The sequence below is a fragment of the Colwellia sp. MB02u-10 genome (assembly GCF_014077185.1).
Lineage (GTDB): Bacteria > Pseudomonadota > Gammaproteobacteria > Enterobacterales > Alteromonadaceae > Cognaticolwellia.
In genome coordinates, this window is the sequence record NZ_JACGVK010000140.1 from 57,672 (window position 1) to 115,342 (window position 57,671).

At 38.6% G+C, this 57,671-nt stretch carries 57 protein-coding genes (1 of these 57 only partly in view); 44 read left to right on the forward strand and 13 right to left on the reverse strand.

Annotation, left to right across the window (positions count from 1 at the left end):
* The 3 genes from H4J59_RS18470 to H4J59_RS18480 form a co-directional block, all read right to left on the reverse strand.
* Positions 1 to 727 carry the 5' portion of an endonuclease/exonuclease/phosphatase family protein gene (locus H4J59_RS18470; RefSeq protein WP_182241449.1) on the reverse strand. It extends 173 nt beyond the left edge of the window, so the window shows 727 of its 900 coding nt (coding positions 1-727); the start codon lies at positions 725 to 727; its stop codon lies off the left edge, out of view.
* Between the two features lie 146 nt (positions 728 to 873).
* Positions 874 to 1,599 carry a PepSY domain-containing protein gene (locus H4J59_RS18475; protein ID WP_259369596.1) on the reverse strand — a complete coding sequence of 242 codons (726 nt, stop codon included), beginning with the start codon at positions 1,597 to 1,599 and terminating at the stop codon, positions 874 to 876.
* Positions 1,596 to 2,489 (reverse strand): PepSY domain-containing protein, encoded by an 894-nt coding sequence (locus H4J59_RS18480; protein ID WP_259369597.1) that lies wholly within the window; start codon positions 2,487 to 2,489, stop codon positions 1,596 to 1,598. Before H4J59_RS18480 ends, H4J59_RS18475 begins: the two co-directional genes overlap by 4 nt.
* 363 nt (positions 2,490 to 2,852) lie before the next feature.
* Between H4J59_RS18480 and H4J59_RS18485 the strand changes: the two genes are divergently transcribed.
* From H4J59_RS18485 to ahpF, 3 genes are all read left to right on the forward strand, one after another.
* The gene (locus tag H4J59_RS18485) at positions 2,853 to 3,272 is read left to right on the forward strand and encodes a hypothetical protein (protein WP_182241450.1); all 420 of its coding nucleotides are present in this window, start codon (positions 2,853 to 2,855) and stop codon (positions 3,270 to 3,272) included.
* A gap of 1,506 nt (positions 3,273 to 4,778) precedes the next feature.
* Complete coding sequence (gene ahpC / locus H4J59_RS18490) at positions 4,779 to 5,348, forward strand: alkyl hydroperoxide reductase subunit C (protein ID WP_182135820.1); 570 nt, start codon at positions 4,779 to 4,781, stop codon at positions 5,346 to 5,348.
* Positions 5,349 to 5,458: 110 nt separating this feature from the next.
* Complete coding sequence (gene ahpF, locus H4J59_RS18495; protein WP_182241451.1) at positions 5,459 to 7,060, forward strand: alkyl hydroperoxide reductase subunit F; 1,602 nt, start codon at positions 5,459 to 5,461, stop codon at positions 7,058 to 7,060.
* Between the two features lie 293 nt (positions 7,061 to 7,353).
* On the opposite strand, the gene oxyR is transcribed toward ahpF, so the two are convergent.
* Positions 7,354 to 8,256: a DNA-binding transcriptional regulator OxyR gene (gene oxyR, locus H4J59_RS18500; RefSeq protein WP_182241452.1), complete on the reverse strand. Its 903-nt coding sequence runs from the start codon at positions 8,254 to 8,256 to the stop codon at positions 7,354 to 7,356.
* 272 nt (positions 8,257 to 8,528) lie between these two features.
* On the reverse strand, positions 8,529 to 8,831 hold the full coding sequence (locus tag H4J59_RS18505) for a hypothetical protein (RefSeq protein WP_182241453.1): 303 nt from the start codon (positions 8,829 to 8,831) through the stop codon (positions 8,529 to 8,531).
* A gap of 337 nt (positions 8,832 to 9,168) precedes the next feature.
* Between H4J59_RS18505 and lexA the strand changes: the two genes are divergently transcribed.
* The 5 genes from lexA to H4J59_RS18530 all read left to right on the forward strand — a co-directional run bounded on the left by lexA (position 9,169) and on the right by H4J59_RS18530 (position 15,053).
* The gene (gene lexA, locus H4J59_RS18510) at positions 9,169 to 9,783 is read left to right on the forward strand and encodes a transcriptional repressor LexA (RefSeq protein ID WP_182241454.1); all 615 of its coding nucleotides are present in this window, start codon (positions 9,169 to 9,171) and stop codon (positions 9,781 to 9,783) included.
* Positions 9,784 to 10,368: 585 nt separating this feature from the next.
* Entirely contained in the window at positions 10,369 to 11,925 is a 1,557-nt protein-coding gene (coxB, locus tag H4J59_RS18515) for a cytochrome c oxidase subunit II (RefSeq protein WP_404852039.1), read from the forward strand.
* A gap of 12 nt (positions 11,926 to 11,937) precedes the next feature.
* Positions 11,938 to 13,542 (forward strand): cytochrome c oxidase subunit I, encoded by a 1,605-nt coding sequence (ctaD, locus tag H4J59_RS18520; protein ID WP_182135815.1) that lies wholly within the window; start codon positions 11,938 to 11,940, stop codon positions 13,540 to 13,542.
* An 11-nt stretch (positions 13,543 to 13,553) separates the two neighbouring features.
* The gene (locus H4J59_RS18525; protein ID WP_182184365.1) at positions 13,554 to 14,138 is read left to right on the forward strand and encodes a cytochrome c oxidase assembly protein; all 585 of its coding nucleotides are present in this window, start codon (positions 13,554 to 13,556) and stop codon (positions 14,136 to 14,138) included.
* A 30-nt stretch (positions 14,139 to 14,168) separates the two neighbouring features.
* On the forward strand, positions 14,169 to 15,053 hold the full coding sequence (locus H4J59_RS18530) for a cytochrome c oxidase subunit 3 (RefSeq protein WP_182135813.1): 885 nt from the start codon (positions 14,169 to 14,171) through the stop codon (positions 15,051 to 15,053).
* 70 nt (positions 15,054 to 15,123) lie between these two features.
* On the opposite strand, the gene H4J59_RS18535 is transcribed toward H4J59_RS18530, so the two are convergent.
* A complete protein-coding gene (locus H4J59_RS18535) occupies positions 15,124 to 15,333 on the reverse strand; it encodes a DUF2909 domain-containing protein (RefSeq protein WP_182184364.1) in 210 nt (69 codons plus the stop codon).
* 51 nt (positions 15,334 to 15,384) lie between these two features.
* On the opposite strand from H4J59_RS18535, the gene H4J59_RS18540 reads away from it, so the two are divergent.
* From H4J59_RS18540 to H4J59_RS18560, 5 genes are all read left to right on the forward strand, one after another.
* Positions 15,385 to 16,131: an SURF1 family protein gene (locus H4J59_RS18540; protein WP_182241455.1), complete on the forward strand. Its 747-nt coding sequence runs from the start codon at positions 15,385 to 15,387 to the stop codon at positions 16,129 to 16,131.
* 82 nt (positions 16,132 to 16,213) lie between these two features.
* Positions 16,214 to 16,774, forward strand: coding sequence for a hypothetical protein (locus H4J59_RS18545; RefSeq protein ID WP_182241456.1), 561 nt, complete (start codon positions 16,214 to 16,216; stop codon positions 16,772 to 16,774).
* The gene (locus H4J59_RS18550; protein ID WP_182241457.1) at positions 16,775 to 17,782 is read left to right on the forward strand and encodes a heme A synthase; all 1,008 of its coding nucleotides are present in this window, start codon (positions 16,775 to 16,777) and stop codon (positions 17,780 to 17,782) included.
* A gap of 9 nt (positions 17,783 to 17,791) precedes the next feature.
* The gene (gene cyoE, locus H4J59_RS18555) at positions 17,792 to 18,709 is read left to right on the forward strand and encodes a heme o synthase (RefSeq protein WP_182241458.1); all 918 of its coding nucleotides are present in this window, start codon (positions 17,792 to 17,794) and stop codon (positions 18,707 to 18,709) included.
* Positions 18,709 to 19,398 (forward strand): SCO family protein, encoded by a 690-nt coding sequence (locus tag H4J59_RS18560; RefSeq protein ID WP_182241459.1) that lies wholly within the window; start codon positions 18,709 to 18,711, stop codon positions 19,396 to 19,398. The genes cyoE and H4J59_RS18560 overlap by 1 nt, the downstream gene beginning before the upstream one ends.
* Before the next feature lie 215 nt (positions 19,399 to 19,613).
* Here the strand turns inward: H4J59_RS18560 and H4J59_RS18565 are convergent, their stop codons facing one another.
* Positions 19,614 to 20,663, reverse strand: a complete 1,050-nt coding sequence (locus H4J59_RS18565; RefSeq protein WP_182241460.1) for a polysaccharide deacetylase family protein — start codon at positions 20,661 to 20,663, stop codon at positions 19,614 to 19,616.
* 100 nt (positions 20,664 to 20,763) lie between these two features.
* Here H4J59_RS18565 and H4J59_RS18570 point away from each other — a divergent pair, with 100 nt between their 5' ends.
* Positions 20,764 to 22,095 carry an MATE family efflux transporter gene (locus H4J59_RS18570; protein ID WP_259369598.1) on the forward strand — a complete coding sequence of 444 codons (1,332 nt, stop codon included), beginning with the start codon at positions 20,764 to 20,766 and terminating at the stop codon, positions 22,093 to 22,095.
* A gap of 80 nt (positions 22,096 to 22,175) precedes the next feature.
* Here H4J59_RS18570 and H4J59_RS18575 read toward each other — a convergent pair whose 3' ends face one another.
* Together H4J59_RS18575 and nfuA are read right to left on the reverse strand one after the other, a co-directional pair.
* Positions 22,176 to 22,412, reverse strand: a complete 237-nt coding sequence (locus tag H4J59_RS18575) for a hypothetical protein (RefSeq protein WP_182241461.1) — start codon at positions 22,410 to 22,412, stop codon at positions 22,176 to 22,178.
* A gap of 27 nt (positions 22,413 to 22,439) precedes the next feature.
* The gene (nfuA, locus tag H4J59_RS18580; protein ID WP_182191695.1) at positions 22,440 to 23,018 is read right to left on the reverse strand and encodes a Fe-S biogenesis protein NfuA; all 579 of its coding nucleotides are present in this window, start codon (positions 23,016 to 23,018) and stop codon (positions 22,440 to 22,442) included.
* A gap of 235 nt (positions 23,019 to 23,253) precedes the next feature.
* Here nfuA and H4J59_RS18585 point away from each other — a divergent pair, with 235 nt between their 5' ends.
* Positions 23,254 to 25,806, forward strand: a complete 2,553-nt coding sequence (locus tag H4J59_RS18585; protein ID WP_182241462.1) for a M14 family zinc carboxypeptidase — start codon at positions 23,254 to 23,256, stop codon at positions 25,804 to 25,806.
* 4 nt (positions 25,807 to 25,810) lie between these two features.
* On the opposite strand, the gene H4J59_RS18590 is transcribed toward H4J59_RS18585, so the two are convergent.
* A complete protein-coding gene (locus H4J59_RS18590) occupies positions 25,811 to 26,578 on the reverse strand; it encodes a ComF family protein (protein ID WP_182241463.1) in 768 nt (255 codons plus the stop codon).
* Positions 26,579 to 26,656: 78 nt separating this feature from the next.
* On the opposite strand from H4J59_RS18590, the gene bioH reads away from it, so the two are divergent.
* The 3 genes from bioH to H4J59_RS18605 all read left to right on the forward strand — a co-directional run bounded on the left by bioH (position 26,657) and on the right by H4J59_RS18605 (position 28,936).
* Positions 26,657 to 27,439, forward strand: coding sequence for a pimeloyl-ACP methyl ester esterase BioH (gene bioH, locus H4J59_RS18595; protein WP_182241464.1), 783 nt, complete (start codon positions 26,657 to 26,659; stop codon positions 27,437 to 27,439).
* Between the two features lie 163 nt (positions 27,440 to 27,602).
* Positions 27,603 to 27,911, forward strand: a complete 309-nt coding sequence (locus H4J59_RS18600) for a hypothetical protein (RefSeq protein WP_182241465.1) — start codon at positions 27,603 to 27,605, stop codon at positions 27,909 to 27,911.
* Positions 27,912 to 27,916: 5 nt separating this feature from the next.
* Positions 27,917 to 28,936, forward strand: a complete 1,020-nt coding sequence (locus H4J59_RS18605; RefSeq protein ID WP_182241466.1) for a putative metalloprotease CJM1_0395 family protein — start codon at positions 27,917 to 27,919, stop codon at positions 28,934 to 28,936.
* Between the two features lie 114 nt (positions 28,937 to 29,050).
* On the opposite strand, the gene pyrE is transcribed toward H4J59_RS18605, so the two are convergent.
* Both pyrE and rph read right to left on the reverse strand, forming a co-directional pair.
* A complete protein-coding gene (pyrE, locus tag H4J59_RS18610; RefSeq protein WP_182241467.1) occupies positions 29,051 to 29,692 on the reverse strand; it encodes an orotate phosphoribosyltransferase in 642 nt (213 codons plus the stop codon).
* An 18-nt stretch (positions 29,693 to 29,710) separates the two neighbouring features.
* Positions 29,711 to 30,424 (reverse strand): ribonuclease PH, encoded by a 714-nt coding sequence (rph, locus tag H4J59_RS18615; protein ID WP_146879660.1) that lies wholly within the window; start codon positions 30,422 to 30,424, stop codon positions 29,711 to 29,713.
* 167 nt (positions 30,425 to 30,591) lie between these two features.
* On the opposite strand from rph, the gene H4J59_RS18620 reads away from it, so the two are divergent.
* The 26 genes from H4J59_RS18620 (at position 30,592) to fic (ending at position 56,378) form a co-directional block, all read left to right on the forward strand.
* Positions 30,592 to 31,155, forward strand: a complete 564-nt coding sequence (locus H4J59_RS18620) for a thioredoxin family protein (protein ID WP_182241468.1) — start codon at positions 30,592 to 30,594, stop codon at positions 31,153 to 31,155.
* Complete coding sequence (locus tag H4J59_RS18625; RefSeq protein ID WP_182241469.1) at positions 31,133 to 31,903, forward strand: gluconate 2-dehydrogenase subunit 3 family protein; 771 nt, start codon at positions 31,133 to 31,135, stop codon at positions 31,901 to 31,903. The genes H4J59_RS18620 and H4J59_RS18625 overlap by 23 nt, the downstream gene beginning before the upstream one ends.
* Complete coding sequence (locus tag H4J59_RS18630; RefSeq protein WP_182241470.1) at positions 31,900 to 33,624, forward strand: GMC family oxidoreductase; 1,725 nt, start codon at positions 31,900 to 31,902, stop codon at positions 33,622 to 33,624. Before H4J59_RS18625 ends, H4J59_RS18630 begins: the two co-directional genes overlap by 4 nt.
* A gap of 124 nt (positions 33,625 to 33,748) precedes the next feature.
* On the forward strand, positions 33,749 to 34,612 hold the full coding sequence (locus H4J59_RS18635) for a YicC/YloC family endoribonuclease (protein WP_182241471.1): 864 nt from the start codon (positions 33,749 to 33,751) through the stop codon (positions 34,610 to 34,612).
* A 159-nt stretch (positions 34,613 to 34,771) separates the two neighbouring features.
* Positions 34,772 to 35,989 (forward strand): site-specific integrase, encoded by a 1,218-nt coding sequence (locus tag H4J59_RS18640; RefSeq protein ID WP_182241472.1) that lies wholly within the window; start codon positions 34,772 to 34,774, stop codon positions 35,987 to 35,989.
* Between the two features lie 9 nt (positions 35,990 to 35,998).
* Entirely contained in the window at positions 35,999 to 37,141 is a 1,143-nt protein-coding gene (locus tag H4J59_RS18645) for a DUF6387 family protein (RefSeq protein WP_182241473.1), read from the forward strand.
* A gap of 131 nt (positions 37,142 to 37,272) precedes the next feature.
* A complete protein-coding gene (locus H4J59_RS18650; protein ID WP_182241474.1) occupies positions 37,273 to 37,506 on the forward strand; it encodes an AlpA family phage regulatory protein in 234 nt (77 codons plus the stop codon).
* Between the two features lie 12 nt (positions 37,507 to 37,518).
* A complete protein-coding gene (locus H4J59_RS19910) occupies positions 37,519 to 37,749 on the forward strand; it encodes an AlpA family phage regulatory protein (protein ID WP_182241475.1) in 231 nt (76 codons plus the stop codon).
* A 60-nt stretch (positions 37,750 to 37,809) separates the two neighbouring features.
* Positions 37,810 to 37,935, forward strand: coding sequence for a hypothetical protein (locus tag H4J59_RS19560; protein ID WP_259369599.1), 126 nt, complete (start codon positions 37,810 to 37,812; stop codon positions 37,933 to 37,935).
* Positions 37,936 to 37,996: 61 nt separating this feature from the next.
* Positions 37,997 to 38,527: an inovirus-type Gp2 protein gene (locus H4J59_RS18660; protein WP_182241476.1), complete on the forward strand. Its 531-nt coding sequence runs from the start codon at positions 37,997 to 37,999 to the stop codon at positions 38,525 to 38,527.
* 57 nt (positions 38,528 to 38,584) lie between these two features.
* On the forward strand, positions 38,585 to 38,806 hold the full coding sequence (locus H4J59_RS18665) for a hypothetical protein (protein ID WP_182241477.1): 222 nt from the start codon (positions 38,585 to 38,587) through the stop codon (positions 38,804 to 38,806).
* A 420-nt stretch (positions 38,807 to 39,226) separates the two neighbouring features.
* Positions 39,227 to 39,481, forward strand: a complete 255-nt coding sequence (locus H4J59_RS18670) for a hypothetical protein (protein WP_182241478.1) — start codon at positions 39,227 to 39,229, stop codon at positions 39,479 to 39,481.
* Positions 39,482 to 39,669: 188 nt separating this feature from the next.
* The gene (locus tag H4J59_RS18675; protein ID WP_182241479.1) at positions 39,670 to 42,060 is read left to right on the forward strand and encodes a class I SAM-dependent DNA methyltransferase; all 2,391 of its coding nucleotides are present in this window, start codon (positions 39,670 to 39,672) and stop codon (positions 42,058 to 42,060) included.
* A gap of 184 nt (positions 42,061 to 42,244) precedes the next feature.
* Positions 42,245 to 43,282, forward strand: a complete 1,038-nt coding sequence (locus H4J59_RS18680; protein WP_182241480.1) for an Abi family protein — start codon at positions 42,245 to 42,247, stop codon at positions 43,280 to 43,282.
* Positions 43,282 to 44,679, forward strand: coding sequence for a restriction endonuclease subunit S (locus tag H4J59_RS18685; protein ID WP_182241481.1), 1,398 nt, complete (start codon positions 43,282 to 43,284; stop codon positions 44,677 to 44,679). Before H4J59_RS18680 ends, H4J59_RS18685 begins: the two co-directional genes overlap by 1 nt.
* Positions 44,672 to 45,463, forward strand: coding sequence for a hypothetical protein (locus tag H4J59_RS18690; RefSeq protein ID WP_182241482.1), 792 nt, complete (start codon positions 44,672 to 44,674; stop codon positions 45,461 to 45,463). The genes H4J59_RS18685 and H4J59_RS18690 overlap by 8 nt, the downstream gene beginning before the upstream one ends.
* A complete protein-coding gene (locus tag H4J59_RS19715) occupies positions 45,460 to 46,341 on the forward strand; it encodes a DUF4145 domain-containing protein (protein ID WP_182241483.1) in 882 nt (293 codons plus the stop codon). Before H4J59_RS18690 ends, H4J59_RS19715 begins: the two co-directional genes overlap by 4 nt.
* 11 nt (positions 46,342 to 46,352) lie before the next feature.
* On the forward strand, positions 46,353 to 47,387 hold the full coding sequence (locus H4J59_RS18700; RefSeq protein ID WP_182241484.1) for a virulence RhuM family protein: 1,035 nt from the start codon (positions 46,353 to 46,355) through the stop codon (positions 47,385 to 47,387).
* Positions 47,388 to 47,431: 44 nt separating this feature from the next.
* The gene (locus H4J59_RS18705) at positions 47,432 to 50,695 is read left to right on the forward strand and encodes a type I restriction endonuclease subunit R (RefSeq protein WP_182241485.1); all 3,264 of its coding nucleotides are present in this window, start codon (positions 47,432 to 47,434) and stop codon (positions 50,693 to 50,695) included.
* A gap of 126 nt (positions 50,696 to 50,821) precedes the next feature.
* Complete coding sequence (locus tag H4J59_RS18710; protein ID WP_182241486.1) at positions 50,822 to 51,616, forward strand: metallophosphoesterase; 795 nt, start codon at positions 50,822 to 50,824, stop codon at positions 51,614 to 51,616.
* 13 nt (positions 51,617 to 51,629) lie between these two features.
* On the forward strand, positions 51,630 to 52,286 hold the full coding sequence (gene tmk, locus H4J59_RS18715) for a dTMP kinase (protein WP_182241487.1): 657 nt from the start codon (positions 51,630 to 51,632) through the stop codon (positions 52,284 to 52,286).
* Between the two features lie 4 nt (positions 52,287 to 52,290).
* The gene (locus H4J59_RS18720) at positions 52,291 to 53,169 is read left to right on the forward strand and encodes a hypothetical protein (RefSeq protein ID WP_182241488.1); all 879 of its coding nucleotides are present in this window, start codon (positions 52,291 to 52,293) and stop codon (positions 53,167 to 53,169) included.
* Entirely contained in the window at positions 53,162 to 53,521 is a 360-nt protein-coding gene (locus H4J59_RS18725; RefSeq protein WP_182241489.1) for a MazG nucleotide pyrophosphohydrolase domain-containing protein, read from the forward strand. The genes H4J59_RS18720 and H4J59_RS18725 overlap by 8 nt, the downstream gene beginning before the upstream one ends.
* Entirely contained in the window at positions 53,514 to 54,449 is a 936-nt protein-coding gene (locus H4J59_RS18730; protein WP_182241490.1) for a thymidylate synthase, read from the forward strand. The genes H4J59_RS18725 and H4J59_RS18730 overlap by 8 nt, the downstream gene beginning before the upstream one ends.
* A 39-nt stretch (positions 54,450 to 54,488) precedes the next feature.
* Positions 54,489 to 54,848, forward strand: coding sequence for a hypothetical protein (locus tag H4J59_RS18735; protein WP_182241491.1), 360 nt, complete (start codon positions 54,489 to 54,491; stop codon positions 54,846 to 54,848).
* Between the two features lie 423 nt (positions 54,849 to 55,271).
* Positions 55,272 to 56,378 carry a protein adenylyltransferase Fic gene (gene fic / locus H4J59_RS18740; RefSeq protein ID WP_182241492.1) on the forward strand — a complete coding sequence of 369 codons (1,107 nt, stop codon included), beginning with the start codon at positions 55,272 to 55,274 and terminating at the stop codon, positions 56,376 to 56,378.
* Positions 56,379 to 56,671: 293 nt separating this feature from the next.
* Here the strand turns inward: fic and H4J59_RS18745 are convergent, their stop codons facing one another.
* Complete coding sequence (locus H4J59_RS18745; RefSeq protein ID WP_182241493.1) at positions 56,672 to 57,616, reverse strand: response regulator; 945 nt, start codon at positions 57,614 to 57,616, stop codon at positions 56,672 to 56,674.
* Positions 57,617 to 57,671 lie beyond the last annotated feature (55 nt).

The window sequence follows — 57,671 nt, forward strand, 5'->3', positions numbered from 1 at the left end:
ATTGTGATTCTGCTGTAATAGTGGGCGCCCAAAGTGCTTCGCCACCTTCATCATTAATGGTTTGCCATAAGCCTTGTACTTCAGTGTAATTTAACGCTATGTCTTTAACAAAGCGACGGTTAAAGTCACCGAGTAATATAAAGGGAATACCTTCTTCAGCGCGGGCATCAACCCAAGCCTCTAATGGCTTAGCTTGCTTGGCAAGTTCTGCGCAGGCTATTTTTGCATACTGTTCTTTTTCATCGCTATTGGGCATTTTAGCAATGCTGGCTTGATCAAGTGCTTTATCGAAACAGCCTGATTTCATGTGCACAGCTAATAAGCGCACGCTCTTACCATTTTTTGTTAGGGTAACGTCCATGCCTCGGCGCGCAAGGCCTTGATCAAGTTCACGGTATTCGACCGCACTGGCTTTATAGCCGCTGCTTTTCCTTACCGCGACACCAACACGCTGCACCCAGTTTTTTGTGGTGAAAAAGTAGTCATAGTCGTCACCAAAAACTTTTTGTGCCCATTTTGCGCTTTCAACTTCTTGTAAGGCAATGACATCGGCATCTAATTCGCGTGCATAGCGCGCTAACTTTTGGTAATCGGTGTCTTTGCGTTGGTTATATTCATGAGAACCCAACCAGGCGATATTCCAAGAAGCGACTTTTAAGGTTTCTGCAAAAGTTTTGGTACTTAAAAACGTGAGTGCGATGCAAACAAGGCTAATTAATTTTGTCATTAGGTTATTCTACAATATACATGGGCAGCTATAGTAACCGCTAGCAGAGCAAATTAAAATAAAGTGTTTAGCTTTGTACTATGACTATCATTAGGATGATGAGCAGAACTATGGCTATAAATATGGCCAGCACTATGGTGATGGAGCTAAAACTGCTTTAAGCGGTATTGGCCTTTTCGCAGCATATGTAATGTCCATATCAAACCAGAAAGTGTGAGCCACAAGGCGATAAAAGCAAATAATATCATTTGAATTGTGTTGAAGCTGCCGGCACTGCCGTAATCCATAAAGTGCAACATAAAGAAAAAATCGGCAAAGCGTTTATCACTATTACTATGGCCTACTAAACGTCCTGAGCCTTGTTCAACATAAACACTGGTGTCTAAGTCATCAGCAAAATTAATTTGCCAACTGGGATTTTTATGTTTAAGAAAGTCGGCAATTGGCGGCGTTATTAACGTGACAGACTTAATATTACCTGGGCCATTATAAGTCGCTTTGGCGATAGCTTTGGCGAATGGTTCATCCACCAAGGTTAGCTCACCTGTAATCGCATTAACGATATGGTAACTGTTGGCAAAGTGGCGATATAAGCCTTGCTGTTGAGTTAGCAGGTAATAAGGCTGTGTGAGAATACTGACTTGGTTGAGTTCAAGCGTAGCCGGGTATAATTTTAGTATGCTTTTAACGGGTAACAGTGCTTTGTTTGCCAGAGTTGGCTGCTCGGCCATTGCCGTTTGACGATAAGCATTACCGCGGGCTTTTTTGTGATCAATGACATTGAAGACTAAGCCACTGGTTAGCCAAATAAGTAGTTGTAGACCGACGAGTAATGAGGCCCATTTATGAATTTTTTTTATCCAAAGCATCATGACTTGTCTCCAAAAGATAAGCGGTTATCTTGTTGCGCTTTTTTAGCCCTATCGCGGTTTTTTCTACGTGAGATTATTATCGGTTTGATCACTTTGAAATAAGTCAGTACTAAACCACTAAAGACAGCAAAAAATCCCAATGAAGCAATAAAAAACAGTAACCAATTACTGACATCTTCGTCATCGCCATAATCCATGATATGCAAGCGAAACATCCAATCAAACAAATACCAAAGTTGGTGACGTTTGCTAACAAGTTTACCGTTACTCTCTGAGATATACAGCGACGGTGAGGTGAAGTTGTCAAAATTAACCTGCCATACAGGTAAATGTCGAGCACTTAAGCCAAAGTGTGGATTTGTAGTTATTAGCTCGGCATTAAGGACTTTGCCATCACCAGAATAAAGGTGCTTTGCTATGGTAATTGCCGTGTTTTTATTTAATGGTGATAACGGTTCGCCGTTCTGTGCATCAATTATAACGGCTTGTTTAGCTATGTTAAAGCGATAGACTTCACGGTTTACCAGCATGCCAACACTTAAGTTTTTAGCCTGCGGATATTGTTGAAATAATGTTGATGAGGAGTAAGTTAAGTTCTCTGATTTTATTTTATTTTGATGGTTGATAATTAAGCTATCACCGTGAATATAATCAATATCAAAAAAGACCATATAAGCACCCGTAACAGACCAAATAACAAATTGCGCACCAATAAATAGCATCAACCATTTATGCAGCTTATGGCTGAGGTTAAAGAGTTTTAAAGGCTTTTTTCTTCTTGTTCTAGCTTTAATCAGTGTTGTTTTAATTGCGTTACTCTCCACAATAGCTATTCTACTGGCAGTAGTTAATGGTGTGAGCGTAGCCGCGTTAACGATTCCACCCATCATTGCTGTAGCAGTGCGATTGATAATTTTTGATCATAGGCTGTGGCCTTATAATATCGATAAAAGAGCAACAATAACAATAGCAACTGAATAACGATGGGATAGAAAGGTCTGTCTTTATTTTTTTAATGGCGTGGAGCATAGTATCTAGTCTGCTCACTATTGAACTTAATCCTAGTGAACTTAATTGCGCGATTTTTATGGGCGGATATGAAGATAAATGCACAGATATGCAAAAAATAATTTAGTCAGTTAGCTATGGTATAATGACACGTGCAAAGCCATCAAAAAGCCATCAAATTATATAGCTATTGTGAGTGCTTATTATTTACCGATAAACTACTTATTCAAAAGGCGTCAACTATCATGGATATTATGACTGAAACCTTGCCAATTTCTATTCAGGTGAGTAACGACCTAGTGGCCGAAATAAAAAATATTGCCGCCATTAGTAATAAACTTGAAGCGCAGTTAAATTTTCATACCATGACGGCGAATTGGTATGGCGATGAAGCAGATATTTTACAGATCAATTTTTATCTTGTCGCGATTAACGAATTTGGCAATGTAGCAAAACAAGCACCGAATGTTGAAGTAGAAACGTTTGCAGATGACGTTGTGTTGCTGAGCTCAAACAACATGCTAATAGATTGTCATGTTGCTATTACAGCGACTGAATTGGAATTGATACGACAGCAGCCGAAATTATTGTCGGGCTACCTTGCCAAAAAACTCTCCAAAATACTAAATTTAATTGCTGATAGACAGCAACTTACACAGATATAAATTTTTTTTTCAATAAAGTTGAACTAAGCACTATTAAGTGACTCTTACTTAGCAAGAGATTCTCCCCTCGGTTTTGTTTTTATTAGTGTTTTTATATTTTTATACGCCCCTCAATTGAGGGGCGTTTTTTTTGCCTATAATTTTTGGCGAATGAATGATTAATTATTGAAAGTGGTAGGAGTAAAGAAATTAATTTTTGTTCCATGAGTAATGAATCATTTATTTTCACCAAATCTTCGTCGAGGGGTTTAGGTTAGATAGGGTTATTTCTTCAAACTGCATGTCATTAAAGACTAAGTATTAACGGCGAAAGCTATGGTTTTATTTTTATTTTTATTTTTATATAAATTGAACTAACCATAATAATAGCACTCTTACTTAGCAAGAGATTCTCCCCTCGGTTTTGTTTTTATTAGTGTTTTATAGTGTTTTTATATTTTTATACGCTCCTCAATTGAGGGGCGTTTTTTTTGCCTATAATTTTGGCGAATGAATGATTAATTATTGAAAGTGGCAAGGAGCAAAGTGATTAATTTTTGTTCCATGAGTAGGGAATCATTTATTTCCACCAAATCTTCGTCGAGGAATTTAGGTTTGTTTTTATTTAAATTGAACTAACGATAATAATAGCACTCTTACTTAACAAGAGATTTCCCCCTCGGTTTTGTTTTTATTAGTGTTTTTATATTTTTATACGCTCCTCAATTGAGGAGCGTTTTTTTTGCCTATAATTTTTGGCGAATGAATGATTAATTATTGAAAGTGGTAAGGAGTAAAGCGATTAATTTTTGTTCCATGAGTAGGAAATCATTTATTTTCACCAAATCTTTGTCGAGGGGGTTAGGTTTATTTTTATTTTAATTGAACTAACGATAATAATAGCACTCTTACTTAACAAGAGATTTCCCTCTCGGTTTTGTTTTTATTAGTGTTTTTATACGCTCCTCAATTGAGGAGCGTTTTTTTTGCCTATAATTTGTGGCGAATGAATGATTAATTATTGAAAGTGGTAAGGAGTAAAGCGATTAATTTTTGTTCCATGAGTAGGGAATCATTTATTTTCACCAAATCTTCGTCGAGGGATTTAGGTTTATTTTTATTTAAATTGAACTAACCATAATAATAGCACTCTTACTTAACAAGAGATTTCCCCCCTCGGTTTTGTTTTTATTAGTGTTTTTATATTTTTATACGCTCCTCAATTGAGGGGCGTTTTTTTTGTCTTTTTTTTGCTTTGATTATAGCTAAAGAAATTAAGCTGATATTAATAGGCAATCTTATTTTTCATATCACTTTCTGCAACATTGAAATTTTAGCCATCTATAAAATAAAGTTAAACAGTCACAGCAACAGTGTCCTGCTCTTTCTACATTTCATTCTACAATACAGTAATAGTTTTTACCTATCGATATGATAAATTCAAACGATTGTTCCTATTTTAAATGCCGGCGTATCATTGTCCCAACTTAACAAGTACTCATATTTTTAAAACAAGTGGAGATAAACATGTATAAATCAATTATCAATTCAACCATCCAACCATTTAACGCAACAGCATTTAGTAAAGGCGAATTTGTCGAGGTTTCAGAAGCTGATGTTGCAGGAAAATGGGCAGTATTTTTCTTTTATCCAGCTGACTTTACCTTTGTTTGTCCAACAGAGTTAGGTGATATGGCTGACCATTATGCACAACTACAAGAAATGGGCGTTGAAGTTTACTCAGTATCAACCGACACACATTTTACCCATAAAGCTTGGCACGGCAGTTCAGACACTATTGGCAAAATTACCTACCCAATGATTGGTGACCCAACAGGCAAAATTACTCGCAACTTCGGTGTCATGATTGAAGACGACGGCTTAGCATTACGTGGCACGTTTGTTATCAACCCTGAAGGCGAAATTAAAATTGCTGAGATACATGATCTAGGTATAGGCCGTTCAGCAAAAGAGCTAGTGCGCAAAATTCAAGCGGCACAATATGTAGCTGAACATGACGGTGAAGTATGTCCAGCAGCATGGCAGCCAGGTGCAGAAACATTAACACCCTCATTAGATTTAGTTGGCAAAATCTAAATAAAGTAAAAAACTACCGCGATAGTTTTAAAATATCGCGGTATTTACCAAGCCAATTCAGCATGATCTAAAAATCATCCTATTCAGCAGTTTTTTCAAAGGAATAAACCATGTTAGATACGAACTTAAAGCAGCAACTAACGACCTATTTACAGAATTTAACATCGGCTGTTGAATTATCAGTATTTTTAGGTGACGACGTTAAATCAAAAGAATTAAATACCTTGGTGACAGAAATTGCTGAAATGTCAGCATTAGTCTCGGTTGTTGCAGCAGATGCAAGCAACGAGCGAGTGCCATCAATGTTAGTAAAATCAGTTAAAACTGGCGGCGAAATGCGCTTCGCTGGCGTGCCGATGGGGCATGAATTTACTTCTCTGGTATTAGCCTTGTTACACAGCGGTGGACACCCAATAAAGCTTGATAAAGCGGTGATTGAGCAAGTGGCCTCACTAGAAGGTGAACATAGCTTTGAAACCTATATTTCCTTAAGTTGTCAAAATTGCCCAGACGTAGTGCAAGCACTTAACATGATGGCGGCAATTAATCCGCAAATTAAGCATGTGATGGTTGATGGGGCATTATTCCAAGAAGAAGTATACAAACGAGATATTTTATCAGTACCGGCAGTTTACTTAAATGGTAAAGCGTTTGGCCAAGGCAGAATGACGGTAACTGAGATTTTAAACAAAGTTGATACCAATGCTGGCGCGAGACAAGCTAAGGCGATAAACAACAAAGCAGCTTTTGACTTATTAGTTATAGGTGGTGGCCCAGCAGGTGCATCATCAGCAATATATAGTGCCCGTAAAGGGATACGCACAGGCATAGTGGCAGACAATTTTGGTGGCCAATTACAAGAAACCATGTCCATTGAAAATTTTATCTCAGTGAATGCAACTGATGGGCCTAAACTAGTGGCTAACCTAGAAGCCCATGTTAATGAATATGATGTTGATATTATGAATAATCAACAGGTGAAAAAAATTATAGAAAGTGATGTTGAAGGTGGTTTAATCACCGTTGAATTAGAAAACGGCGCTATCTTACAAACACGCTCAACCATTATTGCTACAGGCGCAAGATGGAGAGAAATGAAGGTTACTGGTGAGCAAGAATACCGTGGTAAAGGTGTCGCTTATTGTCCGCACTGTGATGGGCCATTATTTAAAGGCAAATCAGTTGCTGTGATTGGTGGTGGTAACTCAGGTATCGAGGCAGCCATAGATCTCGCTGGCTTAGTTAAGCATGTTACTGTTCTTGAATTTGATAGCGTACTACGTGCTGATGCGGTATTACAAAATAAAGCGCGTTCGTTGCCAAATATCGAGATTATTGTTAATGCTCAAACCACCGAAGTATTAGGTAATGGCAAGCATGTGACTGGACTAAACTACCTTAATCGTGCAACAGATAAGCAAGAGAGTGTCGAACTTGCCGGTATTTTCGTACAAATTGGTTTAGTGCCAAATTCAAAGTTTTTGCAAGGAACTGTTGATTTAACCGAGCGAGGCGAGGTGATCATTAATCACAAAGGTGAAACCAATATTGCGGGTGTTTATGCGGCGGGGGATGTAACAGACACGCCATTTAAGCAAATTATTATCGCTATGGGCAGTGGAGCAACAGCAGCATTAGGTGCATTCGATTATTTAATTAGAACACCGAACCCGCTTGAAAACACTGAAAGCGTTAGCGAAGCTGCAGCTTAGTAGCGGATTAATTAGTAGCGGATTAATTAGTAGCGGATTAATTAGTAGCGGCTTAACTCGCAGCTCAAACTAGCACTGAAACGCCAGTACAATAAGTACTAAAAAAATAAACGCTATCGTCGCAACGGTAGCGTTTTTTCGTTAATAGCGCGTTTGCTGTTGCACTGATTTTACCTTTGACCCATCTAAGTTCCATGCAGGCGTGATATAGCTTGAACTTTAGTTCATCAAGTTAAATGAAGCTTAACCGTTTTTGCTCCAAGCTCATAAGCGGGTTGTGAAACATAGCTAACTTATTCATCAAATAAACCCGTTACTGCTTGGCGCACTTCATTAACCACAGCGCTAACACTTTCCATACGCGCGTAACCGGCACGACAAAGTAATGATATTTCACGCACCGGTTGCGGGCTTTCAAAAGGAATGTAATGAATATGCTTCTGTGGAGCATAATTAATTGTCGCCAACTGTGGTAGCAGCGTAATACCCATATTGCTTGCCACCATATATCGTAAGGTTTCAAGACTGGTGGCTCGAAAACTATCATCTTCCTCCGCACCAGCGCTAAAGCAATAGCCCATGGCTTGATCTCTCAAACAATGGCCATCTTCTAAAGTGAGAATTTTTTGATTATGTAAATCATCAAATGTTACTTTGGTTTTATTAGCCAGTGGATGTGAAGGTGACGTTGCCATTACCAAGGGCTCGATGAATAAATCGTAACGTTCAAAACGTGCCATTTCTGGTAACCAAGGCAAAATTAAAATATCGAGTTTGCCTGCTTCTAATTGTTGCAGTAAATCTTGGGTTCTATTTTCATGTAAATAGAAGTTTATTTTCGCTAGATTGCTGTTTAGTGCTGGCATAATATGCGGCAATATATATGGCGCTAACGTCGGTATTAAGCCTATATGTAAATCACCTGACAGTGGATCAAGTAGCGCTTTTGCCGCTTCTTCAAAGTTATTCGCGGCGTTAAGTACTTGCCGAGCTTGTTGTACTAACTGTTTTCCTGCGGGTGTTAGCATAACATTGCGCGGTTGGCGTTCAATTAAGGTTAGCTTAAGGCGTTGTTCTAGTTTTTGAATTTGACCACTTAGCGTTGGTTGACTAACAAAGCAAGCCTCAGCAGCATGGCCAAAATGCTTATATTCGGCAATGGCGGTTAGATATTCTAAATCACGAATTTTTATCATAGTTTAAATCTATTGATATGAGGTGGTTGATAGCTAAATTGATGTTAACTTAAGGTACTCAGTTTAGCGAGCATACTGAAAAGCAAAGCCGGCAATGAAAGCGCTAATACCCAGACTAAGCGAGGTTTGCAAAGGCTATAAACTTGTTAAAAGCTTAGTTAATTGAGGCGCTTATTGCATCACTGGGTATTTAAGCCGTTGTTTAAAATGACTGACTGTGCTTTGAGGTCTTAAAGCCTTAATGAGTTAAGACGTTGAAGGAGATTGAAGCATTATAGCTTTGAGCGCTCATAAGCTGGAATGTTAATAAAATTTTCATCACCTTTGGCAACCGCTTCCTTTAAGCTCGCTTTTCTATTTTGGCGAGACTCAATACTTTCACCAAATACCTGAAAGTGAGATCGCGCGATAACATCGACAGCCTCTGCATGAGATATAACGCCTAACGCTTTACCCGCATGGATAAAGCCTTCAACTCTGAATTTTTGCTTATCATCTTTTTTATGATTTTTTGCGAGGCTAAAAACTTTTAGCAACTGTGCTTGGCAACAACCTAAATATTCGTGTTTATTCATTATCTTCCATTCACCTTCTAAGGTTGATTTACCTGCTGTTTTAGCAAGGTTAATAGTTATATTTATGGGTATTTTTAATGACCTTAATCAGTAGTGCTTTTTGATTCATTAACATTCAAATTGACCATGATGCATACCTGACTGATTTAATCGTGAAAGCCGCTTTACAACAACATGGACTGAGCACTTAATTTTTTGGAAACACCACCATTGCAACTAAAACCCAAACCAGCAAAGCCGGATTATTATTTTCTTGCGTTTATTTACAGCCTGTATACAATAACAGTAATACTGTGTAAAAATACAGGCTCGCTCTTAAGTAGCTTAAGGAATAACTATGCGCCCTTTAACCCCCAGACAACAGCAGATTTTTGATCTGATCCGAGAAAAAATTTCTGATACGGGTATGCCGCCAACGCGTGCCGAAATTGCTGCTTTTTTTGGTTTTAAGTCGGCCAATGCAGCAGAAGAACATCTAAAAGCGCTAGCGAAGAAAGGCTATATTGAAATGCTGCCTGGCACATCGCGTGGTATTCGTCTTACACAAGAGTTTATCGCTGAAGATGGTTTGCCACTTATTGGTCGTGTGGCGGCCGGTGAGCCTATTTTGGCGCAAGAACATGTTGAACAACATTACAAAGTTGATGGCAATTTATTTCATCCTCCAGCTGATTATTTATTGCGAGTTAATGGCGAGAGCATGAAAGATATCGGCATTATGGATGGCGACTTGTTGGCTGTTCATCAAACAACCGATGTGCAAAACGGTCAAGTGATTGTTGCTCGTGTGGAAGACGATGTTACCGTGAAGCGTTTTAAACGTGAGGGCAATGTGGTTTATTTACATGCTGAAAATGAAGATTTTGCACCGATTAAGGTCGATTTAAAGTCTCAGCAATTTAATATCGAAGGCCTAGCCGTTGGTGTTATTCGCGCGGCTGATTGGATGTAGTTCACCTTGCACTTACTTCATAAATGCTAATACTTAGCTAGACTAGATTTTCCTACACTAGACTTTCCTACATTATATCTCGCAGATTTAACGGTAACTTGGTTTAAGCCAAGGGGTTAAAATCTGCGTATTTCTTATGCTTGATAACCATTTCTGTGCCTAATATGTAGCTCAATTTTTTTGGTTAGAACAATCCTCCTATTCGGCAATAAATACCGCTAATAGCTTGCTTTTTATACAGCAAATTTCTGTGTTGATTATTTATTATTCAGCATGAAAAGTATGCCTTGAACAAAATATAAACATTGCAGCCATCCTTTTAAAAATCTACTTGTCGTCCAGTTTAGGGCATTTACTCTATTGTATTTATTGGTTTTTATTTATCATACTTTTGAAATTAAAAATTGACCCCTATCAAGTTTTAAGTAATTCTAGTCTGGAAAACGTACAAAAAAACAATAGGGCGTAATTGATAGCTGTTGATTAATGCGTCACTTAAATAATAATAAATGTATGCGCTAAATAGCCGGTTTTCATAATGAAAATATGTTGTTTGGCCTAAATTAAAGGTGAAGGAGATGTCGTGTGAAAAGACGTAACCTAGGTTTGCTGTTGCTAGGGGGCTTGTTGTCTAGTTCAGCGTGGGCAGATATGTCGCTGAACTTAACTAAAGGTGTTACTGAGGTGAGCAGAGACGTATATGATTTACATATGCTGGTGCTCTATATCTGTACTGGTATCGGTATTGTGGTCTTTGGTGCTATGTTTTGGTCTATGGTGTTTCACCGTAAATCAAAAGGTTTCAAACCAGCAACCTTTCATGAAAGCACAAAAGTTGAAATTCTTTGGACGGCGATTCCTGTCGTTATTCTAATTGCTATGGCTTTTCCTGCCACTATTACGCTGATCGATATGGAAAATAACGATGACGCGGATTTAACCATTCAAGTAACAGGTTCTCAGTGGAAATGGCATTATAAATATTTTGATCAAGACCTTGAATTTTATTCAGTGCTTTCTACCCCGCGTGAACAATACGAAAACCAAGATGGTACCTCAGCAGAAAAAGGTGAACATTATCTGTTAGAAGTTGATCGTCCTTTGGTGATTCCAACCAATAAAAAAGTGCGTTTTGTTATTACTTCTGATGATGTTATCCATGCTTGGTGGGTACCGGCATTTGCGGTAAAACAAGATGCTAACCCAGGCTTTATTAATGAAGCTTGGACCAAGGTAGATGAACCCGGTGTTTATCGTGGCCAATGTGCTGAGTTGTGTGGCAAAGACCACGGCTTTATGCCGATAGTGGTTGAAGTTAAGTCTGAAGCCGATTACGCCATTTGGCTTGATGAGCAAAAGCAAATGAAAGCCAATGCAGCAGCTGCTGAAGCGGCGTCGTTAAATGCTTCGGCTTCAATGGACGAATTAATGCAACTGGGCGAAACAACCTATACCGCTTACTGCGCAGCGTGTCACCAAGTCAGTGGACAAGGTTTACCACCCGCATTTCCAGCCCTTAAAGGCAGTGCTATTGCCACAACGGGTCCCGCTAGCGCGCATATAGATATTGTCGTTAATGGTAAAGCAGGTACCGGCATGCAAGCTTATGGTAAGCAATTAAGCTTAAAAGAAATTGCGGCGGTTGTAACTTATGAGCGTAATGCTTGGGGTAACAATACAGGTGAAGCTGTTCAAGCGGCTGACGTGCAAGCGGTTAGTGGCGCAGGTACCTCAGATATGGTTAAGCAAGCGGTTGCAGACGTTAAAGAACAAGTTGCTGAAACCGTTGCCAAAGTCATACCAGAAGAAGATTTATCAAAGGTTTATAGCCAAGACGAATTAATGACCCTGGGTGAAGATGTCTACATGACAGCTTGTGCTGCTTGTCATCAAGCTACTGGTGAAGGCATGGCGCCTGTTTTTCCTGCACTTAAAGGTAGTCTGATTGCTACCGGTGATGTAGCAGTGCATTTGGATATGGTGCTTAACGGCAGCAAGAAAAATCCAGCGATGGCGGCTTTTGCCGGCCAATTAACTAAAACGCAAATTGCGGCGGTTGTCACTTATGAGCGTAACGCTTGGGGTAATAACACCGGTGATTTAGTCCAGCCAGCAGCCGTTGCTGCTGCTAGCGCGAAGTAGGGAGGCGTTATAATGACTACAGATGTAATTGATGATCAATCCGAGCATGATTCACATGACGGTGAGCACCATGATCATAAAATGACCGGCATAAAACGCTGGCTATATACCACAAACCATAAAGACATTGGTTCGATGTATTTATGGTTCTCTTTTATCATGTTTTTGACTGGCGGTGCTATGGCGTTGGTTATCCGAGCTGAATTATTTCAGCCTGGACTACAGATAATTGAGCCTGATTTCTTTAACCAAATGACCACAGTACACGGTCTTATTATGGTATTTGGTGCGATAATGCCAGCCTTTACCGGTTTGGCTAACTGGATGCTACCTATGATGGTTGGTGCGCCAGATATGGCACTCCCTAGGCTGAATAACTGGAGCTTTTGGATATTACCCTTTGCTTTCGCTATTTTATTGTCGTCTTTCTTTATGGAAAGTGGTGCACCAAACTTTGGTTGGACCTTCTACGCGCCTTTATCAACGACCTATAGTAACGGTAGTACAGCGTTCTTCGTTTTTGCGGTACATATTATGGGAATTTCCTCAATTATGGGCGCAATTAACATCGTTGTAACCATCATGAATATGCGTGCGCCTGGTATGACTTACATGAAAATGCCATTATTTGTTTGGACATTTTTCATTACGGCTTACTTGTTAATCGCGGTGATGCCGGTGCTCGCGGGTACCGTTACTATGGTGTTAACCGATACCTATTTTGGCACCAGTTTCTTTGATGCCGCCGGTGGTGGTGACCCAGTAATGTTCCAACATATTTTCTGGTTCTTTGGTCATCCTGAAGTTTACATCATGATTTTACCTGCATTTGGTATTGTCTCTACAACAATTCCAGCCTTCTCACGTAAGCCTCTATTTGGCTACAGTTCAATGGTTTACGCGACCGCATCAATTGCATTTTTGTCGTTTATCGTTTGGGCGCATCATATGTTTACCACGGGTATGCCGTTATTTGGCGAATTATTCTTTATGTATTGTACGATGTTAATTGCCGTACCTACAGGGGTGAAAGTCTTTAACTGGGCAGCAACAATGTGGCGTGGGTCTCTTAGTTTTGAAACCCCTATGTTGTTCTCTATTGCCTTTGTGATTTTGTTCACTATTGGTGGTTTTTCTGGCTTGATGTTAGCAATGACCCCAGCTGATTTTCAATATCACGATACTTACTTTGTTGTGGCTCATTTCCACTATGTATTGGTTACTGGGGCGTTGTTTTCTATTTTTGCTGGCGCTTATTACTGGTTACCAAAATGGACGGGTTACATGTATAACGATACGTTAAGTAAGTGGCATTTTTGGTGTTCACTTATTTCAGTAAACTTATTGTTTTTCCCAATGCACTTTTTAGGGTTGGCCGGTATGCCGCGTCGTATTCCTGATTATGCTTTGCAGTTTGCTGACTTTAATAAGTGGGTCAGTATTGGTGGCTTTGCCTTTGGTATTTCGCAGTTAATCTTCTTGGTATTGGTTATCAAGTGTATTAGAGGTGGAGAAAAAGCGCCGATGAAACCTTGGGATGGAGCTGAAGGTTTGGAATGGACAGTGCCTAGCCCTGCGCCATACCACACATTCACAACACCACCAAAAATTGATTAAGTGGAGCTAAAATGACTAACGGTGAATCGCAAAACAAGTTATCAAAGCAAGCACAAGCGAAAACGCATGATGCTTCGGTGAAAAAAACAGTAAAAAAACTGATGTTGATTGTTTTTGGTATGTTTGGTTTTGGTTTTGCGCTGGTGCCGTTATACGACGTTTTTTGTGATATCACTGGGTTAAACGGAAAAACATCTAATGTTGCGGCCAGTTACAACGTCAAGAGCATAGATACCGAACGTACCATTACCGTACAATTTTTGACTCGGACAGCCAAAGGTATCCCTTGGAAGTTTGAGCCCATGGTTAATGAAGTAGAAGTACACCCAGGTGAGCGCAAAACCGTTATATTTTACGCTAAAAATGAGTCTACAAGCGATATTGTCGGACAAGCTGTGCCGTCAGTATCACCAGGGCGGGCGGCGGTTTATTTTCAAAAGATAGAATGCTTTTGTTTTAATAGCCAACCGTTAAAAGCCAGTGAGGATGTTGAAATGGGATTGCAATTTTATGTTGATTTAGACATACCCGATGACGTATCCACCATCACCCTATCTTACACCTTGTACGACATTACAAGCTCGGTTGATTCTTAAGTGCTTGGCACTTAAATGAGGGGAACAACAATGACAATAAAAGAATACGAAAGTTATTACGTACCAGCGCAAAGCAAGTGGCCAATAGTGGGCGCTATTGCCTTGTTTTTGATTGCCGTAGGTGCGGCAAATTATGTAGCAAATTTGAATAACCCTGAAAATGCAGGCGGCGGCTGGGTATTGCTGGCGGGTATTGCCTTGATTATTTATATGATGTTTGGTTGGTTTAACAATGTTATTACCGAGTCAATGTCAGGAAAATATAGCCACCAAATGGACAATTCATTCCGCCAAGGTATGAGTTGGTTTATTTTTTCAGAAGTGATGTTTTTTGCTGCTTTTTTTGGCGCCTTACTTTACGCCCGTACCTTTTCAGTGCCTTGGCTTGATGGCGCCGGAAATAATGCCGCAACGGCAATAATATTATGGCCTGAATTTACCGCGACTTGGCCATTAATTAAAACGCCAGACGGTACTGAAACTACCGCTATGGGTTGGTATGGCTTGCCATTAATTAACACTATTTTGTTGTTAACTTCATCAATTACCGCCCATTTTGCTCATGTTTCGTTAGAGCAGAATAAACGTGGTTTATTGAAGTTTTGGCTAGGGCTGACCGTTGTATTAGGTGTGGTGTTTTTGTTTTGCCAAGGCTTAGAATACGCCCATGGTTATGCCGACGAAATGAAATTGTATTTAGACAGTGGCATTTATGGCAATACTTTTTATTTGCTGACGGGCTTTCACGGCATGCATGTGACCTTAGGGACTATTATGCTGTTTGTGATGCTTATTCGAGTATTTAAGGGGCATTTTACGCCGAAAAACCATTTTGCCTTTCAAGCCGCGAGTTGGTATTGGCATTTTGTTGATGTAGTGTGGGTAATACTGTTTGTGTTCGTTTATATTATTTAACGCTATTGTGTTTGAATAAGCAGTTTAAGGTACGATATTTATGTTGATAAATATCGTACCTTTTGACTTTTTAGTACGGACTAGGGTTAGGTGTGATCACTCCGGTGAGAATACCCAGTAGTAGTAGTAACACTAGTACAACAGAAGTCATCACCCGTCGGCCTATAAACTTAGACATGGATGCTTTATTCGGGTCATTTTTATTCATAATGAATAACGCTCGAAATAGGTTATAAACCATAAAGGCTAATAAGCCGACAACAATAAATTTAATTAACACAGTATTCTCTCTTTTATCATCTGTTTTTAGTTAGTCAACATGCGGTAGTCTATGAAGTCGGTATCACTTAAGCACAAATTCAAGCAACTTAATTGGCCGATGGTTATATTTACCATGCTAGTATTTTCGTCATTAATCAAGCTCGGATTTTGGCAGATTGACCGAGCGCTTGAAAAAGAACAACGTCAACAGCACATCAGTGAATTAAGCCAACGCCAAGCTTTATCACTAGCGCAAGTATTAACACTGAGCGGTTTACAAGATGGTATTAACGACTTACCTATTCAGTTAAAGGGTGATTTTGTTGGCGATAAAATATTTTTACTCGACAACCAACCCAATAAAAGCCGTTTGGGTTATCGTGTTTATCAAATCATTGAAAGTAATGGGGATGCTATATTAGTTAATCTAGGTTGGGTGCAAGGCTCAATTGACCGAAATATATTACCTGAAGTCAGCCCTATTACTGGCCAACACACCATCACAGGCCATGTGCGAGAAGTGGAAGTGGGTATTCAATTACAAGCACAAAACTTAACTAATCCGTCCTGGCCATTACGAGTACAGCAAATCGAACTAGATAAGTTTTCAGAATTAATTGATAAGAAACTATTGCCCTTTGTCGTTTATTTAGATAAAAAAGAGACTATAGGTTATATAAAAAATTGGCAGCCCATCGTAATGCCACCAGAAAAACACCGAGCCTATGCGTTTCAATGGTTTAGTTTAGCGTTAGCTTGGATAAGTTTGATGGTTTGGGCGGCGATAAAAATAGCTAAAAAAGATCCGTCTGAATAAGCATAAGTAACCTGAGATAATTTTGAATAAACAGGTTAGACAAATACCGAAACCAAATAATAAGAATAAAAGGCTAAGTTTTATGAGTTCTTCAAAGTTAAATAAATCGCGCCGCAGTATGCTAATTCTCTTGGCGGTGTTCATCATTCCCATTGTACTAGCTAAATTGGCATTGAATCAGCAATGGTTTAATTACGGAGTGACCAATCAAGGGCAACTGATTGAAAATGAGTTAACCTTAGCGCAACTTGGCTTAAGTATTGACGACTTTGATCACCAATGGTTGATGTTATACACCTTGCCAACCCGTTGTGATGAGCAATGTGAAAATACCTTAGTCAGTGTTAACAACACTTATATTGCCCTAGGTAAAGAAATGCCACGTGTGAAACTCGTTGGTTTAACGCAACAAGATTTACGCGCAGAGCAAGCAGAAAAAATTCAACTTAATCGTTGGCATATTCAAACTATGCCCGCTTTGGCAAAGGTGGCGATAACACAATCACAAGTCTTGATTGTTGACCCCCTAGGTAACGTCATTCTTAGCCATGTACCACCCAAAAATGCCGAGCAGCTGCCAAAATTTGGCAAAGCCATATTGGCAGACTTTAAGAAACTGCTGAAGTATTCAAGGATTGGCTAAATGAGAACACAAAGCTCTTCCGACCTTAGAAAACTTGTTTTTGTTAGTATATTATTAGCGATTGTGGTGGTCAGTTTAGGTGCTTATGCACGCCTAACCCATGCAGGTCTTGGTTGCCCAGATTGGCCAGGTTGTTATGGTTTAGTTGAAGTGCCTAAAACCAGTGCCCAAATTATTGCTGCTGAGCAAGCGTTTCCTGAACGTCCTGTTGAACCAGAAAAAGCATGGAATGAAATGATCCATCGCTATTTTGCTGGTTCATTAGGGGTATTGATCCTTATTATTGCCTTAATTTCGATAAAGCGTCGTGCACAACGTGGTCCGTTAGGATTGCCAATTTTACTGCTAATAGTAGTTATTTTTCAAGCAGCACTTGGCATGTGGACTGTCACCATGAAGTTAATGCCCGTGGTGGTAATGGGGCATTTACTGGGTGGCTTTACTACGTTGTGCTTATTGCTATTACTGTATTTACGTTTGAGTGATTTTCGAGTGCCGGGCGGTGACATTGGCCTGAAAAAATATTTTAAATTTGCTGTGATTGGTATTTTTATTTTAGTGGCACAAATTGGTTTGGGCGGTTGGACATCATCTAACTATGCCGCGCTTACTTGTGCTGAACTCCCTATATGCCAAGCGGGTTGGCTAGAGCAGATGAACTTTGAACATGCTTTTGATCTTATTCCGCCGGAGAAAGAAAGTTATGAATTTGGCCACCTTGATCATGCCTCACGCTTGACCATTCATGTTATGCATCGCTTAGGTGCTATAGTAACAACACTGTACTTGTTTTGGTTGGCTATTCGCATTTATCGTAAGGCGCAAGCACCATTTTTTAAGAACGCCGCATTGAGTTTAGGTTTTATACTCAGCGTGCAAGTTGGCTTGGGTATTAGCAATGTTTGGTTCTCACTACCGCTAAATGTTGCGGTGAGTCACAACGTAGTAGCCGCCATGTTAATGATGTCATTAATTACCATGACATACAGTTTAAAACGTAAAACTTAGGAGCATATTATGAGTCAAAGCAACACAATAGAAGCGAGCCATAGCGCACCTAGTACACCCATTTGGCGTGATTATTATGAAATTACCAAGCCTAGGGTCGTCGCGTTATTAGTATTAACTGCATTAGTGGGCATGTGTTTATCTGTGCCGGGTGTTATTCCATGGCAGGTGTTAGTGCCGTCGATGATAGGTATTGGTTTTTTGTCATCTGCCGCAGCAGCGATTAATCATATTGTTGATCAGCGCATCGACAGTGAAATGGGGCGTACTCATAATCGCCCTTTGCCAAATGGTAGACTTTCCGCGCGTAATGCGTCGACATTTGCTATGACTCTAGCGGTAACCGGCTTTGCTATTTTATATAGCCTAGTTAACCCGCTCACTGCTTGGTTAACTTTTTCAGGCTTAGTCGGTTATAGTTTTGTTTATACTATGTACTTAAAGCGTGCTACCCCACAAAATATTACTATTGGCGGTTTAGCCGGTGCTATTCCCCCTTTATTGGGTTGGACAGCAATGACCAATGAAGTGCATCCTAATGCGTTATTATTAGTGTTATTAATCTTTACTTGGACGCCACCACATTTTTGGGCGTTGGCTATTCATCGTAAAGACGAGTATGCAAAAGTAAACATTCCTATGTTACCCGTCACACATGGCGTTAATTTTACCAAAACTCAAATTTTGTTATATACCGTCTTGCTCTTTATAGTGGGCTTGTTACCTTATTTAGTGGGGATGAGTAATTGGTTATATTTAATTGGTGCTGTGGTATTGAACTTAGTGTTTTTTGCTTACGCATGGAAACTGAAATTTAATGCCGATGAAAATACGGCAATGGACACTTTCAAGTTTTCTATTGTGCATTTAATGGCGTTATTTATTATTCTGTTACTCGATCATTATCTATTACCGGTAACAGGTTAATGAATAAAATTGTTATTCTGATTGTAGCCTTGGGGGCACTAGCAGCAGGTGTGATGTTATTTGGTCAGCTAAATAAAAAAGCCCCGGTTGAATTTGCCTTGCATTATCAACAAGCAAGAGATGTTAAAGCTTTTGAATTAACGGATCATTTGGGTGAAGCCTTTAACAACGCGTCGCTAAAAGGTCATTGGAGTTGGGTATTTTTTGGTTATACATCGTGCCCAGATGTTTGCCCAACTACCTTGCAAGAAATGAACTTTATTTATGATGATTTAAAAGCGATCAGCAATAAAAGCCAAGTGTTATTAGTGTCTGTTGACCCAAAACGTGATACACAAGCAAAGCTTGCCAGCTATATTGGTTATTTTAATCCGGAATTTAAGGCCTTATATGGCCATCATGGTGTGTTGTTTCCATTTGCCCGTAATTTAGGCTTAATGTATGCGATAACTGAATCAGAGCCAGCGTCAGAGAAAAAATCGGGGCAAAAAGTTAATAGCGATGCTAAAGACAATCATGGCGCAACTGCGACCAGCTATTTAGTCGATCACAGTGCGTCATTGGTTTTGATTAACCCTGCAGGTAAAGTAGAAGCTATTTTTAAACCTAAACAAGCACTGGGTGAAGTTCCGGTGATTGAAGGCGATAAACTGGTCAGTGACTTTGCCAAAATTGTCGCTTTGTATTGAGCTAGAGTTAAAGTAAATTTTAAGCTGTCAGTTAATAGCTGTCAGCTTAAAGATCACTGGTTAATTGGTCTTATCCATCATATGGATTCAGCAATCTAGTCAACAAGTTAAGGTTTACTTGAGAGCATAAATCCTACCGACAGAAAGTATGACTCGTTATCACTATTGGCCTTAATACCAATAGTGATAACAGATAACATTTACCGTGAATAAGACTATAGCGGAAACCATTCACCGTTTTCTTTGAGAATAAACCAAGGTTTTGAAAACCAATAATAGCGTCCAGGCTCACTAATGCTGGGGGCGGTACAATTGCAACGCACACGACCTGTTGGCAGTGCTGCGCTGTAATTAATAGTAAAGATTTCATCACCTTGCCATTGAATTTCTTGACGGCCTAAACCAGAAATATAGCAATTTAATTGTTCAGGATTAAAATCGTCCACATCAACCTTAAAACTTACTGAAGTTGACTCACCCTGTTGAAAAATGGTTTGCTGATTTTCTGCTTCAACGCGTATGCTAAAAGGTAAAGCATTGAGTTTATCGCGTAAGCTTGGTAATTGATCGTAAGGCTGTGAGGCCGGAAAACGTGGAATAATTGTCGTGTTAGTACTCAAGCCAACAGCGCCTGATTGTTGTGAGAAAGCGACAAAGTTATTGTCTTGTATCCACTGCTGAATTTCAGGATTATATTCACCGTAGGGATAAGCGAAATAGCGCCAACTCTGCCCAGTTTTTTCTGCAATTATTTTTTCTGCACTGAGTAACGACTGCGTGTTTTTCGCTAACCATTGTTGCATCGTCATGCCATCAGGTATTCGGATTAATGAATCGTGCGCCATGCCATGATTAGCAATAATTACCCCGTCGTCTGCCATTACTTTGAGTTGCTGCCACGAGAGATAATGCTCGGAATTTTGCTCGACAATGCCGGGATTAATAAAGATGGTAAAGGGATAATCGTGTTGATCTAATATCGGTTTACCCTGGGTTAAAATATCTAAATAAGCATCATCAAAGGTAATAACCACAGACTTATTGGGCAACGCTGTTTGTGTTTTAATTGAATTCATTAAGCTTGATAAGGCAATCACCTCAAAATTGTTGTCTGCTAGGTATTGCATATGCAGCGCAAACTGGCTTGGAGAGATACTGGTGCTGGCTGGAGTTGTATCGCTGACATGGTGATATTGTAGAATGACAGTGGCGAAGCTGGTGATGTGGAGGCAATAGCATAATGCTGCCAACAAACGAAATTTCATGTTAATCTTCCTGAGATATTTATAGAGCGTTAGTCGCTTAGGTAAAGTAGCTTTTTTTCTACTATTTAAACAGTCCATTTGCCATAAAGGTTGGCTTTTTTTGAAATTCAATAATATAGAACGCCATAAGCAGTTATTTATTCTTGCTTTACCCATGATTTTGTCAAACATTACTGCGCCTTTACTGGGTTTAGTTGATACCGCTGTTATTGGCCACCTAGAATATTCTTATTATTTAGGCGGTAGTACGGTTGGCGCCATGATCATTACCGCCATCATTTGGCTGTGTGGTTTTTTACGTATGTCGACCACCGGCTTATCAGCGCAAGCGTTTGGCCAAAAAAATAATGCATTAAGCTGTTTGATATTACTACGCGGGATTATTGTTGCATTTGCCATTGGTTTGGTCGTTATTGTATTTCAGAATTTTTACCTAGATCTTGCACTATCATTAGCCGGTGGCTCTGAACAAGTGCAGTTTTATGCGCAAGAATATAGCGCCATTCGCATTTGGGGTTTGCCAGCAGCACTAGCTAATTTAGTTATTTTGGGTTGGTTGCTGGGTAATCACCAAGCCAAAGTGGTGATGTGGTTAATTATTGCCACTAACTTGATTAACTTAGGCCTAGATTTACTCTTTGTGATTGGTTTTGCTTGGCAAGTTAAAGGTGTGGCTATGGCGACGCTGATTGCAGAATATAGTGGCTTATTTATCGGCCTAGCCTTTGTATACAATAACTTTAAACAAAAGTTTATGGGCTTATTTGCTAGCGCACAGCAAATGTTTGCTGCGGCTGTAGAGCGAACCGCCTTGTTAAGCTATTTTAAACTGAATCGAGATATATTAATTCGCACTTTATGTTTAGAAATATGCTTTATTTTTATGACCTTTCAAGGTGCTCGATTAGGTGACGATGTGATTGCTGCTAATGCTATCTTGATGAATTTTTTGTTATTAATATCGTTTGGTTTAGACGGTGTTGCCAATGCAGCGGAAGTGATGGTAGGTAAAGCGAAAGGAGAGAATAATCAAAAAAGCATGTTTGTCAGTGTCAATATTGCGCTTTTTTGGACTGGCATATTTGCGCTCGCTTATAGTTTATTGTTTTATCTGGCAGGCAATTATTTTATTGTCAGTATCTCGGATATATCGGCTGTAGTTGATTATGCCCAGCAACATTTATTTTGGATTGTCGCTTTACCCTTACTGGCCTGTTGGTGTTATTTATATGATGGTGTGTATGTGGGCTTGATGCAGGCGCATATTATGAGAAACAGCATGATAATTGCCACTTTTGGCTGCTTTTTTCCGGTATGGTGGCTATTAAAGGATTATGGTAATCATGGTCTGTGGGCGGCATTTTCAATATTTATGTTAGCACGCGGTATTACATTAGCTTGGCATTATCAGCGAAATAAGCATACTTTTTAGCGCTTTTTACCGTTTATTCTTTACCGCTTAGTGTTTTTAAGAGTAATGCTTTTAAGAATAGCACTTTTAAGGTGAGTAATTTAAGGCTTAGTGCGATTAAATATATGATACAAACGATTAGCAAATAATCCGATATAAGCGTAAATAGCCAGTAGACAACCGCAAGCTAAAATAACCACGCCGAGCATTTGCCAAAGATAGTGCTGATAGTAACCGAGAAATATAAAACAAACGCCGATAATAAAAAGACCAAGTCCACTGAGAAAACGCTGCATACTGCGTTGTGGATCTTGGCCTATTTTTTCTAATAATGACATTAAAACCTTACTGACAACAGCAGGTTATTAGTAGTATGAGTGTTCGCCACGTTCATGCTCTGTCATATCTTTTACGCCTTTAATTTCGCCAGCCATCATGTCAATTAATTGCTTCTCAATGCCGTCTTTAACGGTGACATCGATTTGGGCACAACCATTACAGCCACCGCCAAATTGTAATACAGCATAACCGTCTTCAGTGATTTCCATTAGCGTACAATCGCCGCCATGACTAGCTAGCTGAGGGTTAACCTCAGCTTTTAAGAAGTAATCAACACGCTCAAATAATGGCGCGTCATCGGCAACTTTACGTAACTTAGCATTTGGCGCTTTTAAGGTTAATTGCGAGCCCATTTGGTCAGAGGTAAAATCTATTTCTGCTTCTTCTAAATAAGTCTTACTGTCGGCGTCTATGTAAGCTGAAAAGTTTTCAAACTTTAATTCAATGTCGTCAGCTTCTATAGCGTCAGCCGGACAGTAGGATACACCACATTCTGCGCTTGCTGTACCCGGGTTTACAACAAACACACGGATACTCGTACCTTCAGCTTGCCCAGAAAGTAGTTTTACAAAGTGTTCTTGTGCAGTTTCTGAAATGTTAACCATCATACTATTTACTCTCCCTACTGGGCTTGAACTTTTCAATACCCGACTATTTTACTCAAGTATAACAATTTTACTCTTGTCTGTCATTTGGTGCTAGTCCTAGATAGCATAATTTATATAGCCAGCAGCTGAAAAGTGAACAATAAAATAGATAAATGGGCAATTATCACGAGATAACTAGTTCATATGGCATTATTTTGTTATTTTATCTAACTATTGAATCAGGAGATCTCGCATGTTGTTATCGTTGTATCGAATTGTAATATTTTGTTTATTAAGTACTTCGTTTACCGTTTTTAGTGCCAATGTAAGTACATACTTGCCCAAGGGCGCAGTTTATAGCGAAAAAGTGCCAACGCCAGAATCCGCTTTGGGCTTTGGTATTGGTGAACGCCATCCACGCCATGATCAAGTAATAAACTATCTAGAGCAAGTCGCGGCATCGTCAACTCGACTCCAAATTGAAGAAATGGGTCGAACTACACAGTTTCGCTCACAAATTTTATTAACTATTTCAAGTCCTGAAAACTTAAATAACCTTGAGAAAATTTTAGCACGGCGCTCAGATATAGCCGCCTCTGCTAAAGACCCTATTGTGGTTTGGTTAGGTTATAGTGTGCATGGTGATGAAATTAGCGGTACTAATGCGGCTATGGTGGTGGCTTATCATTTAGCCGCATCGCAAGATAAAGCTGTGGCCGATATGCTTAACGACACTATTATTGTGATAGAGCCGAGCATTAACCCAGACGGCATGGATCGCTTTGTTAATTGGGTGGCGACACATCGTGGTATCACTGAGAATTCAGATCCAAACCATATCGAACATCATCAAAACTGGCGCACGGGCCGTACCAATCATTTTGGTTTTGATTTAAACCGCGATTGGTTGCTATTGTCGCAAAAAGAAAGTCAAAATCGCCTACCTTATTTTCATCAATACCAGCCAAATGTTTTAGGTGACTTTCATGAAATGGGCGCCAATAGCAGCTATTTTTTTCAGCCAGGAATTCCCACACGAACGCATCCTTTAACACCAGAAAAAAATACCGAGCTAACGCGGTTACTCGCGACCTATCACGCCAAAGCACTCGATGAAAAAGAGCGTTTATATTACAGTGAAGAAAGCTTTGATGATTTTTATTACGGCAAGGGCTCAACGTATCCAGACATTAATGGTGGCATTGGTATTTTGTTTGAACAAGCCAGTAGTCGAGGTTTACAACAAGATACTGTTAATGGCTTACTGACTTTTGAATACGGTATACAAAACCATGTGTTAACGTCGTTATCAACCATTGAAGGTGCGTGGAAAAACCAACAAAAATTTAAAGCTTATCGACAAGACTTCTACCAACGGGCACAAAAAAAAGCCAGTGATGAAAGCTTTAATGGTTATATTTTTACTGAAACCCAAGATCATTATCGCCTAAAGACTTTTTTAGATAAGTTGCAACAACATCAAATTAAGGTGTATCCCCTTAAGCAAGATTATAAAATTAATGAGTTAACTTATTTTGCTCAGTATAGTTATTATATTCCATTAGAACAGCCGCAATACCGAGTGATTAAAGCGCTATTTAATCAACAACAAAGTTTTCAAGATAATACTTTTTACGATGTCTCAGGCTGGACGTTACCACTCGCCATGAACATAAAGTTTGCGCCTGTTGGACGTACTTGGGGTTTAAAAACGGAAGAGAAACCATGGCAACCTAGCGCTGTAAAAGCTGCTGATGTCAGCAAGTTGGCTTACGCCTATGCATTTGAATGGCATGATTTTTTAGCGCCCAAACTGTTAAATAAAATTACCAAGGCTAAGATCAAGGCAAAAGTAGCCACTAAGGCGTTTTCCGCGACAGTTAATGGCGCAGTTAAAACCTTCGAACAAGGCACTATTATTATACCAGCGGGTACTCAGCAAGTGGAAAACTGGCGTAGTATTCTCACTGACTTTGCGGCTAAAAGCCAGATAGCGCTGAACGCTTTAGATACTGGATTAACTGCAAAGGGCATTGATATTGGCAGTAGTTCATTTCGCCCAGTTTCAGCGCCGAAAGTATTATTGGTGGGTGGTAAGGGGGTATCTCAATATGAAGCAGGTGAGATGCTTTATTATCTTGATAGTCTACTGGAAATTCCGGTCACAGTCGTTGAAATGCCACGCTTAGCCGCGATTAATTTAGCTGACTATAGCCATATCATTATGGTTGATGGCCGATATACTGGGTTAGACAGCAAGGTACAGAGTAAATTTACTTCATGGTTAGTTAATGGTGGTGTGCTATTTGGTCAAAAACGCGCCGCACTTTGGCTCTCAGAAATAGAATTATTAAAAATTGATTTTGTCAGTAAAGCGCATATCGACCAGTTATTTGATACGGATAAATTAACTTACGGTGATAAAGAGCAACTGGCGGGTCGCAAACGTATTGCTGGCGCTATTTTTCAAGCTGAATTAGATGTCAGTCATCCGCTAGCATACGGTTATCAGAACAGTAAGTTACCGGTATTTCGAAATAGCACCATAATTATGGAGCAAACATCGCAGCCATTTATAACGGTAGCAAAATACAGTAATGTACCTTTGCTTAGTGGTTATACCGATAAAAATTTAGTGAATCGTTTAGCGAATAACCCGACACTGGTGGCTCACAATGTTGGTAAAGGTCGGATTATTGCGAGCACTGACAACCTAGCTTTTCGTGGCTACTTTTTGGGTAGCATGAAGATTATTGCCAACAGTTTATTCTTTGCTAAAGCCTTTAGTGCCAACTTGGCAGAATAAAGCACTAGCTAGGTATCGCTAAACATAAACTCAGGAGTGTAATACTTTGCACTCCGCTTTTTTTTAGCAACTGACAAATTTCATTGGCTGTTGTGCCTGTGGTCACCACATCATCAATCAAAATAACATGCTCAGGTAAGCTTGTCTTTGGGTTGATATTTAAGCTAAAAGCTTGTTTTAAATTTTTTCTGCGTTCAGCACCTGACTTACCCACCTGACTTTCTGTCAATTTTTTCCTGATAACAAGATCTGCTTGATATAGATAACCAACACCTTGGGCGAACTTGCGCGCAATCAGGTCAGCTTGGTTAAACCCGCGTTCTTGCCACTTTTTTAAATGTAATGGCACCGGCACGATCCAGATGTTGTCAGGCGTTAAATCTGTGTGTTTATGGTTAAGATATTGCTGCCAGTGCTGAATAAGGAGATAAGATAACAGCTCGGCTAATTCGGTTTTATGTTGATATTTTAACTGACTAATCCAAGTATTGAAGGGCCATACATAAGGCGCAATGGCTAGTAGGTGATCAAAATGTTTGATGGGGATCAGTTTTGTAACGGCGGGCCATAATAATAAATCATAAGGCAGATGTTGGTGATTAAAATAAGGTAAATCTGCTTGGCAATACTGACAAAGTAATGGGTGATGTTGGCAAGTGTTACCACATAAGGAGCAGCAGCTTATTTTTAGGCTGATTTTTTTCATCTCTTGGCGCAATGTCTGCTGTAAAGTTAATAATATTTCCCTATTGCGCTTGCTGCTAAATTCCATTTTCAGCCTCCTTTGGTTAAACTGTGCGCCTACCGGATATTGAGCACATTAAGCATGACACTCAGCATGAAAAAGAGCATGGCAGAAAGATTAAAAATTACCAGCCAAGGCCAAGGTATTCCTTTGGTCTTCATCCATGGTTGGGGCCTTAACTCGGCAGTTTGGCAACCCTGTTTAGCGCAGCTGCATGCCAACTTTCAAGTCATCACCGTTGATCTACCCGGCTTTGCGACTAATAAATCAGTACAACTGGCTCAATATTCATTAGTTGAAATAGCAGAGGCTATTATACAAGCGGTGGCTAAACCAGCCGTTTATATTGGTTGGTCTTTAGGGGGGTTAGTCGCCAGTCAAATGGCTATTCAGCACCCAGCGAAAGTATTAGGATTAGTCACTGTGGCGAGCTCGCCACAGTTTGTAGCACAAGATAATTGGCCGGGCATTAAGGCAAGTGTTTTGGCCTTGTTTCACCAACAACTTGCCCAAGACACGACAAAAACTATGAGTAATTTTTTGAAAATTCAAGCCATGGGTAGTCCACATATTCGCCAAGATATTAAACAAATTCGCGAGCTAGTTATGCAATATGAACAGCCTACGCGACAGGTTTTAGACGACTCATTAAGTTTATTAGAAAGCTCAGATTTATCTGCGCAGCTAGAAAATATTCATCAGCCATTTTTGCGCCTATACGGCAAGCTTGATGGTTTAGTACCCAAAAAAGTTATTGCCTTAATTGATCAACTTGCCCCTCACAGCCAAAGTTATATATTTGAACAAGCCTCACATGCGCCATTTATATCTCATCAAGCTGAGTTTTTAGCGATATTGGAAAGCTGGTTAACTGAATATCTTAGTTAAAGAGTAACGGTTTACTTTTTAACACTTTTGGTTGATAATTGAGCAGATAGCTGAATGTTAAATTGAACCGTAAATTTAGCAGATAACTACCGAGTATAACTACAGAGTATAAGTACAGAGTATAAGTACAGCGTAAGTGTCAGTAATCATTGAGGAGTATTTTGTGGAAATTCAATCCGCCTTTAATCTTGGTGTACAAGGACTTCAAAAAGCTAATGAAGATGTTTATAAATCGGCCGAAAATATAGCGTCTAGTGCCAGCCTAACCGCTGAATCTTATGGCGTCGCTCAAGCAAGTAATGCTCCTGTGGCTAGTGTTAACGAGCTAGCTCAACAAAAGGGTGATAGTTCGGTAAAGCTAACGCAGTCACTGATAGATTTGCGGGTGGCAGAATTTCAAGCGAAGGCATCTGTTGAAGTGATGCAATCAGCCGATGAAAACTTAGGCTCGTTATTGGACGTTACCGTCTAGCGGTTATGAATATCACGCCACAAAACACTCATCTACCCATACAAACTGCGGTAAACCTGCAGACAGATAGCTTACGTCGTGAAAATCAGCAAAGAGAAGTCATCACAAAACCTGAGCCATCGAGTCAATCAGGCGCCGAAAAAGGTCCGGCCTCTGACAAAGAGCGTGGCCGCACTCCCGCACAAAATAATCAGCAAGTAGATTTTGCCAGCTTACGTAAACAAGCTGAGCTCGCTAACGATGTTATTGGCAATAGTTCACACAATAGCTCAGGTGATGGCTCAGGCCATAATTCAGGACATAGTTCAGGGCAAGACTCAGCAAAGCACTCAGAACAAGAGGCTAATAAGCAAAATAGCGATGGCTCTGGAGAAGCAAAACCGGAACAAACCAGCTCAAGTCGTGACCAACAATCAAGTGCGGAAGAGTTGGCTAATACACAAATTATTCGCAGTTTGGAAAGTCGCGATAAAGCGGTGCGTAATCATGAAAGCGCTCATGCTGGAGTTGGTGGTTCATTTACGGGCGCGCCATCTTATTCATATGAAATTGGGCCAAATGGTAAAAAATATGCTGTTTCAGGTGAAGTCTCTGTCGATTTAACGCCCATTGCAGGTGAGCCTACAGAAACCATTGTTAAAATGAATAAAGTGCAAGCTGCTGCCTTAGCTCCGACTAATCCATCAGCACAAGATATTCGCGTTGCTGCTTCGGCGGCTAGTATTATTTTAGAGGCTCAGGCAGAGTTAACGAATATCAGCGCTGACAATGTTGAGGCTAAGCAGCAGTTAGGTCAGTTATATCCTGATAAAGAGCTGCTGAAAAGTGACACTAGCCTTGAAAATAATGACAGTAATAAAGCCTTTGATCGCCAAATTGCCCAAACCTTATCAGCGCAAGAAGCCCTAGTGCCAAGCCGATCATTAGCGATTGATGAAAGAGCGGGCCGCATTGAAAAATTTTACGCTACTATTAATCAAGCCTATGAAAAATCAGCAAGCTATCAATTCGAGCTAACTGCCTAGTGATCGCTGAGCCTGTGATACGATTTTTAGTAACAAAAAAGCCTGCAATTTTGCAGGCTTTTTACGTTTGGTAACTTTACCATTTGCTGACTATAGCAATAGTTAATTTATTGTTTAAATACCGTAATCTTCACGATATTTTCTAATGCTAGCCAAGCTATCAGTCATGTCTGGTTTTTCTTCCAAGTAGCTGATTAAGTTTGCCAAGGTGACAATAGAAATGACCTTGGTATTAAAGTCGCGCTCAACTTCTTGAATGGCAGAAAGCTCTGCTTGGCCTTTTTCTTGTCGGTCTAAGGCAATCAGTACACCGGATAATTCAGCACCGTGAGCCTGAATAATTTGCATTGACTCACGAATGGCAGTACCTGCGGTGATTACATCATCAACCAGCATCACTTTACCTTCAAGGGGTGAACCTACTAAGCTACCACCTTCACCGTGGGTTTTAGCTTCTTTGCGGTTAAAGCAATAAGGCATATCAATGTTGTAACTGTCAGCAAGTGCAACTGCTGTGGTAGTGGCAATAGGAATGCCTTTGTAAGCAGGGCCAAACAACAAATTGTAGTCAATGCTAGAATCTTGCAATGCCGCGGCATAAAAACGTCCTAAACGGGCTAAATCACCACCGGTGTTGAATAAACCCGCATTGAAAAAATAAGGACTAATGCGGCCTGACTTTAAAGTGAATTCGCCAAAACGTAACACTTGTTTAGCTAAGGCAAATTCAATAAATTCGCGTTGATAATCTTTCATAATTAGCTCCTGTCTGGCTTAATTTAAAGCGGTTTTTTGAATATCAAACAGTTCGTTAATACTGTTCTTAGCAAGTGCGAGCATTTGTTGCATTTCGTCAAAACTAAAGGGTTCTTCTTCGGCCGTGCCTTGCACTTCAATTAACTTGCCGGTTTCGGTCATGACAACGTTCATATCAGTATCCGCGGCTGAATCTTCAACATATTCTAAATCAGAAATCGCTTCACCTTTATAGATACCCACAGAAACAGCGGCAATCATGTGCTTAAGGGGATTGTTATTAATAATACCTTTAGCGCGCATATGGTTTAGTGCATCAACCAAAGCGACACAAGCGCCGGTAATTGAAGCGGTACGTGTGCCACCGTCAGCTTGAATAACATCACAATCAATCGTAATAGTATTTTCACCCAATGCAGCTAAATCAACCGCAGCACGCAATGAACGCGCGATTAAACGAGAAATCTCTAAGGTGCGACCGCTTTGTTTGCCATTGGCAGCTTCGCGACGCATACGCGTGTGAGTAGAGCGAGGTAACATGCCGTATTCAGCGTTGATCCAACCTTTGCCCTGGCCTTTCATAAAACGCGGTACACCGGTTTCCACTGTAGCGGTACATATAACTTTGGTATCACCAAACTCAATAAGCACTGAGCCTTCTGCATGAGCGGTAAATTGACGCGTAATGGTTACAGGACGTATTTGCCCTAAAGTTCTGCCGCTTGGACGCATGTTGCATTTCCTATCATAGTATAATTGCTGCGCATTATAATCGTTCGGATAGCAATTTGACATAATGACGTTACAAGTATTTTGAAATATAGTTAATTAATATAAGGTCACTCTATTGTGGGTTTGTTGTTAGTGGCTATTGAATATTATTGACGTAGAGAGAATTTATGAAATTTCAGCTGTTTATTGTTTTATGGTTAGCCAGTGTATTGTTATCAAGTTTATTGCTCACCAGCCCAGTAAGTGCGCAAGCTTCTGCACACCCGTCAACAATTGCTACTGCAAACGAATTGCCGTTATACAGTAAAGTTTATGACGATAAGCGCGACCCGTTTAAAGACGCGCAAGCAGCCATTGCCATCGCGCAAGCCAGTAACAGAAATGTGTTAATTGAAATTGGCGGCAATTGGTGTACTTGGTGTCATAAAATGGATGCTTTTCTAGCGAAAAATCCCGAAATTTACCAAGCGCTGCATGATAATTATGTCCTACTGAAAATAAGCGTGAGTGACAGCAATGAAAACGAAGCTTTTATGAAGTCGTTGCCACCCGTGCAAGGTTACCCGCATATGTATGTTTCAACCAATACTGGCCAAATGTTGTTGTCCAAAGACACCGCTGAATTACTTGACAACTTGCAGTATTCTGCACAGTACTGGCTGACTTTTCTCGCAAAATGGCAGGTAAAAAATAATAAGGAAAATTTAAATGACTCAAGTGCAAAAGGTTAACGCTATGGTTCGAAAGCAAACAACGAACAAAGCAATGTCGCCAGTGAACTCATTTTTTGATGAAAATTTTCGCACGCCCAAATGGCTACAAAAGAAAGTTTCCAGGCGCAGTGCACTAAAATCTGCAGCGGGCGCGACTATGGTTGCCGCTATGCCATTACGTGCTTGGTCAACACTGGCTAGTGAGCAATTTGCTCAGGTATTGCAAACTGACCCCTGGTTAACCCTTGAAGCGGTACTGGCGCATTTATTACCTGAGTCGCCAACGGGACCTAGTGCAAAAGAAATTCAAGCAACACAGTATTTATATAATGTCGTGTTTCAACAGCCCACCGACAGTGATGAAATTGAATTTATTTATAAAGGCGTTGGCTGGCTAAATGGTTTCAGCAACAGTGAATTACAGAAAAACTTTGTGCTATTAAGCTTTGATGAAAAAGAAAAAATATTGCGGGCCATTAGTCGCTCACGCGCGGGCGAGAACTGGTTAAGTAATTTAGTTAGCTATATTTTCGAGGCCATGCTGACTCCGCCAAGTTATGGCGGTAATCCTAATGGTATAGGTTGGCAGTGGTTAGATCATCAAGCGGGTTTTCCCTTACCTCAAGCTGGGCAGCGTTATTATGAATTACCCGGTAAACAACCTATTGTGCTGAGTAACAAAGCGCCGTTTTCCAAGACAACAAGCACACAAATTGTCAGCCATCAGCAATATATGGGCAAGAAAATAGGAACTCGAAAAGCATGAAATATGATATTTGTATAGTGGGTAGTGGCGCAGGCGCTTCACCAGTGGCTTATACCTTAGCCAACGCAGGCGCTAAAGTATTAGTGCTAGAGAAAGGCGCTTGGTTAACAGAAAAAGAGTTTTATAAAGATGAACTCGCGATCAGCTTACGTGATGCTTACAACCCGAAACTTGAAGACGAACAGCATGTTATTGAAGAAGAATATGAAAACGCCGCAGGTGAAAGTTTTTGGCAAGGCCAAGCAACCAGTGAATCGGGTTGGAGCTTTTGGAATGGCACCGTAGTTGGTGGCTCGTCAAATTTTATGAGTGGCTACTTTCATCGTTTAAAGCCGGTAGATTTTCGTTTGAAAACTGAATTTGGTGCCATTAAAGGCGCCAATGTCGTTGACTGGCCGATCAGTTATGATGAGCTAGAACCTTACTACGCGATAGTTGAAAAGGTGGTTGGTGTCTCAGGCAGAGCCACTGCACATCCACATCAAGAACCTCGTTCAACCGACTTTCCTTACCCACCCTTGGCTGAACATGCCATTTCATCGTGGATAGACAAAAGCGCAGAAAAAATAGGTTATCACACAGTGCCAGTGCCTAGAGCGATATTATCTCAACCGGCAATGGGCAGAAATAGCTGTGAATATTCAGGTTATTGCAGCAGTTATGGTTGTTCGTCAGGCGCGAAAGGTGGTGGCCGAGCGGCATTATTGAACCACGCAGTCGCTACAGGCAATTGCACCATAACACCGCATGCAAAAGTGTATAACATTGCGACTGATAGCCAAGGTGAAATATCTGGCGTGCAATATTATGACCAAGCAGGGCGCAAAAAAACTGTTCAGGCTAAATATTATGTAGTGGCATGCCAAGCCATTGAAACCTCACGTTTGTTATTGGCTTCCAAAGGCGAAAAATTCCCTAACGGTTTAGCCAACAATACCGGCCAAGTCGGTAAAAATTTAGTTTTTAGTGCCGGTGGAACAGGTCGTGGTGATTTCTTTTATAAAGACTTAACCGACGAGAAAAAAACACAACTTACCCAAGTAGGACCTTTTATTAATCGTGCGTTACAAGACTGGTATCAAATTGATGATAAAGCTTTTACCGGCATTAATCGCGATGGCAAAGCCAAAGGCGGCACCATAGACTTCTTGTTTTATCAAAATCCTATTTCGCGTGCACAAGGTACACAGTGGCAATATGATGAAAGCCAAAATAGTGAAACACTACTTTGGGGTGAGGCACTCAAACAAAGCATGAAAACTGAATTCACCAGTTATAAAACACTCCGTTTTGAAGTGTTTAATGACTGGTTGCCAACCGATAATTGTTTTGTTGCCTTAGATGACGAAGTCACCGATAAGTGGGGCGACCCTGTGGCAAAAGTACGTATTGGCGCGCATAACCACGATTTAGACGTAGGTGAATATCTCGCTGAAAAAGCTGAAAAGTTATTAGTAGAAATGGGCGCGAGCAACGTTTCATCATCGGTGAGCAGTTCGCCACCCACCAACTTAATGGCGGGTGGTTGTCGTTTTGGTCATGACCCTAAAACGTCAGTATTGAATAAAAACTGCCAAACACATGAGGTTGAAAACTTATTTGTTACCGACGCCTCGTTTATGCCAACAGGTGGCAGTGTGCCTTACACCTTTACCATTTATGCCAACTCGTTTCGCGTTGCAGACCACATTAAAGCGCGCTGGCAGCAAGCAAAGACTTAATATTGACGTAGAGCGGGTATATTGCCACCATGATCTCGCTAACTACAGCTTATTAATGTAGATACCCAGTAGTAGCTAGGGCATAATTCACCACAATGTTAATTTAAAAAATTTAGGAGACTCAATGATCCATAGTATGACAGCGTTCGCACGCCATGAAATTAAGGGCGAATGGGGCAATGCCGTTTGGGAAATCCGTTCTGTTAATCAACGTTTCCTCGAAACTTATTTTCGTTTACCCGAGCAATTTAGAAGCATAGAGCCAGTATTAAGAGAACGATTTCGCAAGCAATTAAATCGCGGAAAAGTAGAATGTAATTTACGTTTTAATGCTAACCCAGCAGAAAAAAGTAAAATTACTTTAAATACAGCGCTAGCTGCTGAATTAATGAGCCACGCCAATACTATTGCAAGTTTAGCCAATAACGCGACGGTAAACCCCATTGAAATTATGCGCTGGCCTGGTGTGATGGAAGCAGAAGAAGCTGACATGAATACCATTCAAGCAGAAGTACTGGCCGGTTTTGACCAAGCATTAAAAGACTTTATTGTTGCTCGTACCGATGAAGGTGAAAATCTTAAGATGCTTCTTGAGCAGCGCTTAGATGGTATTATCGAGCAAGCCGATATAGTCAAAGGCCACATGCCAGAAATCATAGCATGGCAACGTAAGCGCATTACCGACAAGTTTGCGGATGCCAACATTGAACTTGAGTCATCACGTGTTGAGCAAGAACTGGTATTACTGGCGCAAAAAATGGATGTTGACGAAGAAATTGACCGTCTATTTAGTCACGTAAAAGAAACCCGCAGCATATTGAAAAAAGGCGGCGCACAAGGTCGACGTTTAGATTTTATGATGCAAGAGTTTAACCGCGAAGCAAACACCTTAGGTTCAAAATCTATTAATGCCGATATCACCAACTCAGCGGTTGAGTTAAAAGTGTTAATTGAGCAAATGCGTGAGCAGATCCAGAATATTGAATAGCGTTTTGATATATCCGTAGATGTACTGTTAAGTAATTAAAGCCTCGTTAATCGGGGCTTTTTTGTGCCTGTGTGTTTTCATTTGTTCTGGTAAGTTGTAACATTATAGGTGGGCAAAGTGGTGGGCTAGTTATTTTATTAAAATTCAGGTGGTGGGCAAATGTCAAAATCAATAACAGTTAAGAAAATACAAGGCTTTATCAAAGGAGACCCTAAGCGCCACCCTATTGGTAATGGGTTATATTTGGTAGTTAGAAACTCAGCGACACCTTATTGGATGCTTCGTTATACGGCTTACGGCAAGAGAAAGGAGATCACTCTAGGAAAATACCCTGATCTATCACTTGCCGATGCTAAAGCCGATGCTGCAATTAAAACGCGTGATATTAATTTAGGCACAGATCCTCTTATTACTCGGCAACGAATTAAAGAGCAGTCGATTAAGCTGGTGGATGATTTATTTGAAGACTGGTTTGAGAACGACATAGCGAAACGACTTAAGCACCCAAACATACCAAAACGAGTTTATACAAAGGATGTGAAACCATTTATTGGTAATATTCCTATTGATCAAGTGAAGCCCCTTAAAATCCGTGAAATTATTCAGAGTATATCTGACGCAAGGCCAACGATTGCTAATGATGCTTTAATGTATCTAAAACAACTATTTCGCCATGGAATTAAATTGGGATTAATCGATCATAATCCCGCCAGCGCTTTTACTGTTACAGATGCTGGCGGAGTTGAAAAAAGCAGAGAAAGAGCATTAACACTTAGTGAAATATCTCACATGTTTCAAGTGTTCAAAAATAATATTGCTAAATTTAATCGTGATAATTACTTAGCTTGTGCATTGTTAATTACATTGGGAGTACGGAAATCTGAACTTTGCTGTGCTAAATGGGACGAGTTTGAATTAGATAAAGCGTTCTGGCATTTACCTGAAGGTAGAAGTAAAACAGGTGCGCCAATAACTATCCCTCTACCTACTCAAGTGCTTGCATGGCTTAATGAACTACATATAAGGGCATGTAGTTCTGATTATGTATTCCCAGCTAGGCGTGCTTCAAAGAAACCACATATGGGCGACGATACGTTAAATAGAGCTATTTCTTCAATGTTTGGTCATGAAGCCGGTCGTAAAATACAACCAGCCAATTTAATGGGTGATATAAAGCCATTTTCTCCTCATGATTTACGACGCACATTTAGGAGTTTAGCCTCTTCTCAAAAGGTAGATAGTCACGTAGCTGAACGTTGTTTGAACCATAAATTAAAAGGTGTTGAAGGGATTTATGATCGTTACGATTATTTGGATGAAAGACGTGAAGCACATAAAAAAATTGCTGATTATCTAGATAGAATTATAAATGAGTAGGTATTAAATATGGCTCATATACCCCTAGATCTTCTGAGCACTCGTAATAGAGAATGGCTAGATAAACTCGATTGGTTTAAATTAGAAAATTACGATGGTTTACTAGAATTAACGCAGCAACAATTGCTAGATCAGTTATTGTTCAGAACTCGGTTTTATTTAGGTTTAGATGACAAAGAAGAAAGGACTAATATATTCCCTAATACTGAAGAGTGGCAAAGTATTTTATCCGGGAATCCTATAGTAAACACTTCACTAACTCCGGAAGTAAAAAAAGATAACTGCCAATGCCTTACTGAGTTCCTCGGAATATCCGCAATTTCTAATGTTGAATTACAAACTTATGCTTCAGTAGTTGAAATGAATGAAGAAGAACCCTCTTATGTTGTTATGGCAGTTAATGCCTCTGATAACGTGTTTGTTGAAAATTTATGCATCGAATGTTTAACATTATTTGCTGAAGAGATTAATTCTAATTTTTTTGATGAAAAAGAAAGTTATGTAGATTTCAATGAACTTTGTAAATGCTGTCAAAGCTATATTGATAAATGCGATTTTAAACAGCCATATCACCTTTCTTCCATGCCAAATAAATGTAATTCCTGTAATCCTTGTACTGCTGTCTTTCACGGGTCAGATGTTACTGGAGATGACTTATTACTAAAGTTAAATCTAGCGGCTTACACAGATATTGAACTCATGAGCCATTTTTCTGATCTACTTGCTGAGTCTCGAAAAAAATTAAAAATTTTAGAGCCAGAACGTAAAAATGATGGGGTAGCTGAGCTATACATTAAAAAGATTATTAGGATGAAAATGATTCCTTATATGGATATAAGGATCTGGACTATTTATAATCATGTAAAAAATAATGATGACCTGCGTGATATGTATGATGGTGGCTTATATATACCTGAATGCTTTGAATTTACATATTCCCTTAGTAATATTAAAAAGCTTCCTTTTGTTGTTTTTAATAAAATACTATTTAGTGATCAAAAGGATGAGACTGAGATTAATCAGAAGTGGCATAAGGAATATTTTTTCGATTATTTAAACTTTGAATATATAAATACGGCCCAGCTTTATTTACGTAAAAACCCTAGCGATAGAATTACAAAAGTGAAAAATATAATCATGTTATATAAATAACACACAGCGTATAACATGTTTTTTTAAATAAAAACAGTGTGAAACTTAATTTAGATTACTCAATTCCTACTTTTCTTGTAGCACAGTAATATTCATCCCACTTAATACAAACCAACCTAAGTGGGTACAACATGAACCAACCAAACCAAGCTACACAGTTACTTGAAACTATCGGTGTAGCGCCTATCTATGATCGAATTGTCAAAGAAGCTGAGCGCGAAAGCATCACGAAAATAAGCCGTTCAAAATGTTTTCAGCTTGAGAAAACAAACCAACATCCTAAACGAGTAAGGTTATCGTCACACTCAGTGGGATGGCGTTTGAGTGCCCTTTTAAAATTTGTTGAATCACTACAAGATGTGTAACGGAGAATTTTCATGCTTTTTACATATAATAAATCTAAAGAACACAATTGCAATGTTGTTTCTGAAAGACAACCTGTAGACCGTATCATTCGGATTGATGAAATGAGAAGGCTGCTCGATGTCAGCCGAATAACACTTTACCGTTGGTCCAGAAATGGAACCTTTATTAAGCCGATTATGCATAAAAATCGTACTATTGGGTGGCCTAGAAAAAGTTATGCAGATTGGCTAAATAGAGTTTAATTACATAAATATTTAAAAGGTAACTTGCTTACCTTTTTTTATATCCTCAGATGAAACAACATGAAACAAGATGAAGTAATGATGTCTATTTTACACCTTATAAATTTAATTAAAAATCAGCTAAGTCCTATTAAAAATGGATGGCAATGGTATTTAGCAATGAATTTTAACGCAGGTTATTACTAATATTATGGCTTGTTTTTTTCTCACAGAGCCCTTTATCTACGAAGAGGATATCTGGCAAGTAATGTCATTTAAAGAAGGCCTAAATAATAAAATCATGCAAAAAACATCTGATCAACTATCTCAAATGTTAAAGCGGTACTCAAAGGTATTTGCCATACGCTTTGATCTACGCTTTTGCCTTGAAACTTATAACAACAAAATGATTAGTAAATTTAGAGATAGGCTCAACCGAAGATTAAGTAAAAAGTACAAATGTGATATTGGCTATGTTTGGGTTAGAGAGCAAACAGAATCAGCAGAGACTTCACATTATCATTACGTAATCTTTTTAAATGGTCATAAAACTTGGAAATCATTTGGCTTTGGAAAAATTATAGATTCTGTCTGTGATTCACTGAACCACTTCAGCCCTTATTACCCAAAGAACAATGGTTACATGATTAAACGCGACGATAGCAAATCAATCCAACGAGTTATTTATCGCCTGAGTTATTTAGCTAAAAATGAATCTAAAGGAAATCGTCCCCGTGGAGTAAGTGATTATGGAACGAGTAGGTTAAAAAGTATGAGAGCCAATAGATTAAATGCTTAACAGCTCCTTAATAATTCAAACAACTAACACTTAAATACAGTTATAGGAAAAACAAAAATGGCACGTATAAAACACCAATATTCAGTCACCTTATCGGATGAAACAGACGCTTTGTTAGAGCAGCTAGGAAAAAGGATGGTTGAACCGTGGGACAGATATTTAAATCGTTCAATTACAATCGAAGCTATTGCTTTATTAGCTAGTCAACTAAGTACTAGAGAGTTACAAGCTTTTACATATAAGCACGGGATTAAAGGTAGAGAGAAAATTTCACTTTAGTCTTTTAGCGTCAGCCGTCAGTAGGTTATTTACTTTTTAATAAAACTGCGAATTTATAGCGACTAATTCACTATTTTCGCAGTTTTAACAAAGTGCGAATTTGCACTTTAAATTAATACATATCTAAAGGTTTAAAATTTAACTGCTACTAATCAATAGGTTAAGGTGGTTATTTATTCAGCAAGCAGCACCTATTAAAAAGTAATAACTTTGAGCAAGGCTAAAATACCAATGTAATTACACTTAAAATTCGCGATTTAAATTAATCATACACAATCAATAAATAACCAAAGAAGTAGCAATAATAATGAATAAAAACAAGAACATTAGAGAATTGATCAATTTACTTGAAATCAACAAAGGTAAAGTTTCTGAAGATGCAAAAAAAATGGATTAAAACTCAATGCAATAAGGGATTTAATGCTCAAAGGCGAGATAACTTTCGAAGATGAAGTTATCTCAAAATACATTGTGGTAAAAACGATAAAAGGTACGGTTGAGCACTTTAAAGATTCGGATATTACAACAAAATCCGGATTAGTTATCACTCAACCTTATGTGAGTGAATTAATAAACGGGACCAGTAATAAAATAAACAAGGTATTGCTGTGTATGGCGAAAGAACTTATTAACACTAATAAATCTGCTGCAAAGCAAAGAGGCCGTTACCTGTGATATTGATAGTATTACTTTAAATGACATAACATGATAATTAATCAAGGTTACTTAAATTAAACCAACAAATTTAATAACTTAAAACGACCATAAATGCCTTTATAGGATCGATAGAGTGCTTTATTATTCTAGCAACACTTTGCTAACACTTTAGCGCTATTTTTCCTGAATAAAGGCCACAATCTCCAATGAACCAAACTCCTAACAATCTAGCGGCCTTTTGTTGGTCTATTGCAGACCTCCTTCGTGGTGACTTTAAACAATCTCAATATGGCCGTATTATTCTCCCTTTTACCTTATTACGCCGTCTTGAAGGTGTTTTAGAAGAAAGTAAAGAAGCTGTACTTGCAGAACATGAAAAAGTGCAGAAGATGAACCTACCTGAAGCAGCACAAGAGAAAATGTTATTACGTGCAACAAAGTCAGCAAGCAGCCCTGATGGCTTAAGTTTCTTCAATACTTCAAAAATGGATATGTCTAAGCTTGGCGAGTCTGACATTAAAACTAACCTTGAAAGCTATATTCAAGATTTTTCCAAAGACGCACGCGAAATATTTGAATACTTCAATTTCGGGGAGTTTATAGGCCAGCTTAACGATGCTGATTTACTGTGGAAGGTAGTACAAAAAGTTAGAACGACAGATTTAAGCCCTAAAGCGATCAGTAATCACGATATGGGCCTAACCTTTGAAGAGCTAATTCGCCGATTTGCTGAAGGTTCAAATGAAACAGCGGGTGAACACTTTACCCCGCGAGACATCGTTCGATTAACAACCTCATTAGTATTTATGGAAGATGATGATGCCTTAACTAAATCAGGTATTATCCGCACCATTTACGATCCTACTGCAGGTACTGGTGGTTTCCTTTCCTCTGGTATGGAATACGTACACGAATTAAATCCTCAAGCGGTTATGCGTGCTTATGGACAAGAGCTTAACCCTGAAAGTTACGCTATCTGTAAAGCTGATATGCTAATCAAAGGGCAAGACGTCACCAATATTAAATTAGGTAATACTTTATCAAACGATCAACTTTACGCTGATAAGTTTGATTACATGTTATCTAATCCGCCGTTTGGCGTAGATTGGAAAAAAATTGAATCAACCATCAAAGCTGAAAATACCCTTAAAGGCTTTGATGGGCGCTTTGGTGCTGGGTTACCAAGAGTATCAGACGGTTCACTATTATTTTTAATGCACCTGCTTAGTAAATTAAGGGATGCAAGTGAAGGTGGTGGCCGTATTGGTATTATTCTTAATGGCTCACCTTTATTTACTGGTGGTGCTGGCTCAGGAGAGTCTGAAATACGTCGCTATATTCTTGAAGCTGATTTACTCGAAACCATAGTCGCATTGCCTACTGAGATGTTTTACAACACAGGTATAGCTACCTACGTTTGGGTGCTATCAAACAAAAAATCGGACGAGCGCAAAGGTAAAGTACAGCTAATAAATGGTATTAACCTTTGTGGAAAAATGCGTAAATCTCTCGGTTCAAAACGTAATGAAATGAGCGCTGATGATATTGCCACTATTACCCGCAGCTTTGGTGCCTTTGAAGTGGTTGATGCAATTACACTTGAAGAGTTAGGACTAAATAAACCCGCAGAGCAAAAAAGTAATCGGGGTAGACAATCGGCTAATCCAAAAACCGAAGCACCGAAAACTTTCGCCAGCAAAATATTGGCCAGCCATGAGTTTGGTTATCGTCGTATCAGCATAGAGCGCCCTCTTAGAGAAAGCTTCCAGTTTAGTAATGGACGTATTTCCGAATTGCGCTTTGCTGCAAAACCACTAAATGCACCAATGAAGTGGCTTTATGAGACTTATGGTAACGATATAATCACACTCTGGACAGACGACGAAGAATGTGAAAATTACGGCGTATTGACGGAACATGAGTCTGAGATCCGTAAGTACTTAAAAACCCATTTTAGCGAAATTAAAGAAGCCAAAATTAAAGAGTTATTAGACAGAAATATCTGGCTTGCTCAAAAACAAATTATGCTAAAAGCTAAGCAGCTACAAGAATTAGCTCCACAAGGTATGGGGAAGGCACAATGTAATGATATGAATACATATGAAGCCAAATTAAGTATTGCCTGCCAAGATCAAGGTATTACCTTAGACACCAAAGAGAAAAAACAAATAACCACTGCAGTTAGCTGGAAAAACCCAGAGGCTGAAAAGGTCATTAAGAAAACACATAAAACTAAAGCTAGTCCAATTTATGGTTTGTTTGCAGTTGACCTAGATGGCAAAACACAAGTCATTGAATACAAAACGGATGGTGATTTACGTGATAATGAAAATGTCGCACTTGACCCTAGCCAAACAGTAAATAACATCAATGAAGCTTACTTTAAAAAAGAAGTTCAACCACATGTTCCCGATGCATGGATAGATGCCAATAAAAAAGACGATAAAGATCAAGAAATAGGCATTGTAGGTTACGAAATTCCGTTTAATCGCCATTTTTACCAGTATCAACCGACAAGAGATTTAGTCGAAATTGATGCAGATTTAGATGCTGTTTCAGCTGAGATTATGAGCTTACTGCAAGAGGTGCACTCATAATGTTTTATCGCTTTTTTATTAACCTAACGAATGGGCTTACAGCAATATTATTGTTGACGCATGAGACAGTAACGACTAATATGATACGTAATACGCCCACCAAGCCTCTTCATGAATGCTCAAATTGTGTGGGCTTTTTTATGCCTACAACTTTAAATAAGTTAGTTACGTTAGTGAGGGCATAATGACTCAATTCACCAAGCCCGCCATTAATGTTGACCAACAAATTGAACTATTGCTCAGCAGATCCTTGCAAATTCAATCACCAGAACGTGCAAAAAAATACTTAGAAGTGATTAGTTTTTTCCGTTTAAGTGCCTACATGCGACCTTTTCAACGCCCTATTGCGGAACAATCCGTAGAGCACCAATTTAAAGACCAAGTAGAATTTAAGCAAATTGTTGACTTATATGCGTTTGACCGTGAATTACGTTTGTTAATTATGGATGCCGTTGAACGAGTTGAGGTCGCTATTAGAGCCACATTCAATAATGTTATGGGCACTAAGTACCAAACAACAGAGCAAAATAGTGGCTCACATTGGTATATGAACAGCAGATTATTCAAACGAAATTTTGACCACCAACGCTTATTACGAGATATTAAAGACAAGCAAACTAAGGAGTCTCAACTTCTGCACCGTGATATAACACAAATTCAGCGTAGTAATGCCTCAATCGAAGTAAAAGAACTACGCATACAGCGCAGAATTAAAGAAAACTATCCTAGATTTTATCAACATCATTATTCAACGCCCGAACTTATGCCAGGTTGGGCAATGGCAGAAGAATTAACCTTCGGTAGTATTTCACACCTATACAGTGGGCTTGCCAAAGACAGCGACCGTAAAGCCATTGCTAAACGTTTTAGTGTCCCCCAAGAAGTGCTAGAAAGCTGGCTACATACCTTAAACTTTATTCGTAACTGTTGCGCCCATCATAGCCGTTTATGGAACCGAGAATTAGCCATACAACCTAAAATACCCCATGGCGCTTTATGGCAATTACCTGATCGATTAATCCCAAGTCAAATACAACCGAATCGACGTATTTATATGGTATTGCTGATGCTCGCGTATTTAATGCAGCAAATAAGCCCCGACAGTCAATGGCAAAATAAGTTAAAAGCCTTAATTTTATTGCACCCTGAAGTACCACTTTTCCCTATGGGCTTTGTTGATAATTGGCACGACCATAACTTTTTCCAAACAGGTGAGCAATAATGAACAAAATAGCTTTGAATGGAAGGTATACGGCTTATCCTCAATATAAAAACTCCGAAATAGAATGGTTGGGTGACATCCCAAGCCATTGGGAGGCTTCTCCAGTTAAGTATTTATCTGACAGTGTAAGTACAGGAGGAACACCAAAAAATCAAAGCTCATTTACGGATAAAAATCAGATTTGTTGGTTTTCACCTGGTGACTTTGATGGAAGGAAAGTTCTTTTATCTAGCTCTAAATATGTTACACATGAATCCTGTGATATCGGTGATGCCAGATTATATCAAGGCGGTTCGGTTGTTGTTATAGGGATAGGAGCAACGCTAGGGAAAGTAGCATATTGCCCTAATAGTTTTTCATGTAACCAGCAAATTAATATAATAGAGCCAAATGGGGAAATATTGGGTATGTATTTAATGTATTCATTAGCGGTTCAGCTTGCGCAAATGAAGCAAATTTCAAACTCTTCAACTATTGGGATAATGAATCAGGAGAAAACTAAAACCATCTTGGTTGCTTACCCGTCTAGGCTAGAACAAGAAAAAATAGCCAACTTCCTCGATCACGAAACCGCGAAAATCGATACCCTGATTGACAAACAAAAACAGCTGATAAAACTGCTAAAAGAAAAACGCCAAGCCGTGATCAGCCATGCCGTCACCAAAGGCCTTAATCCCGACGCACCAATGCGCGATTCAGGTGTTGAGTGGTTAGGTGAAGTACCAAGGCATTGGAAAATGGTGCCTCTTAAATATCTTTGCAACTTTAGTGGTGGTGGCACTCCAAGTAAAGATAACCTCAGCTATTGGACGGGCGGAGATATTCCTTGGGTATCACCTAAAGATATGAAGTCATTTTGGATTTTAGATACTCAAGATAAATTGACAGAAAAAGCAGTGAAAGAGTCTTCCACTAATTTTGTGAATGCTGGTGCGCTTTTAATGGTTGTCCGCTCTGGAATCCTTCAAAGAACGATACCTATTGCTATAAACAAAGTGAAAGTGACTCTTAATCAAGATATGAAAGCACTAAAGTTTAATGAACGGATGGATGCTGAATATACTGCTAATTATATTATCGGTAACGTATCTTCATTGTTGCTTGAATGGTCTAAAGAAGGTGCAACAGTGGAAAGTATTGAGCAGGAATATTTATCTGGAAGTTTGATGCCTGTACCTCCTTTAGGGGAACAAGCTGCAATTAACGAAGTAATTAACGCTCGTATGGTTGTTTTCCAAAGATTGGAGGAGCAGGCGCTAAAAGGGATAACGTTACTCCAGGAACGCTGCTCTGCACTTATCTCCGAAGCTGTCACTGGAAAAATAGACGTTAGGCATTTTACCTCAAAGAAAGGGCATGCTCCTAAATCAGCAACTCAAGAGGCTATTAATGACTGATAACGTAGCTCAAGTCTCAATAGTAGCACCGATTCCCACGGCAGTTATAGAGCCAGCAGAGCCATTGACACTAACTCAGCGTATTGATACAGATGAAGGCTTAAAAGCTAAACGTAAGTTACTTACGGTGGTTTCTCTTATTCTATTAGCAATATCTTTCTCGGGCGCAAAAGTGGTAGAGGCAAATACCTTTATTATGAAGATTAGTTTTACTAATCAAAATGGTATTGCGTACTTATTATTGCTTTCCATCGCCTTTCTAATGATCCGCTACTACAACTACGCCCGCCCATATCATGATGAATTATATAAAGCTTGGACCAAAAGAATGCTTTATGACGATTATTTTTATTCTTATCATGATTATGCCGATGATGTTGAGGGGTTAATTAAAGACTTGTATCCTGAAAATTTAATAGAAGATATTCACCAACACCACTGTAATGACTTAGAGAAAAAGTATCGTTGCTCATGGTTATTAGGAAGGCATGTAGACTTCACTTGGTCCGAAGAACACGGCCATGAACAATGGGCAACCGTTAATTTAATGCGTATTAAAAATGACGAAGCTAAGAATAAAGATAAAACGATAGTCAAAAACGGAATTAATCTCAAAGCATATTTTAAAATTTTATCCTGTGAATTGAAGTATCAAGCTTCTAGCTTTTTCACTCATAGAGAAAATTTGGATATATTAGCGCCTTATTTTTTAGGATGTTTTTCAATATTAAGTTTTATCTACAACAAAAAGATTATAGAAATTTTAAAAGGATTTAGTTCGTGAATACTAGCAAATGGAAATCAATATTAGGCTTCGTCGCCTTAGATAAGTACCCCAATCTACCTTGCCCTTATTGCCATCAAGAATCATTGAACATAGATGAAAGTAGTATCATTAGTCGTGAAGTATCTAATAATTACAAAAAAATTGCTTCGCGCCACTTTAACTTAGAAAGCACAAAGCAAAAAGAAAAAGCCGTAGTACAAGAAAAACTCATTGGGAAAATGCTGGGAAGTAACTCTGTATTAGGATTATTTGGTGCGGCAGCAGTGATCTACCATGAAGTAGTAAAACCAAATTATCACTTTTGTAAGTTTACAGCCTTTATGACTTGCGCCAGCTGCAATGACAATATAACGGTTACAGGTTTGTCTCAAGAACAGGCTGAGCAGGATACGGAAAAAAAGCAATTACCTTCTCTATATAAAATAGATCACTTTTCAGTACCTGTGCCTATGTTTGAAATTAGTCCTACCGTTCCAGCATCAATACAGTTCGAACTATTAGGTGCATTCAATTACTTCCATATTGATACCAACTCATCTGCCAGTAAGTTGAGGCGAGCAATAGAAAAGTTCTGTAGTGAGTTAGGTATGAAGCCGAACTCCCTTGCTCGACAAATAAAAGAATTGGAAACCAAATATTCAACCGAAGCGAGCTTTCTAAATACATTACGGTTAGTGGGTAATGAGGGCACACATTCTGATAACGTCAATGAGGATGATTTATTGCTGGCGTTTGATATTGTTGAAGAAGTATTAGCAATATTTCCTCGTTTAGCTAAATTAGAACGTTTAAAAGCACCTCAGGCGAAATTAGAAAACAAGTTTGATAAGAAGAAAGCTCGAACTGACGCTAAAACACTAGAACATGCAAAATAACGGAGTAATTAATGACTGATAATTTAATACCCGAAGCACCTAATGGTGAGTTTATATTATTTAATAGTGCTGATGGCAGTACTAAGGTTGAATGTCGTTTTGAATCTGATAGCTTATGGCTTACTCAAGCACTTATTGCCGAGCTATACCAAAAAGGTGTTCCTACCATTAATGAGCATTTATCTAATATTTATAGCGATGGTGAAGTCGAACAAAACGCAACCATTCGGAAATTCCGAATAGTTCGACAAGAAGGCTCTAGGCAAGTAACAAGAGAGATAGAACACTACAGTTTAGAAGCTATTCTTGCTGTAGGTTATCGAGTGCGGTCCAAAGAAGGTGTTCAGTTTAGACAATGGGCAACTAGAACCTTGCAATCGTATTTGGTTAAAGGTTTTGTGATGGATGACGAGCGCTTAAAACAGCCAGAGTCTAGCCCTTACTTTGAAGAATTGCTTAACCGCATTCGTGATATTCGCTCTTCAGAAAAACTCTTCTGGCGTAAAGTGTGTGATATATACGCAACAAGTATCGATTATGACGGTAAAATTCAACAAAGCATGAGTTTTTTTGCTCAAGTACAAAACAAAATGCATTGGGCTGCTCATGGTCATACTGCTGCGGAAGTGGTTTTTCAGCGCATTGATGCCGACAAGCCGCACCTCGGATTAACAAGCTATGCAGGCAAAGACTCGGGTAAAGAGCCTACCCGTAAAGAAGTAGTAACGGGTAAAAATTATTTATCTGCGGATGAGCTTGATACCTTAAACCGTTTAGTAACTTCTTACCTTGAATTTGCCGAGCTGCAAGCACGAAATGGCAAGCTAATGAAAATGGCCGATTGGGCAAGTAAATTAAATGATTTTCTTAAACTAAGCGATTTTGATGTATTAACTCATGCTGGGAAAATATCGGCTGAGCAGGCGAAACAAAAAGCCAAACAAGAATACGATAAATTTCGACGGGTAATTGATTTAAAACCAAGCCAAGTTGATCAAGATTTAGCTGATGCAGTGAAAGCCTTAACTGATAAAAAAGCCGAATAAATAGCTAAACCAATCGTAATAAGCTCAAGGACGTAGGGATAAACATGAGTAATAAAACACAAGAAGTGGTTTTTCAAAAAGATATGATACGCCAGCTAGTATCTAATGGCTGGCTACTAGGTAAGCCTGAAAACTACAATCGTGAATTAGCCTTGTATGAAGAGGATATATTGGGTTTTGTAAAAGATACCCAGGATACTCAATGGCAAAAGTTCTGTGTGCTTTACCCTAGCAACTCAGAGCAAAAATTTTTAGAGCGTGTAGCCTCCCAGCTAAATAAAGCAGACCCTAATGCGGCTAATAAAGACATGCGTACTTTTGGTACCTTAGGCGTTTTGCGGCACGAAATACGTGATCGCGGCACTCGTTTCAGTCTATGCCAGTTCAAACCTGAACATGATTTAAATCCCGATACTTTAGCGCGTTACCAAAAGAACCGATTACGTGTAGTACCTGAACTAGTTTACTCCCCTTGGGCAACTGATGAGCATGAAGCTGAAAACGGTGTTAGAGCTAAAAAGTGGCGCATAGATTTAGTGCTATTTGTTAATGGCTTACCCATAGTGACGCTTGAGCTTAAGTCAGAGTTTAAACAAGCCGTTCAAAACGCGATTAATCAATATAAAACTACACGTTTTGCTATAGACCCTGCCACCAAGAAGCCTGAACCGTTATTAACTTTTAAACGTGGTGCTTTAGTACATTTTGCTGTAAGCCAATATGAAGTTTATATGGCTACACGCCTGGAAGGTGATGATACTTATTTCTTACCTTTTAACAAAGGCACGAGTGAAGGTGGTGCTGGTAATGATGTACCTGAAAATATTAATCAATACGCCACTGATTATTTATGGAATGAAGTATTACAGCCTAATAATCTATTAAATATTTTGGCTCGCTTTGTTCATTTACAAATAGAAGAAAAAGAAGATTGGGAAGGCCGTAAATACAAAAAAGAGACTTTAATTTTCCCTCGTTATCATCAGTGGGATGTTGTTAGTAAATTAGTTGATGCTGCTCGCACTGAGGGCCCTGGCCAGAAGTATTTAATACAACATAGTGCTGGTTCAGGTAAATCAAATTCTATTGCTTGGTCTGCACACCAATTATCTGCCATTCATACTGCTGAGGGTAATAAGTTATTTGACTCTGTCATTGTTGTGACTGATAGAACGGTACTTGATGATCAGCTACAAGAAACAATCTCTCAATTTACTTCTGTAGAAGGCATGGTAGGTAGAATAAACCGCGATGAAGGGAACGGCTCTAAATCAGAGAAACTTGCTGGCGCTTTAGAATGCTCACAGCCGATTATTATCGTTACCATTCAAACTTTTCCTTTTGTGTTAAAAGCTATTGAGGATAGCGTTAGTTTAAAAGAACGAAATTTTGTGGTTATTGCCGATGAAGCTCATAGTTCACAAACGGGTAGTACAGCTCGGCAGCTGAAAGAAGTATTAATGATTGACGGTTCTTTACATGGCAAAGATGCTGATGAAGAACTTACTACTGAAGATATTTTAGATGCTACAGTGGCTTCACGTCGCACTTCTACTAACCTAAGTTACTTAGCGTTTACCGCAACACCTAAAACCAAAACACTTGAATTGTTTGGGCGTTTACCTAAGCCTGATGAAGCTCCGTCTAAGCAGAATAAGCCTGAAGCGTATCATGTATATAGTATGCGCCAAGCCATTGAAGAAGGCTTTATCCTCGATGTATTGAAAAACTACACCAACTATAAAGTTGCTTATAACCTTGCAATGAAAATGGAAGGTAGTGACCAAGAGGTTGAGAGTAAAAAAGCTAAAGTTAAACTGAATCAGTGGGTGCGCTTGCATGACTATAACATTAGCCAAAAAGTACAGGTTATTGTTGAACACTTTAAAGATAACGTGATGGGGCTACTCGGTGGCCAAGCCAAAGCTATGGTTGTCACTAGTTCACGCAAAGAAGCCGTTCGATATAAACAAGGCTTTGATAAATATATTGTAGAAAAAGGTTATCAAAAAATACATGCGATGGTCGCAGTCTCAGGGGAAGTTGAGTTTTCTGATAAAGACCCAGGATGTGAAGCATTAGTTGATTTTAAGTTCACCGAAAAGAATATGAATGACAACCTCAAGGGCCGTGATTTGCGGAAGGCTTTTGATAGTGATGATTATCAGGTGATGATAGTTGCGAATAAATTTCAAACGGGTTTTGATCAACCAAAACTCTGCGCTATGTACGTTGATAAAAAACTTGGCGGTGTTGAATGTGTACAAACACTCTCCCGTTTAAACCGTACATTCCCTGGTAAAGCTGAAACAGGCACTTATGTACTGGATTTTTTCAATGAATCTGAAGATATTCTAACTTCGTTTCAGCCCTACTTCCAAACAGCTGAGTTAGCTGACGTATCAGACCCTGATCTTATTTTTGATTTGCGAGATAAGCTACGTGCGTCAGGTATTTTCCTATGGCAAGAAGTAGAACAATTCTGCAATGCATTTTTTGTTAAAAGTAAAAGTAACGCGGCTATCGCTAATATTTGTAAACCTGCCGTTGAGCGTTGGCAAAAGGGTTATAAATTTGCCATTGATGCCTACACACAAGAAAAGGAGATGTTCGAGCGCACCAAAAAAACGGGTGATGCCGTATTAATGGCTAATGCGGAGAACTGTTTGAAAAAGTGTAAGCAGAAAAAGGACGCTTTAGAGGTATTTAAAAAGGATTTAGGTACATTCGTACGCTTCTATGAGTTTATGTCTCAGATTGTAGATTACGACGATAAAGAACTAGAGAAACTTTCGTTATATGCCCGCAATCTTCGTCCTATGTTGCGTGAAATAACGACAGAAGAAAATGATATCGACCTCAGTAATGTAGTGATGAGCCATTATCGTTTATCAAAAATACGCCAGCAAGATATTCAATTAAAACAAGATTCTCCTGATTATGAATTAGTACCAGGTGATGCAATGGGTACAGCCAAAGCTAAAGATCCTAAAGAAGAGTTTCTTTCTCAAATCATCTCGAAGCTAAACGAATTATTTATCACTGATATGCTGACCGATCAGGATATGGTTAATTACCTATATACCATTAAAGATAAGATGAAAGAAAATACGCTGGTAATGAAGCAGATAGATAACAATACGCCTGAGCAAGCAATGCTAGGAGACTTCCCTAAAGCCTTAATGGACGCAATTATGGATAGCGGCGAAGCGCATGAAAACCAAATGATGCAATTATTATCTAATCCAGATAAAGCTAATGGGTTTTCAAGGTTAGTGTTTGATTTGTTGAAACTGGCAGAAAAATGATCCTGTTGGTAGGTCTAACCCCTCAAAAGACTCAGCTTGGGTGATTCAACACATAAATTCAAAGAGAGGTATTTAAAATTGTATTACCTTTCATTTTGTTAAATACATTTAGGAACTAAGAGAAACATGACAGATATCATTCATCTATCTGATTTACATTTTGGACAAGATAAATTTCCATTTGAGATAAAGAAACTTTACGCTGGGATGTGTGAGTTTCTTCGCCAATTTGAAAACCCAATAGTGTTAGTTACAGGTGACATTACATTTCAAAATAGAGATGAGGGTTATGCAGAAGCAGGTGATTTCTTCAAGCAACTTATATCAGATGGGCTTATTAAAAAAGAAAGGTTTTTATGTTGCCCTGGTAATCATGATATAGAAGCATCGATAGAGCCATTTAAAAAATATGATTCATTTATATATGGAATACGCCGTGACAATGCCCTCTGCTTCAGCAAAAGAAACACTATTATTCATGAGCTTGATGGTGTTGAATTTATTCTGTTAAATAGCTCGTTTCATGCTAATCATCAATATGGATATATTGATGAGGAATGTTTCCAGCACATTGAAGATAAAACATACTCGGAAAAATTTAAGTTGGTTGCAGTACACCACAACCTCCTTGGCCAGCAAAAGGAAGATACATCTACAATCAGAAATGCTTATCCTACTTTATATCATTTGGATCTAGCAAAAATAAACCTCATTTTGCATGGCCACCAACATTGTCATCAGGAAATGTTTTTCGGAAGTAGTCAGTTTACTATTCACTCGGCAAGATCATTCGGTTTTATTGAAGATTCCTTACAAAACGGAATCAATCATATAAAAATAAACGATAACGTAGCAAAAATCACACCGTATTATTTTTCTTTGGATGCTAAACCAAGTAAAATCACTTTAATAAAAAACTAAATTTGAGATATTTATGAAAGGAATATTTATTGTTTTTGAGGGTATTGATGGTTCAGGAACATCAACTCAATTAAACTTGTTACATCAACATTTTTTACAGAAAAATGAAGTTAGTTTCACTACAACCGAACCTTCTGATGGGCCTATTGGGACTTTAATAAGGCAGGCATTTAAAGGAAGAACTAAGTTATCTAAAGGTCAAAACCCATTTTATCAAGATGGTGATTTATTTGATGAACAAATGGCTTACTTATTCGCCGCAGATAGGCATGACCATTTATTCAATGAGGTTGATGGCGTTATCCCCCTCAAGTCGAAAGGTGCGATAATAATTAGCACAAGGTACTACTTTTCATCATTAGCATATCATTGTAATTCAGACACAGACACAGAAATGGTTAAAGGTTTAAACTCAAGATTCCCAAAACCTGATTTAGTAGTGTACTTTGATAACAAAGTTGATGAATCAATAAAAAGAATGTCTAATCGAGCTTTTAAAGATGAGTATGAGAATATTGAAAAACTTACCAAAGTAAAAAATAATTATGATGAAATTTTTAATAATTACGATGGAGAATTATTAATAGTCGATGCTGCTTTGCCCATTTCAGATATTCACCAATTAATAAAAGAGCGTTCTGAAAACCTCTTAAGTGAAATAAGAAAATAAACTAATGACGCCAATTCAAAGCTTAGAAGACATAGCTGACTTATTCGTCGGAAAGGTCACTAAAGACGCACCTGCGCACAACCTCTTCGAAGAGTTTACGATTAGCATTAATGATATCAAAGAACATTCCTTGCAAGATGTAAATGCAGAGGCAAAAAAGTGGATAGAGCCTAAGTGCCCTGAGAGTTTATACATAAATCATGGTGAATATATCGGCGATGGAATGTGGCATATTATCGAAGAGTTGACTAAAAAACCTGCGAGTAATAGAGCTTTATATTCACTAATTAACAAGTCCGATATTATCGGTTCTGGCGACGCCGCTATTCCTTCTTTTTTGATTTTTCAAACAAAAATTATAGATAATACTTTACATGCAACAGTCTACTTTAGAGCATTAGAAGTCGCGAAATTTCTCCGAATTAATTTAGAAGAAATAAGGTTGAGGTTAGCAGAGATACAGAATAGCATAACTACAATAACTGATGTTAGGTTAGGGATTTTTGCATTTTACGCCTATTGTAACGCTAAGATTGAACCTTTAGTGAGACCTAATCTTGATCGATTAAATAGCCCACAGTTAGCATTATTGTTAAGAGAAAAACATCCTAATTTAAAGAAATTCTTGGATGAAAAATCAAAAGTGGGAACTGTCATTGAACTTGAGTCAATCAACCTTATTAAAGAGATTATAAATTGTGATCCTCCCAAGAGACTAGAAGCTAGCATACACATAGTTAAACTTTTAATTCAAGATTGCTTAGCAAAAGGAGAGGAATTAAAGCTAGCTAGAGAGAAGCAATCAGATAATTCAACCATAGATGAGTTATCTGAACTCTTTACAAGTTCGATAAATTCCCTATCAGGAGCTTTATGTGAGTAACCTAACATTAGATAAAATCAAATCATTACAGAAGAACTTTGATCTTACTCATGAAGTAGCGGGTAACCCTTTTTATACTAAAATTGATGAGAATAATTTAAATGAATTAGAGCATTTAGCTGTTTGCGTACTTGGTGAATTGGGTGAGTTTTGTAATATATTAAAAAAAGTCACTCGGGGTGACTTTGAACTTTCTGAAGTTAAATATGACCTTGATGAAGAGTTAGTGGATGTTTTCATATACTTGATAAAGATATCAAATCAGTTTGATGTAAATTTAGAATCTGTTTTTTTAAAAAAATTAGAAAAAAATAAATCACGATTCTCTAAAATTGTACTTAACGATGAATGATTTTTCAAAATATGCAGATTTCAATTCAAATTATCTAAATGCATTAAAAGAGATCATTAAAGATGAGCACATAGAAAGTACTAATTCTAGAGTTGGCAAAGTATATGATCTAGGGCCTAGTTTTTTTGAGTTTTGTGCCAAAGATATACCTATAACAATTCTAAAAGGAAGAAGGTTTAACCCATTCTTTGCAATAATGGAGGCCGCCTGGATAATTAGTGGTAGTAATGATTTAAAACCTTTGCAAACATTCATTAAAAATTATGACAAGTTCTCTGATGACGGAGAAACATTAAATGGTGCGTATGGCTATCGTGCAATGAGTTATTTTGGCATAAACCAAATAAATGCAATAATCCATTTGTTAAAGGAAGACCCCGAAAGTAGGCGAGCAGTGTTAACTCTATATAGCCCTAATGACTTATTAAATAATAGCTCAAAAGACATTCCTTGCAATACCAGCGTGTTCTTTAAAATACGAGATAACATGCTTGATATGACTGTTTTAAACAGATCGAATGACTTATTTTTAGGAATTCCTTACAATGTTTTTGTGTTTAATCTTTTACAAAAACACATAGCACGAAATATAAATATAAATGTAGGCATTCAGCGGCACTTTTCTGACTCATTACATTTATATTTAAGTAATTTAGAAAAAGTAAAAGAGATTGTTTTAATAAATAGCTTTGAGGAAATCAAAAGTAAAACTAGTGAATTCTCTAATAATAAAGGTCAGTTCGAGGTTGATTTTTTTGATAATATTAGAGCAATATTAAATTTTAATATCGCTAAAATGAAAAGCTCCTCACTAAAGAATTTATTTTTAGAATACGAGTCCGCTAAAGAACAAGATAGCGATGGCAAACATAAAGCTAAATCACCAAGTAACATTGTTGAATACAGCTCTGTCCTCTGGTTCAATTAATACATAAGTAATTAAATTACTAGGTAATTAGGAAAGGTTATGAAAACAGAACTTCAAACTCAATTAAAACAACTCTTCAATCAAGAAAAAGAGTTGATGGCTCATGATGTAAATGAATTAGTGATAGCTCACCTTTCATCTATATCAAAAATTAGAGAATACATTGATGATTCCAATGAAGAGTCACTTCATATACTTACTGATATAGACGATAAAAAAATGTTAGAGAAGACATTACTCAGCCTCGCTTATACCTACATATTTGAATATACATATAGTGCTTTTCGTGACACTTATAATGAAAAGAAAGAAAACATCTGTATAGAGCTAGGCCTTAATTTAAATTCTATTAAAGATCTTGGTTCTCATGAATCTGAACTATTAAACTTGTTGGTTTAGTAAACTCGTTCGGAATAAATATTATCGATGACGTATTCCTAGTGGTGGGCAAATAGGTGGGCAAAAAATAAAAGTAGCCACAAGTAACCATATAGTCAATTGAAGTTTAACAAAATAATACTTAAAACACATAAGCAGATCCAGAATATAGAATAGAATTTTGATGTACCTGTAGTTGCAACTGCGCAGTAATTAAAACCTCGTTATTCGAGGTTTTTTTATGCCTGATTGTTCTTATTTGCTCATGTAGGTTGTAGTTAGTGAGCCTAATAAAAAAAATAGGTAAAACACTCACTATGTCGATTTCATCGACATGAAAATTTAACGTGACGATATATGGTGATTTATTCGACATAAGATCTTTACGTGTCGATCCAATTAACATATACTTTTTTCATGTCGAAATATTGAGAATATATAAACATGTTATGGCAAGCTGAAACTCCTTTTAATCATACGCCGTTATTACCACCCGCTATAGATAATATGGAATCTATCCGTATTCTCAAGGCTTGTATTCCAGCCCGTGCAGCACTTGCTGAGCTAAAAAAAGCTGGCGAGTTATTACCGAATCAAGCATTATTAATAAACCTTCTACCCTTATTAGAAGCAAAAGACAGTTCGGAAATAGAAAATATTGTTACCACTACCGATAAGTTATTTCAGTTTTCTCAGGAAGACAGCTTAGCAGATCCGGCAACCAAAGAAGCGCTACGATACAGAGCGGCATTGTACGAAGGTTATCTTCAATTAGCTAAACGACCGCTTTGTGCAAATACTACAGTAGATGTATGCAGTACCTTAAAAGGTACAGGTATGGATATTCGAAAAGTGCCTGGCACGGTAATTAGTAATCAAGATACTCAAGAAATAGTTTATACCCCACCCATAGGTGAAGCAGCTATAAGAGATTTACTAACTAATTGGGAAAACTTTCTACATGCTGAAGATGATATAGACCCATTAATAAAAATGGCCGTTAGCCATTATCAGTTTGAAGCTATTCACCCATTTCACGATGGCAATGGCAGAACAGGTCGTATAATCAATATCCTGTATTTATTAGAGCAAGAACTTTTAACCTTGCCAATTTTATATTTAAGTCGCTATATCGTTCAGCATAAAGCGGACTATTACCGGCTATTAACAAGTGTAACCTCAACTGCTAATTGGGAAGAATGGATTGTTTTTATTCTTAATGGTGTCACTGAAACGGCGCGGTGGACAACAAAAAAAATAGCCGCTATTCGGACCTTAATGGAAGCAACTAGTCAGTATATTCAAGTCAAGTTACCTAAAATTTATAGTTATGAATTAGTGCAAATTATTTTTGAACAACCTTATTGCCGTATTAATAATTTAGTTGAACGAGATATTGCAAAACGACAAACAGCCTCTGTTTATTTAAAGCAACTGTCTGATATTGGTGTACTTGAAGAAATGCAATCAGGTAAAGAAAAGCTCTTTTTTCATCCTAAGTTAATGCGCTTAATGGCCCAAAATAACAATGATTTTCTGCCTTACGCTTAATGCAGCACTTAAGCTCTAATGAAGACAAATTCAATGAATTAAACACCGAATAACCTAGCCACTTTTTGTTCGTTAATAGCGGACTTGCTTCGTGGTAATTTGCCATTCTCATCTTAATGTTATTTTCGTGATGCTAGAAAAAGACACTACAAGCGTAAAGTAGCGTTCTTTTTCTATTAACAGTATTAGCTTACAATCAAAAAAGTAACCGTGAATGAGTCATGGCATTTGTAACCTATGACGTTCAAAACGTTGTTGATAAACCAGCGGACATTATTATCAACGGGCGCTAGTTAAGCTATTTTTAAGTATTGCTTAATAATTTCTGCACCATTATCAGCGTTGATCGGTTTAAAAATAAAGCCAGAGATACCTTCGCTTTCACAACGTTTAATCAACACTTGGTCTGTTATTGAAGATAACATAACCACAGGAACGTTACTGCCATCAGCTCTTATTTTTTCTAATGCTAGGTCACCATTCATTTGCGGCATAACAACATCTAGAAATAGAAAGTCAGGCTTGTGATCCCGCACCATAGTAACGGCAACCGAACCATCTTCAGCTTCAATAATATTGTTATACCCAAGCTGTAATAAATAACGTCTTAGTGCTTTACGGATCATGCCACTGTCATCAACTAAAAGTATTTTACTGTCTAGCGGTAATGTTTGGGTGTGAGGATTACTAATACCGGTACTGGCTTCTCGTTTAATACCTATAGTTTGATATTCAACATTGCGGATCAAAAGATTAAAATAATAACGGCCAACACCTTCGATAGTGATCGGCACGGTGATAACCTCGGTGACACCTGCTAGGTATTTTTCCATGTCATTTACGTTGTGAACAAAGTACGGACTAGAAAACTTATAATCTAAGCTGTAACGGCCGTGTAAATCGGTTGAGCGGCCAACAATAGTATTACCCCATTCGGCTAAGGCATGACTTAACTCTTCATTAATTTCAGTATATTGATATTTTTCTTCAAACATATGCTCACAAACTGAGTTACCTATCGCGATAGCCGTTTCTGGATAATGGTGCATCATGATAACCCCGTCTAAGCTACCAGTGACCTCAGAACATACCGCGTAACCTTTAAAACGAAAATCATCGACGCTGTCGACAAAAGCCTCACCAGCCTCGCCAATAAGATTTGTCATCGCTTTTAAACTGGCAAGTGACTCGTTGATAAAGGGGTATAAAATCACTTTATGTAATGCTTCTACTGACATACTTGTTCCTTTTGTATTATTATTTTTAAATCGACCGGCCAGTGTCATTCTCAGC

Bases quoted from the DNA above. Each gene is read 5' to 3' on its own strand.
- H4J59_RS18710 (WP_182241486.1), top strand. From the start codon at position 50,822: ATGACAGATATCATTCATCTATCTGATTTACATTTTGGACAAGATAAA.
- H4J59_RS18485 (WP_182241450.1), top strand. From the start codon at position 2,853: ATGGATATTATGACTGAAACCTTGCCAATTTCTATTCAGGTGAGTAAC.
- H4J59_RS18645 (WP_182241473.1), top strand. From the start codon at position 35,999: ATGGCTCATATACCCCTAGATCTTCTGAGCACTCGTAATAGAGAATGG.
- H4J59_RS18705 (WP_182241485.1), top strand. From the start codon at position 47,432: ATGAGTAATAAAACACAAGAAGTGGTTTTTCAAAAAGATATGATACGC.
- H4J59_RS18545 (WP_182241456.1), top strand. From the start codon at position 16,214: ATGAGTTCTTCAAAGTTAAATAAATCGCGCCGCAGTATGCTAATTCTC.
- tmk (WP_182241487.1), top strand. From the start codon at position 51,630: ATGAAAGGAATATTTATTGTTTTTGAGGGTATTGATGGTTCAGGAACA.
- H4J59_RS18685 (WP_182241481.1), top strand. From the start codon at position 43,282: ATGAACAAAATAGCTTTGAATGGAAGGTATACGGCTTATCCTCAATAT.
- H4J59_RS18620 (WP_182241468.1), top strand. From the start codon at position 30,592: ATGAAATTTCAGCTGTTTATTGTTTTATGGTTAGCCAGTGTATTGTTA.
- H4J59_RS18640 (WP_182241472.1), top strand. From the start codon at position 34,772: ATGTCAAAATCAATAACAGTTAAGAAAATACAAGGCTTTATCAAAGGA.
- H4J59_RS18560 (WP_182241459.1), top strand. From the start codon at position 18,709: ATGAATAAAATTGTTATTCTGATTGTAGCCTTGGGGGCACTAGCAGCA.
- cyoE (WP_182241458.1), top strand. From the start codon at position 17,792: ATGAGTCAAAGCAACACAATAGAAGCGAGCCATAGCGCACCTAGTACA.
- ctaD (WP_182135815.1), top strand. From the start codon at position 11,938: ATGACTACAGATGTAATTGATGATCAATCCGAGCATGATTCACATGAC.
- rph (WP_146879660.1), bottom strand. From the start codon at position 30,424: ATGCGTCCAAGCGGCAGAACTTTAGGGCAAATACGTCCTGTAACCATT.
- H4J59_RS18630 (WP_182241470.1), top strand. From the start codon at position 31,900: ATGAAATATGATATTTGTATAGTGGGTAGTGGCGCAGGCGCTTCACCA.
- H4J59_RS18530 (WP_182135813.1), top strand. From the start codon at position 14,169: ATGACAATAAAAGAATACGAAAGTTATTACGTACCAGCGCAAAGCAAG.
- H4J59_RS18475 (WP_259369596.1), bottom strand. From the start codon at position 1,599: ATGATGCTTTGGATAAAAAAAATTCATAAATGGGCCTCATTACTCGTC.
- H4J59_RS18690 (WP_182241482.1), top strand. From the start codon at position 44,672: ATGACTGATAACGTAGCTCAAGTCTCAATAGTAGCACCGATTCCCACG.
- H4J59_RS18480 (WP_259369597.1), bottom strand. From the start codon at position 2,489: ATGATGGGTGGAATCGTTAACGCGGCTACGCTCACACCATTAACTACT.
- H4J59_RS18730 (WP_182241490.1), top strand. From the start codon at position 53,514: ATGAATGATTTTTCAAAATATGCAGATTTCAATTCAAATTATCTAAAT.
- H4J59_RS18660 (WP_182241476.1), top strand. From the start codon at position 37,997: ATGTCATTTAAAGAAGGCCTAAATAATAAAATCATGCAAAAAACATCT.
- nfuA (WP_182191695.1), bottom strand. From the start codon at position 23,018: ATGGTTAACATTTCAGAAACTGCACAAGAACACTTTGTAAAACTACTT.
- H4J59_RS19560 (WP_259369599.1), top strand. From the start codon at position 37,810: ATGAAACAAGATGAAGTAATGATGTCTATTTTACACCTTATAAATTTA.
- fic (WP_182241492.1), top strand. From the start codon at position 55,272: ATGTTATGGCAAGCTGAAACTCCTTTTAATCATACGCCGTTATTACCA.
- H4J59_RS18590 (WP_182241463.1), bottom strand. From the start codon at position 26,578: ATGGAATTTAGCAGCAAGCGCAATAGGGAAATATTATTAACTTTACAG.
- H4J59_RS18635 (WP_182241471.1), top strand. From the start codon at position 33,749: ATGATCCATAGTATGACAGCGTTCGCACGCCATGAAATTAAGGGCGAA.
- H4J59_RS18720 (WP_182241488.1), top strand. From the start codon at position 52,291: ATGACGCCAATTCAAAGCTTAGAAGACATAGCTGACTTATTCGTCGGA.
- lexA (WP_182241454.1), top strand. From the start codon at position 9,169: ATGCGCCCTTTAACCCCCAGACAACAGCAGATTTTTGATCTGATCCGA.
- H4J59_RS18735 (WP_182241491.1), top strand. From the start codon at position 54,489: ATGAAAACAGAACTTCAAACTCAATTAAAACAACTCTTCAATCAAGAA.
- oxyR (WP_182241452.1), bottom strand. From the start codon at position 8,256: ATGATAAAAATTCGTGATTTAGAATATCTAACCGCCATTGCCGAATAT.
- H4J59_RS19910 (WP_182241475.1), top strand. From the start codon at position 37,519: ATGCTTTTTACATATAATAAATCTAAAGAACACAATTGCAATGTTGTT.
- H4J59_RS18525 (WP_182184365.1), top strand. From the start codon at position 13,554: ATGACTAACGGTGAATCGCAAAACAAGTTATCAAAGCAAGCACAAGCG.
- H4J59_RS18670 (WP_182241478.1), top strand. From the start codon at position 39,227: ATGCTCAAAGGCGAGATAACTTTCGAAGATGAAGTTATCTCAAAATAC.
- H4J59_RS18550 (WP_182241457.1), top strand. From the start codon at position 16,775: ATGAGAACACAAAGCTCTTCCGACCTTAGAAAACTTGTTTTTGTTAGT.
- H4J59_RS18625 (WP_182241469.1), top strand. From the start codon at position 31,133: ATGACTCAAGTGCAAAAGGTTAACGCTATGGTTCGAAAGCAAACAACG.
- H4J59_RS18540 (WP_182241455.1), top strand. From the start codon at position 15,385: ATGAAGTCGGTATCACTTAAGCACAAATTCAAGCAACTTAATTGGCCG.
- H4J59_RS18605 (WP_182241466.1), top strand. From the start codon at position 27,917: ATGAATATCACGCCACAAAACACTCATCTACCCATACAAACTGCGGTA.
- H4J59_RS18565 (WP_182241460.1), bottom strand. From the start codon at position 20,663: ATGAAATTTCGTTTGTTGGCAGCATTATGCTATTGCCTCCACATCACC.
- H4J59_RS18700 (WP_182241484.1), top strand. From the start codon at position 46,353: ATGACTGATAATTTAATACCCGAAGCACCTAATGGTGAGTTTATATTA.
- H4J59_RS18665 (WP_182241477.1), top strand. From the start codon at position 38,585: ATGGCACGTATAAAACACCAATATTCAGTCACCTTATCGGATGAAACA.
- H4J59_RS18745 (WP_182241493.1), bottom strand. From the start codon at position 57,616: ATGTCAGTAGAAGCATTACATAAAGTGATTTTATACCCCTTTATCAAC.
- H4J59_RS18680 (WP_182241480.1), top strand. From the start codon at position 42,245: ATGACTCAATTCACCAAGCCCGCCATTAATGTTGACCAACAAATTGAA.
- ahpF (WP_182241451.1), top strand. From the start codon at position 5,459: ATGTTAGATACGAACTTAAAGCAGCAACTAACGACCTATTTACAGAAT.
- ahpC (WP_182135820.1), top strand. From the start codon at position 4,779: ATGTATAAATCAATTATCAATTCAACCATCCAACCATTTAACGCAACA.
- H4J59_RS18650 (WP_182241474.1), top strand. From the start codon at position 37,273: ATGAACCAACCAAACCAAGCTACACAGTTACTTGAAACTATCGGTGTA.
- H4J59_RS18505 (WP_182241453.1), bottom strand. From the start codon at position 8,831: ATGAATAAACACGAATATTTAGGTTGTTGCCAAGCACAGTTGCTAAAA.
- H4J59_RS18585 (WP_182241462.1), top strand. From the start codon at position 23,254: ATGTTGTTATCGTTGTATCGAATTGTAATATTTTGTTTATTAAGTACT.
- pyrE (WP_182241467.1), bottom strand. From the start codon at position 29,692: ATGAAAGATTATCAACGCGAATTTATTGAATTTGCCTTAGCTAAACAA.
- bioH (WP_182241464.1), top strand. From the start codon at position 26,657: ATGGCAGAAAGATTAAAAATTACCAGCCAAGGCCAAGGTATTCCTTTG.
- H4J59_RS18575 (WP_182241461.1), bottom strand. From the start codon at position 22,412: ATGTCATTATTAGAAAAAATAGGCCAAGATCCACAACGCAGTATGCAG.
- H4J59_RS18675 (WP_182241479.1), top strand. From the start codon at position 39,670: ATGAACCAAACTCCTAACAATCTAGCGGCCTTTTGTTGGTCTATTGCA.